51 protein-coding genes, 2 tRNA genes and 6 pseudogenes (2 of these 59 running past the window's edge) are annotated in these 57,671 nt (G+C 35.2%); 46 read left to right on the top strand and 13 right to left on the bottom strand.

Annotated features, from left to right (window positions below; translation table 11 throughout):
- A protein-coding gene (locus OM961_RS02810; protein WP_015589094.1) for a replicative DNA helicase crosses the window boundary here: on the bottom strand, window positions 1-294 show its 5' portion. It extends 1,158 nt beyond the left edge of the window; the window shows 294 of its 1,452 coding nt (coding positions 1-294); its start codon is at window positions 292-294; its stop codon lies off the left edge, out of view.
- A 107-nt stretch (window positions 295-401) separates the two neighbouring features.
- Between OM961_RS02810 and OM961_RS02815 the strand changes: the two genes are divergently transcribed.
- From OM961_RS02815 to OM961_RS02845, 7 genes are all read left to right on the top strand, one after another.
- A tRNA-Leu gene (locus OM961_RS02815) sits at window positions 402-484 on the top strand.
- A gap of 24 nt (window positions 485-508) precedes the next feature.
- Complete coding sequence (locus OM961_RS02820; RefSeq protein ID WP_015589093.1) at window positions 509-1,105, top strand: RDD family protein; 597 nt, start codon at window positions 509-511, stop codon at window positions 1,103-1,105.
- Between the two features lie 142 nt (window positions 1,106-1,247).
- Window positions 1,248-1,478, top strand: coding sequence for a hypothetical protein (locus OM961_RS02825; RefSeq protein WP_041573522.1), 231 nt, complete (start codon window positions 1,248-1,250; stop codon window positions 1,476-1,478).
- Entirely contained in the window at window positions 1,450-1,800 is a 351-nt protein-coding gene (locus OM961_RS02830; RefSeq protein ID WP_264339326.1) for a JAB domain-containing protein, read from the top strand. Before OM961_RS02825 ends, OM961_RS02830 begins: the two co-directional genes overlap by 29 nt.
- Window positions 1,801-1,857: 57 nt before the next feature.
- The gene (locus OM961_RS02835) at window positions 1,858-3,183 is read left to right on the top strand and encodes an IS4 family transposase (protein ID WP_264339118.1); all 1,326 of its coding nucleotides are present in this window, start codon (window positions 1,858-1,860) and stop codon (window positions 3,181-3,183) included.
- 10 nt (window positions 3,184-3,193) lie between these two features.
- On the top strand, window positions 3,194-3,568 hold the full coding sequence (locus tag OM961_RS02840; protein ID WP_264339328.1) for a JAB domain-containing protein: 375 nt from the start codon (window positions 3,194-3,196) through the stop codon (window positions 3,566-3,568).
- Window positions 3,569-3,845: 277 nt separating this feature from the next.
- Window positions 3,846-4,136 (top strand): GIY-YIG nuclease family protein, encoded by a 291-nt coding sequence (locus tag OM961_RS02845; protein WP_007549156.1) that lies wholly within the window; start codon window positions 3,846-3,848, stop codon window positions 4,134-4,136.
- Between the two features lie 106 nt (window positions 4,137-4,242).
- On the opposite strand, the gene OM961_RS02850 is transcribed toward OM961_RS02845, so the two are convergent.
- Window positions 4,243-7,485 carry a UvrD-helicase domain-containing protein gene (locus OM961_RS02850; RefSeq protein WP_264339330.1) on the bottom strand — a complete coding sequence of 1,081 codons (3,243 nt, stop codon included), beginning with the start codon at window positions 7,483-7,485 and terminating at the stop codon, window positions 4,243-4,245.
- 81 nt (window positions 7,486-7,566) lie between these two features.
- Between OM961_RS02850 and OM961_RS02855 the strand changes: the two genes are divergently transcribed.
- The 11 genes and pseudogenes from OM961_RS02855 to OM961_RS07590 form a co-directional block, all read left to right on the top strand.
- On the top strand, window positions 7,567-8,433 hold the full coding sequence (locus tag OM961_RS02855) for a 4-(cytidine 5'-diphospho)-2-C-methyl-D-erythritol kinase (protein WP_182309431.1): 867 nt from the start codon (window positions 7,567-7,569) through the stop codon (window positions 8,431-8,433).
- Window positions 8,434-8,436: 3 nt separating this feature from the next.
- On the top strand, window positions 8,437-8,793 hold the full coding sequence (locus OM961_RS02860; protein ID WP_209472851.1) for an Mth938-like domain-containing protein: 357 nt from the start codon (window positions 8,437-8,439) through the stop codon (window positions 8,791-8,793).
- A 1-nt stretch (window position 8,794) separates the two neighbouring features.
- Entirely contained in the window at window positions 8,795-9,604 is an 810-nt protein-coding gene (locus OM961_RS02865) for a metal ABC transporter permease (RefSeq protein WP_182309433.1), read from the top strand.
- A gap of 131 nt (window positions 9,605-9,735) precedes the next feature.
- Window positions 9,736-9,915, top strand: coding sequence for a hypothetical protein (locus OM961_RS02870; RefSeq protein WP_010082539.1), 180 nt, complete (start codon window positions 9,736-9,738; stop codon window positions 9,913-9,915).
- A 5-nt stretch (window positions 9,916-9,920) separates the two neighbouring features.
- On the top strand, window positions 9,921-10,913 hold the full coding sequence (gene holA, locus OM961_RS02875) for a DNA polymerase III subunit delta (protein WP_182309435.1): 993 nt from the start codon (window positions 9,921-9,923) through the stop codon (window positions 10,911-10,913).
- 169 nt (window positions 10,914-11,082) lie between these two features.
- Complete coding sequence (locus OM961_RS02880; protein ID WP_264339332.1) at window positions 11,083-12,117, top strand: Fic family protein; 1,035 nt, start codon at window positions 11,083-11,085, stop codon at window positions 12,115-12,117.
- Window positions 12,118-12,282: 165 nt separating this feature from the next.
- Window positions 12,283-13,608, top strand: coding sequence for an IS4 family transposase (locus tag OM961_RS02885; protein WP_264339118.1), 1,326 nt, complete (start codon window positions 12,283-12,285; stop codon window positions 13,606-13,608).
- Between the two features lie 32 nt (window positions 13,609-13,640).
- Window positions 13,641-13,817 carry a hypothetical protein gene (locus OM961_RS02890; protein ID WP_153801318.1) on the top strand — a complete coding sequence of 59 codons (177 nt, stop codon included), beginning with the start codon at window positions 13,641-13,643 and terminating at the stop codon, window positions 13,815-13,817.
- 146 nt (window positions 13,818-13,963) lie between these two features.
- Entirely contained in the window at window positions 13,964-14,749 is a 786-nt protein-coding gene (gene dapB, locus OM961_RS02895; RefSeq protein ID WP_182309436.1) for a 4-hydroxy-tetrahydrodipicolinate reductase, read from the top strand.
- Complete coding sequence (gene pstB, locus OM961_RS02900) at window positions 14,746-15,504, top strand: phosphate ABC transporter ATP-binding protein PstB (RefSeq protein WP_264339334.1); 759 nt, start codon at window positions 14,746-14,748, stop codon at window positions 15,502-15,504. Before dapB ends, pstB begins: the two co-directional genes overlap by 4 nt.
- A 78-nt stretch (window positions 15,505-15,582) precedes the next feature.
- Window positions 15,583-16,290, top strand: a pseudogene (locus OM961_RS07590) (IS3 family transposase); the annotation flags it as partial.
- A gap of 242 nt (window positions 16,291-16,532) precedes the next feature.
- Here OM961_RS07590 and OM961_RS02915 read toward each other — a convergent pair.
- Window positions 16,533-17,999 carry an IS4 family transposase gene (locus OM961_RS02915; RefSeq protein WP_264339584.1) on the bottom strand — a complete coding sequence of 489 codons (1,467 nt, stop codon included), beginning with the start codon at window positions 17,997-17,999 and terminating at the stop codon, window positions 16,533-16,535.
- 105 nt (window positions 18,000-18,104) lie between these two features.
- Between OM961_RS02915 and OM961_RS07595 the strand changes: the two are divergent.
- Window positions 18,105-18,466 (top strand): annotated as a pseudogene (locus OM961_RS07595) (transposase); the annotation flags it as partial.
- A gap of 136 nt (window positions 18,467-18,602) precedes the next feature.
- Here the strand turns inward: OM961_RS07595 and prfB are convergent.
- Window positions 18,603-19,707, bottom strand: a protein-coding gene (gene prfB, locus OM961_RS02930) for a peptide chain release factor 2 (RefSeq protein ID WP_141456981.1) whose coding sequence is annotated in 2 segments (ribosomal slippage) — window positions 18,603-19,631 and window positions 19,633-19,707 — 1,104 coding nt in all. Because the reading frame shifts where the segments join, the coding sequence is not laid out codon by codon here.
- A 153-nt stretch (window positions 19,708-19,860) separates the two neighbouring features.
- Between prfB and mgtE the strand changes: the two genes are divergently transcribed.
- Window positions 19,861-21,231, top strand: coding sequence for a magnesium transporter (mgtE, locus tag OM961_RS02935; protein WP_006280192.1), 1,371 nt, complete (start codon window positions 19,861-19,863; stop codon window positions 21,229-21,231).
- 255 nt (window positions 21,232-21,486) lie between these two features.
- Here mgtE and OM961_RS02940 read toward each other — a convergent pair whose 3' ends face one another.
- Window positions 21,487-22,947, bottom strand: a complete 1,461-nt coding sequence (locus OM961_RS02940; RefSeq protein WP_264339335.1) for a TrkH family potassium uptake protein — start codon at window positions 22,945-22,947, stop codon at window positions 21,487-21,489.
- A gap of 141 nt (window positions 22,948-23,088) precedes the next feature.
- Here OM961_RS02940 and OM961_RS02945 point away from each other — a divergent pair, with 141 nt between their 5' ends.
- The gene (locus OM961_RS02945; RefSeq protein WP_264339336.1) at window positions 23,089-24,327 is read left to right on the top strand and encodes a hypothetical protein; all 1,239 of its coding nucleotides are present in this window, start codon (window positions 23,089-23,091) and stop codon (window positions 24,325-24,327) included.
- A 79-nt stretch (window positions 24,328-24,406) separates the two neighbouring features.
- Here OM961_RS02945 and OM961_RS02950 read toward each other — a convergent pair whose 3' ends face one another.
- Window positions 24,407-25,423, bottom strand: coding sequence for a substrate-binding domain-containing protein (locus tag OM961_RS02950; protein ID WP_264339338.1), 1,017 nt, complete (start codon window positions 25,421-25,423; stop codon window positions 24,407-24,409).
- A gap of 140 nt (window positions 25,424-25,563) precedes the next feature.
- Here OM961_RS02950 and dcd point away from each other — a divergent pair, with 140 nt between their 5' ends.
- The 5 genes and pseudogenes from dcd (at window position 25,564) to OM961_RS07605 (ending at window position 29,903) form a co-directional block, all read left to right on the top strand.
- Window positions 25,564-26,121, top strand: a complete 558-nt coding sequence (dcd, locus tag OM961_RS02955) for a dCTP deaminase (protein ID WP_006280485.1) — start codon at window positions 25,564-25,566, stop codon at window positions 26,119-26,121.
- Between the two features lie 353 nt (window positions 26,122-26,474).
- Entirely contained in the window at window positions 26,475-26,963 is a 489-nt protein-coding gene (locus OM961_RS02960) for a hypothetical protein (protein WP_264339342.1), read from the top strand.
- 6 nt (window positions 26,964-26,969) lie between these two features.
- Entirely contained in the window at window positions 26,970-27,761 is a 792-nt protein-coding gene (locus tag OM961_RS02965; RefSeq protein WP_264339344.1) for a glycoside hydrolase family 113, read from the top strand.
- A 198-nt stretch (window positions 27,762-27,959) separates the two neighbouring features.
- A pseudogene (locus tag OM961_RS07600) lies at window positions 27,960-29,282 on the top strand (glycoside hydrolase/phage tail family protein); the annotation flags it as partial.
- Window positions 29,283-29,588: 306 nt separating this feature from the next.
- Complete coding sequence (locus OM961_RS07605; protein ID WP_458694290.1) at window positions 29,589-29,903, top strand: GTA baseplate fiber-binding domain-containing protein; 315 nt, start codon at window positions 29,589-29,591, stop codon at window positions 29,901-29,903.
- Here OM961_RS07605 and OM961_RS02980 read toward each other — a convergent pair.
- Together OM961_RS02980 and OM961_RS02985 are read right to left on the bottom strand one after the other, a co-directional pair.
- Window positions 29,890-31,215: pseudogene (locus OM961_RS02980) on the bottom strand (IS4 family transposase). The gene OM961_RS07605 and the pseudogene OM961_RS02980 overlap by 14 nt on opposite strands.
- 90 nt (window positions 31,216-31,305) lie before the next feature.
- Window positions 31,306-31,725, bottom strand: a pseudogene (locus OM961_RS02985) (transposase); the annotation flags it as partial.
- 206 nt (window positions 31,726-31,931) lie between these two features.
- On the opposite strand from OM961_RS02985, the gene OM961_RS02990 reads away from it, so the two are divergent.
- From OM961_RS02990 to OM961_RS03005, 5 genes and pseudogenes are all read left to right on the top strand, one after another.
- Entirely contained in the window at window positions 31,932-32,747 is an 816-nt protein-coding gene (locus tag OM961_RS02990; protein ID WP_264339346.1) for a hypothetical protein, read from the top strand.
- Window positions 32,748-32,891: 144 nt separating this feature from the next.
- Window positions 32,892-34,094, top strand: a complete 1,203-nt coding sequence (locus OM961_RS02995) for a multidrug effflux MFS transporter (RefSeq protein ID WP_458694289.1) — start codon at window positions 32,892-32,894, stop codon at window positions 34,092-34,094.
- Window positions 34,095-34,227: 133 nt separating this feature from the next.
- On the top strand, window positions 34,228-35,508 hold the full coding sequence (locus OM961_RS03000) for an ankyrin repeat domain-containing protein (RefSeq protein WP_264339347.1): 1,281 nt from the start codon (window positions 34,228-34,230) through the stop codon (window positions 35,506-35,508).
- A pseudogene (locus OM961_RS07370) lies at window positions 35,509-35,655 on the top strand (ankyrin repeat domain-containing protein); the annotation flags it as partial.
- Entirely contained in the window at window positions 35,656-36,756 is a 1,101-nt protein-coding gene (locus OM961_RS03005) for an ankyrin repeat domain-containing protein (RefSeq protein ID WP_405196804.1), read from the top strand.
- 259 nt (window positions 36,757-37,015) lie between these two features.
- Here the strand turns inward: OM961_RS03005 and tkt are convergent, their stop codons facing one another.
- Window positions 37,016-39,067: a transketolase gene (tkt, locus tag OM961_RS03010; RefSeq protein WP_264339348.1), complete on the bottom strand. Its 2,052-nt coding sequence runs from the start codon at window positions 39,065-39,067 to the stop codon at window positions 37,016-37,018.
- A 113-nt stretch (window positions 39,068-39,180) separates the two neighbouring features.
- Here tkt and rpsD point away from each other — a divergent pair, with 113 nt between their 5' ends.
- The 8 genes from rpsD to OM961_RS03050 all read left to right on the top strand — a co-directional run bounded on the left by rpsD (window position 39,181) and on the right by OM961_RS03050 (window position 43,992).
- On the top strand, window positions 39,181-39,795 hold the full coding sequence (rpsD, locus tag OM961_RS03015) for a 30S ribosomal protein S4 (RefSeq protein WP_010962555.1): 615 nt from the start codon (window positions 39,181-39,183) through the stop codon (window positions 39,793-39,795).
- A gap of 9 nt (window positions 39,796-39,804) precedes the next feature.
- Window positions 39,805-39,891 (top strand) — tRNA-Leu (locus tag OM961_RS03020).
- Between the two features lie 30 nt (window positions 39,892-39,921).
- Entirely contained in the window at window positions 39,922-40,122 is a 201-nt protein-coding gene (gene iscX, locus OM961_RS03025) for a Fe-S cluster assembly protein IscX (protein WP_007552114.1), read from the top strand.
- A gap of 438 nt (window positions 40,123-40,560) precedes the next feature.
- The gene (locus OM961_RS03030; protein WP_010082513.1) at window positions 40,561-40,902 is read left to right on the top strand and encodes a DUF721 domain-containing protein; all 342 of its coding nucleotides are present in this window, start codon (window positions 40,561-40,563) and stop codon (window positions 40,900-40,902) included.
- Window positions 40,903-40,939: 37 nt separating this feature from the next.
- Window positions 40,940-41,254: a 50S ribosomal protein L28 gene (rpmB, locus tag OM961_RS03035; RefSeq protein WP_006279619.1), complete on the top strand. Its 315-nt coding sequence runs from the start codon at window positions 40,940-40,942 to the stop codon at window positions 41,252-41,254.
- Window positions 41,247-42,110, top strand: a complete 864-nt coding sequence (lipA, locus tag OM961_RS03040) for a lipoyl synthase (RefSeq protein ID WP_264339352.1) — start codon at window positions 41,247-41,249, stop codon at window positions 42,108-42,110. Before rpmB ends, lipA begins: the two co-directional genes overlap by 8 nt.
- Before the next feature lie 53 nt (window positions 42,111-42,163).
- Window positions 42,164-42,880: a bifunctional demethylmenaquinone methyltransferase/2-methoxy-6-polyprenyl-1,4-benzoquinol methylase UbiE gene (ubiE, locus tag OM961_RS03045; protein WP_264339354.1), complete on the top strand. Its 717-nt coding sequence runs from the start codon at window positions 42,164-42,166 to the stop codon at window positions 42,878-42,880.
- The gene (locus tag OM961_RS03050; protein ID WP_264339356.1) at window positions 42,877-43,992 is read left to right on the top strand and encodes an FtsW/RodA/SpoVE family cell cycle protein; all 1,116 of its coding nucleotides are present in this window, start codon (window positions 42,877-42,879) and stop codon (window positions 43,990-43,992) included. Before ubiE ends, OM961_RS03050 begins: the two co-directional genes overlap by 4 nt.
- 281 nt (window positions 43,993-44,273) lie before the next feature.
- Here OM961_RS03050 and OM961_RS03055 read toward each other — a convergent pair whose 3' ends face one another.
- Entirely contained in the window at window positions 44,274-45,137 is an 864-nt protein-coding gene (locus OM961_RS03055; protein WP_264339357.1) for an Rpn family recombination-promoting nuclease/putative transposase, read from the bottom strand.
- A gap of 696 nt (window positions 45,138-45,833) precedes the next feature.
- On the opposite strand from OM961_RS03055, the gene OM961_RS03060 reads away from it, so the two are divergent.
- The 5 genes from OM961_RS03060 to OM961_RS03080 all read left to right on the top strand — a co-directional run bounded on the left by OM961_RS03060 (window position 45,834) and on the right by OM961_RS03080 (window position 50,355).
- Window positions 45,834-47,540, top strand: a complete 1,707-nt coding sequence (locus tag OM961_RS03060) for an ABC transporter ATP-binding protein (protein ID WP_264339358.1) — start codon at window positions 45,834-45,836, stop codon at window positions 47,538-47,540.
- Between the two features lie 195 nt (window positions 47,541-47,735).
- Complete coding sequence (locus OM961_RS03065) at window positions 47,736-47,954, top strand: hypothetical protein (RefSeq protein WP_264339360.1); 219 nt, start codon at window positions 47,736-47,738, stop codon at window positions 47,952-47,954.
- A gap of 95 nt (window positions 47,955-48,049) precedes the next feature.
- Window positions 48,050-49,756, top strand: coding sequence for an arginine--tRNA ligase (gene argS / locus OM961_RS03070; RefSeq protein ID WP_264339362.1), 1,707 nt, complete (start codon window positions 48,050-48,052; stop codon window positions 49,754-49,756).
- A gap of 94 nt (window positions 49,757-49,850) precedes the next feature.
- Window positions 49,851-50,075 (top strand): hypothetical protein, encoded by a 225-nt coding sequence (locus OM961_RS03075; protein WP_010962565.1) that lies wholly within the window; start codon window positions 49,851-49,853, stop codon window positions 50,073-50,075.
- Complete coding sequence (locus tag OM961_RS03080) at window positions 50,056-50,355, top strand: type II toxin-antitoxin system RelE family toxin (protein WP_010962566.1); 300 nt, start codon at window positions 50,056-50,058, stop codon at window positions 50,353-50,355. Before OM961_RS03075 ends, OM961_RS03080 begins: the two co-directional genes overlap by 20 nt.
- Before the next feature lie 1,001 nt (window positions 50,356-51,356).
- Here OM961_RS03080 and OM961_RS03085 read toward each other — a convergent pair.
- From OM961_RS03085 to OM961_RS03095, 3 genes are all read right to left on the bottom strand, one after another.
- Window positions 51,357-52,652, bottom strand: a complete 1,296-nt coding sequence (locus OM961_RS03085) for a Na+/H+ antiporter NhaC family protein (protein ID WP_264339364.1) — start codon at window positions 52,650-52,652, stop codon at window positions 51,357-51,359.
- Window positions 52,653-53,889: 1,237 nt separating this feature from the next.
- Window positions 53,890-54,513, bottom strand: coding sequence for a heme ABC exporter ATP-binding protein CcmA (ccmA, locus tag OM961_RS03090; protein WP_264339366.1), 624 nt, complete (start codon window positions 54,511-54,513; stop codon window positions 53,890-53,892).
- Between the two features lie 3 nt (window positions 54,514-54,516).
- Window positions 54,517-54,948, bottom strand: a complete 432-nt coding sequence (locus OM961_RS03095) for a hypothetical protein (RefSeq protein ID WP_264339368.1) — start codon at window positions 54,946-54,948, stop codon at window positions 54,517-54,519.
- Between the two features lie 196 nt (window positions 54,949-55,144).
- Between OM961_RS03095 and aspS the strand changes: the two genes are divergently transcribed.
- Entirely contained in the window at window positions 55,145-56,947 is a 1,803-nt protein-coding gene (gene aspS / locus OM961_RS03100; protein WP_007548818.1) for an aspartate--tRNA ligase, read from the top strand.
- 61 nt (window positions 56,948-57,008) lie between these two features.
- Window positions 57,009-57,671, top strand: partial view of an MFS transporter gene (locus OM961_RS03105; protein ID WP_264339370.1) — the 5' portion only. Its footprint extends 600 nt past the window's final position; only the first 663 of its 1,263 coding nucleotides appear in the window; its start codon is at window positions 57,009-57,011; its stop codon lies beyond the right edge, outside the window.

The raw sequence follows: 57,671 nt of genomic DNA on the forward strand, positions 1-57,671 counted from the left end.
GTACTCTACCCCACCACACTCGGTAAATGCTTGGTCGTTTTCAAAAAACATTTTAAGGCTCAGTTCATTGGCAACTATGCCATGTTTTCTGGTTTTAGATATTTGCGTAAAAATACTTTGATGCAGTGGATCATAGAAATTTTCTGCTGTAATTGTGTCTTCAACTGCATCACAGATTCTATTATCACGAATCATTGCACCAATAAGCATCTGTTCAGCTTCTAAATTATGCGGTAATTTACATATTTCCTTATCTACACTTCTTGAACTGAGGAGATTGGCTAATTCATTCATTTTAAGTTTTGAGAGTAATTGTTGATTATTGTAGAATATTTAGTTTTGATTTGAAAGACATATAAAATTTGACTAATTCCGTGTTGCCTATAGCATTAAAACTTAATGCCCCTGTGGTGGAATGGTAGACACGGCAGACTCAAAATCTGTTGCTTGCAAAAGCATGCTGGTTCAAGTCCGGCCAGGGGCAGGTTAAATATTGGAAAGTATATATATGTTACATAAATTTTTTAATCGTTTATTTTCTATTTTTTCTTCTATAAATGTTATTCAAAAGGTAAAGAAAGATGAAAATGGGATATGTTATGTAACGGGCCTCAGGCGCTATATATCAGTATTGCTTGATTTGATTATTATCGTTTTGTTCTTGCAGTTTTGCAGCCAAGCCTTAAATCAGCTCTTTATGAACTCAGAGGATAGCAAAATATTAAGTCAAATTGCTGCAAAATCCCCAATGCAAGCACCACTGTCTGCGGAAGAAAAGACAACGCAGAGTAGACTTATAAAATTACTAATCCTAAATCAAATAGTCCAGTTTATTATGCTCTTTTGCTATGTAATATATATGTGGGTAAAGTTTGCTACTACACCTGGAAAACTATTATTTGGGCTTAGAGTTGTGGATGCACAAACTTTCGAAAAGATGACCCTAAAACAAGCAACAAAGAGATTTTTTTCCTTTATATTGTCAGTTGCACCATTGTTCTTGGGCTTTTTATGGTCAAATTTCAACAAACGCTGTCAAACTTGGCACGATAAGATCGCAGGCACAGTGGTTGTCACGAGTAAAAGCCTTAGAAGGCAGAGCTAAAAACTACTTGACACCCTTCGCCAGTCCCTTTATCATGATACTGAAGGTATTCATTTATCTTCAATCTGTGCAGATTAAACGACAACAGTATTACGTATTGGCGTCTTATTTTTAATTTTTTGCACTATGTGCATGCACTGGGATGACACCTCTGGGCACTGCCGTCGTAAAGGAACCAGTGTCAGCTACTCGGATGACAAAGGAGGACAGTGTCTCAGCTACTTTCATGACACCATTTGCTGTCTTTAAAAATGAATGTTCTTACAATTGTGCGTCATGCGCTTTATTAAATATTTTACTTAAAAATCTAATTTCTTATTATACAAGAGATAAGCAATTCATTGATGATGAAAAATTACAAAAAGGGGCATAGAAAGCGCCTAAGAGAGAAAATTATTTTAGATAATGGACAATCATTACTTGATTATGAAGTTTTAGAGCACATTTTATATTCAGCATATAGTAGAATTGATGTAAAACCGGTGGCAAAGAGTTTGATAGAAAGTTTTGGCAGCTTAAATAAAGTTTTTAATGCTGACCTGGAAGCGCTGCAAAACGTTGATGATGTCAGCAATGCAGCGATATCTGCCATCTTTTGTGTAAAACAAGCCTTTGTTCGTTCTGCAAGAGAAGAAATAAAAAACCTGCCTGTAATCGATAACCATACGCGTCAAGTTAAGGAAATAAAGGTATGAAAGAGATAGAATAATAAGGTATAAGTTCTCCCAGATATACTTTTAGTGAGAGAACCAATGAATAAAATAACTTGCTTATCAAAAAAGCTCAAAGAATTTTTTAATGAAAAAGCAGAGAAAATCTCAATTACAACAAGGTTTATAAAAAGAAAGAGAAAGCTAAAAGGTTCATCATTCGTAAAAGCCATGGTCTTGGGTAATATAGGAGTTGATAATTGTAGCGTAGAAACAATGTGTCAATTACTAAACGAGGACTCGATAGATATAACAAAACAAGGTTTGGATTTTAGATTTACTGAAGAAGCAGTGGAATTTATGAAAAGGATGTATAATGAATCTGTGATTCTCTTTAAAAATATCTTGCAAGTTGATTGCAAAATCTTACAGCAATTTAATAGTGTTAAATTATTGGACAGTAGCTATATTACTCTACCTAACAGTATGGAAGAGATGTATAAAGGTTATGGTACTAGCTACAGTGGCTATGAAAGCAATACTAAGTCTGGAATAAAGTTACAATTAGTTTTCGACTACATGAATCAGATAATAGACCAACTTAATTTAACGGAGGGGGTAAGATCAGACCAGGGATATAGGAAACATTTAAGTAATATATTAAGCAATGATTTGCTAATATCTGATCTCGGTTATTTTGTGCCAAGTTCTTTTAAACAAATCAATGAAATAGGAGCTTATTTCATAAGTCGTTATAAATCCGATACCAACATATATGATGTAGAAACAAATCAAAAAATGGAGTTATTAGAATGTTTAGAGGATAAGTTATTTTTAGAAAACGAGGTATTGTTAGGAAAAGAAGCAAAAATTAGAGTAAGAATTATATGTCAGAAACTAACTGAAGAACAGTCTATGGCCAGAAGAAGGAAAGCTAATAGATTAGCAAGATCGCAGGGATATACATCCTCTAAAAGAAATCAAAAATTGTTGAACTGGTCAATATTTATAACTAATGTTCCAGAAAATAAAATTAGTGCTGAGCAAGTATTAACGATTTACAGAGTAAGGTGGCAAATTGAGTTATTATTTAAATTGTATAAAAGCCATATCAGGCTTGATAAGCTAAAAGGAAAGCCATGCAGAGTATTATGTGAACTATATGCTAAATTGTGCGCAATTCTTATATTTCACGGCATAGTTGGTTGCACAGAAGTGAAAAAGAATACAGAACTTAGCTTAACAAAGGCATTTATTGAGCTAAAAAGGCGGGTTAGAGAGTTATTTTTAGTATTAACCAAAATTAATAGTTTAAAAGCATTTCTTAAAAAACTCACTATAACTTGGTCGCGATTTTCATTAAAAGACAAACGTAGAAGGGCTAGAGTATCCACTTTAACCTCTCTAAATTTGCTCACAATCTCTTAACTTGACGCGTATGGTAATCGATAACTGGGAAAAATTGCTTGATTATTTAAGAATAAGTATAGGAAGCCTCAATAAGGAAAATTTTCGTGTCATCTATATGAATAAAAAGTATCGTCTAATAGCGGAAGACCTGCAAAATATTGGTACAGTAGATCAAACTCCTCTTTATGTCAGAGAGATCATCAAGCGCGCACTTTTGATTGGTTCAACATCCATTGTAATATCTCACAATCATCCAAGCGGAGATACACAACCTTCAAATAGCGATATATCTCTCACTAGACAACTAGCAGAAGCTTGCCAAAGTATAGGAATAGAATTAATAGACCACATTATTATTACATTCAGTAGCTATTTTAGTTTCAAGGAAAATAGGTTGTTGTGAAAGCCTTTATAGCTACAGTAACTTAGATTTACCGACAATCGTCATTCCGCTACGTGTTAGCGGCTAAGAGATACCGTGAATGAATCGCGGTATGACGTAGATTGCTGTCATCCCGCTGCTTGTTAGCGGCTGAGATACCGCCGCGGTATAGTAACTCGTCATCCCGCTACGTGTTAGCGGGATCTATCCGCGGTGGTATGACGGTAAGATTTATTGTGGCATGATGGTGTAGTATAATGTTGATAAACCTCAGTTACTTTAGCTATAAACGATTAAGATGAAGTTATCATATATCTATATACTTACAAATAAAGCTAATAGCACATTATATATTGGTGTAACTGCAAATTTGATCAAGAGGATTTGGGAACACAAAAACAAAATTGTTTCAGGTTTTACATCAAGATATAATGTAAATAAACTTGTATATTTTGAAGAGTTTGAAGATATAAGTTTAGCTATTGCAAGAGAAAGGCGCCTGAAAGAATGGCCAAGGCAGTGGAAAATTAATTTGATCAATCAAAAGAATCCTAGCTGGGTTGACTTATATTACTTAGCTTTAAGATAGCTATGCTGAGATCCCGCTAACACGTAGCGGGATGACGAGAAAGGAGTGGCGGTATGACGGTTCGCGGTGGTATGACGTAGTAGCTATTTCTTGCAATCAAGTTTCGTTAAAAGTCAGATTGAATGGTTAAATCTTCCACCCAAATAACCACGCACTCTACTTGCTTGTTTGGATATATTTCTTGTACTAAGGTTTTATAGATTAACATCTGTTTTTTTATTTCATTTAATAAGGAAACAGAAACGTTACGGTGTGATTTGTAGTCAATTATGATTGCTTTATCTTGCGTTATGCATAGCCTATCTAGTCGTACTAATACTGACTTGCCATCAATTGTTCCACTCAGTGTAATCTCTGATTTGCCTTCCAAGTCAAACAAATAGCCATATTTTTCATTAAAGGCTAATATTTTACTGTAAATTTCATCCTTATCTTCGCTGATGTTATCAAGGTATTTTCTGACCCAATTTTTTCTCCTTTCTTTTTCTATCTTGGGCATATACTGCAATATGCTGTGAATAATCAGGCCTCTTGCATAACCATCTGTCATCCAAGTAGCTGACACTGGGATCCATTCTGCTCCTTCTTTTTCACTGGATTCCAGCGTCACGCGCTGGGATGACACCGAAGAGTGGGCTAAAGCTGGTGGAAGGGAAATGACCGGAACGTCAAAGTAATCACGTTTTTTATAAATGTAAGGGTAGTTTGCATTCACGCATAATACTTCAACTTTTTCTTTAAATATTGGCCGTAAACCCCTTTGTTTCTTTTCATATGGTTCTCCATACTTAGTGATTAGATCATACCAAGAGCCCTTTTGCACTGGCTCTTTACTTAAGATGTATAACTCATCTTCAGCACGCGTGAGTGCTACGTATAATAAACGCAAATATTCATTATAATCCTCTAGTTTTTTCTCTCTTTTTACTTGATCGCAATAAGCGTTGTTGTTTTTTCCACACCAAAATGGTGCTTCCGTTCCATCAAAGATAATGCTTTCACTGTTTCTTGGCACTGTGTTTGTATCAACCAAAAATACTATGGGAGCTTGCAGACCTTTTGATTTGTGAATTGTCATTATTCGCACAGCATTGCGTTCTGATTGCATATCATTCTTAATCTCCGGATTATTCTCCTTGATCCATTGAACAAACGCTTGAAGAGATGGGTTTTCAAATTGCAACACGAGGTTCATAAATTCGTCTAGGACCTCAAAGCACTCAAGACCTAGCCTTGCAGCAAATTTCTTCTTACCTGTACGTAATATATGCGTAAATAGTGCAAGAGGAGACTCTATGCGAGATAAGTTAATGAGATAGTTTAATTCACTATAGATAACCACAGAATAATCGTGAATTCTTTCCCATAGTGAATGCTCTTTACGGTCGTATGCAATGTTAAATAAATCATCCTCGGTGAAATTAAATAGCGGTGATTTTAAAGCATTTGCAAGAGCTAAATCATTTGCCTGGAGGAGTAAAAATTCGGCCAAAGCTATTAAGTCCTGCACGGCTATATAGTTCATAATTCTAAAATAATCCCGGCCTACAACTGGCACATTTGCTTTTTTAAGTTCGCTTATTATGTAATCAACTAACACGTTTCGTTGTCGCACCAAAATCATAATGTCTCTTGGCTCTATATGGCGATCTTTAGTGACTAAAATCCGCCCTTCGTTTAACCAATTGTGAATTCTGTTAGCTATTGTTTGAGCAAGTAATCGATCTGCTATTGTATAACCTTCCTTGCATGTCAGAGGAATTTGTAAAGCTCGCTGTTCTTTCTCTTTGCGCCTTGGTAACGCTGGCCAAATTTCAATATATCCTTGGTCATTTTCTCTATGTGGAACATGTTTTATTTCATTATCATTAAAAGATATTTCTGCGCGGAAGTTATTAAATATTCTATCTACAAGCATCAAAACTTCTGGAGTTGAGCGAAATGACTTTTCAAGTTGGCATGATATCCAATCTCTACCACCAGTTTTCGTATGAAAGTATTGTTGCATATAGTTGAATAGATGGGGATTTGCTCCTTGAAATCTGTATATGGATTGTTTTACGTCACCAACTACAAATAAGGTTCGCTTTTCATCATTACCGGCAAAAAATTCATCGCAGAGATTTGTTATAATTTTCCACTGGCTGATGCTATTGTCTTGTGCCTCGTCAACAAGGATGTGATCTATTTTTTGATCCAAGTTAAACAATATCCAATCTTTATAGTTTGGATTGCTGAGAAGATTTGTTGCTAAGTCAATTATATCATTGTAGTCAAGCAGTGCATTTTTTGATTTTTCACTATTATACAAATCAACATATACTTTAAATACACCAAGTAAGCTACTGGTTTTCTTGAATATTTGATAAGAGTTCATGTCTCTTATATGGGTAAATACTACATTCTGAACGCTCTCTATTATTTGCTCTGCATCTTTGAATTTCTCCAAAATACTTTTTGTTGCAATGGATGATATGCTCTTTTTTTCGTGCGATTCTGATTTTAGAAATACCTTGGCTAGGTTTCCTATTTTGGTGTCATTCCACTTTATTCCGGTGTCATCTGAGTAGCTGACACTGGTTCTTTTTTTCTGGATCCCAGCTGGGATGACAGTAGAATAAAGTATTTCACTATAACTCTGATCTCTTTTACTGCCTTCACTTAATATCTCGGCTAGTCTTTCCACGTGCTCGATTGTTTCACTCTGTAAGTCATGAATTTCATCTGGGGCGCTCAATTTATCTTTGATATATTTCGAATCATTTGCTGATATCGATCTTTTTATACATAAAGTATAAAGCAAATCGCGTAGTTTATTTTCATCAATTTCAGTTGCAATAAGGTTGATATCATCCTGCACAGTTTCGTTATGAAGCACTTTATTGAATATGATGGAATGTAATTCTTTGCATTCGCTCAGCGTGCAATTTGGAGCAATGCCAGCTTCTATAGGAAAGCTGGAGATTAATTTGTAACAGAAAGCGTGTATGGTTTGTATAGTTAGACCAAGATTTTCCAGTTCAGAGAAAAGCCTTCTTGCTCTTGTTAAATAATCTTTATTTTTTCTGGATCCCAGTGTCACGCACTGGGATGACATTGGAAAGAAATCTAGTTGTTCTAGATCTGCTGCCAACACACTATCTGAACATATTGCCCACTTACTGAGTATGCTGTGAATGCGATTCTCCATTTCGTTTGCTGCAGCATTGGTGAATGTTAAGCAAAGAATATTTCTTTTGTTTTCTAATAAAAGTCTCAATACTCTGTCTATTAAGATTTTTGTTTTGCCTGTACCAGCGGACGCATTTACCCACACAGAGAAATTAGGATTTATGGCATTTGATCTCATCAGAAGTGCGAGAACCTTATAAAAGTTGACTAGAATAGCATTATACATATAATGTAAAAATAGTGTTAGTGAAGATATATAATGAAAAGTTTTTGTGTAAAGGCGCCTGCAAAAATCAATCTTTTTTTGCATGTTGTAGACAAAAAAGAAACAGGGTATCACTTGATTGAAGGTTTATTTGTCTTTGCTAATCTCTCTAATTTTTTGGAAATAAAAGTAGGTGAGAAGGATTCTAGATACGATAACTCTACAGTTGAATTTATAAACTCCGAGTCTAAAATAAATAACCAATATAACACTGTAATGAAAGCGGTTAATCTGCTGCTTAGGCATGCTCCTGTACGCACTAAAGTCACTGTAAAGGTTGTAAAAAACATACCAATTGCTGCAGGACTTGGTAGCGGATCCTCAGATGCTGGAGCTGTGGTACGTACGCTAGGGAAGCTGTGGGAGATTGATAGGACGATTTTAAATGAAATAGCCTTAAACGTTGGTGCTGATGTTCCCGCAAGCGTAGATAGCAAGCCAGTTTTTGTTAGAGGTATTGGCGAAGAATTATGCCACATTAAAAAATTCTCTTTACCTACAAATGTGGTGCTTGTGAAACCGAAAAAAAGGTTTTTGAGTACACCAGATGTATTTTCCAAACATGAAGGAAAATTTTCTGAGCCAATTAAATGGAGCGATGACGCTGAAAAGGATTTGTTGAAGCTTCTTAAAGAGACGAGAAACGATCTTCAAGAAATAGCAATAAGCTTTGTACCTGAAATTAAGGATGTGATATCAACACTTGAGTCACAAGAAGGCTCTATACTTTCTCGCATGTCAGGCAGTGGTGTATCATGTTTTGGAATATTCGATAGTGAGGAAAATGCAAAAGCTGCTGCAGTTAATATCGGAAAAAAGCAACCAGAATGGTGGGTATGTGACACTCAATTAATAGTTTGACTTATGCCCTTAATTTCCGAGAATAAAAATCTTATAAATGGTTACAGGGAAGGAAAATTTTTGGTGAATAATAGAGAATATTGCGGCTCAATTATAATTTTTCCTGAAAAGGTGATTAAATTGAAAGAAAGTGATATAAACAGCAAGGAGTATTTTGAATCTTTTTTAACAGAGGAAATAGAAATTTTGTTAATAGGTACTGGTAAAACACGCAATATACTAAGTTCTTCAGTGAAGTCCTATCTTATGGAACAAAAAGGTTTAAATTTTGAATTTATGACAACAGGTTCTGCATGCAGAACCCATAATATTCTGATATCCGAAGATAGATTTGTTGTCAGTTATCTAATAGCCATATAGCATGTTTGAAATGTTTACCCAGGATTTTTTCATCAACAGTCTAGTTGCAGTAGTCGTAATTAGCCTAGTAACAGGCGCTTTAGGATCGTTTATGATATGGCAAAGGTTATCTTATCTTGGTGATAGTTTGTCCCATTCTTCATTGCTTGGTATTGCACTTGCTTTGATCTTTAAGATTAGCCCATCGCTTAGCATAATGCTCATTGCAATTACATTTGCTATACTACTTTCTCTTAATTTTAACAGATTATATTCTGCTGATACGATATTGAACATTGTTACCAATGTAGTTTTATCATCGAGTTTAATACTTATGTCTTTTCTTCCATCTGGCAATAATAGTATTATTAGCTCACTGTTTGGTGATATATTAACGCTCGATCAAAGTGATATAATATCGATTTTTTTAACCTCTCTAATAGTTACTTTGATATTAATATTTAGATGGCGTTATTGGTTAATGATTTCAATTAATCAAGATTTAGCAGTAGTTGAAAAAATTAATGTTACCTTTGTTAGACTAGAATTTTTAATCACTCTTGCTATATTTATAGCAATTGCTGCCCAACTAATAGGAATATTACTCATTGCTGCATTTTTGCTAATACCAGCAGCATCTGCAAGGCTCATTTCGAAAACTCCAATGCAGATGATTATTGTTGCAACAGTTTTTTCTGTGATCTCTGGGATATCAGGTCTCATGTTATCTGCAAGTTTTGATTTGTTAACTGGACCTGCAATTATACTTGTTGCAGCGGTATATTTAATTATCGCTTATTTTATAAGGCTAGTATTAAGCAGGTTGGCTTAATTTTGATCTCGAATGTTAATAATCTTGTAATATACTCATTATAAAACATCACTATCTTAGCACAAAATAGTTTTTGCTATACTATTATTTATATGCTAATGATAAGTTGTTAATTTTATGGAGTAAGCAATATGAGCGAAGAAGGATTTTTTTCCAAATATATATCTCAACCTGTGAAAAAATTTTATAATTATATTACAGGAAAAACAGAAGAGTCAGATGATGTAGCAGGCGATGTGCATAATATTGCACAAGGAGACTCAGAGTCTTTGGATACTCATGTACAGTCAAATGAGAATGATATCATATAGATAGCATGAGGGTCACACCATCCAAAGTTAAAAAATTCCTAGAGAAACCTGATGCTTTACGTGGTGTGTTAATTCATGGAAGTGATAACAGTAGGGTTGATTTTTATGTACAAGAAATAATTGCTAATTTGGGTGAGTATTCAGTTCAGGTGATGGATTTTGCAATAGTGAATAAGTCACCCAGTTTACTGTTTTCTGAATTGGCAAACGTTTCGATGTTTACCAGCAAAAAATTAATTAAGCTGATAAATGTGAGTGGAGGTATATCCAAAGAGTTAAAAAACGTATTGGATTATAACGCAAGTGGTCACTATGTAATGATGGTAGCAAGTGATCTTCCATATAATTCTGCGACTAAAAGTTATATGGAGAGTTCAAAAATTTTTGGTGTGATTGCTTGCTATAAGGACAGCAACAGCAATCTTTATGACATTATATCAAGTTACTTAAAACAAAATGATATAAAATGCACAAATGAGATAATCTACCATTTGCAATCTTACTTTAATCATAGCAAGCTGCCTATATGTTCAGAACTTGAGAAGTTAGTTTTATACTTAGGGGAGAGAAAAGACCTAAAACTTACTGATATAGAATTATGCTTTTCAACTTCTGGCAACGACTATGCTACACTTGATGATCTATGCTCTGCCATAGCAAGTAAAGATATGTCGCGCTTCATTAGAATTTCTGATGTATTGATATCGCAAGAAAATTTTTCACCGATAGCACTAATTCGCATTATATCAAATTATTTCCTACGCCTTGAAAACGTTTTGCTGTCAGTGCAAGGTGGAATGAGTGAGCAGGCTGCGATTGATCAGCTAAGCCCTCCATTGTTTTTTAAACAATTGCAGAGCTTTAAATCTCATTTGAAAAGTTTGCAACTTTCAGAACTTAAGAAGATCTTGGAAAAATTGATAAGCTTAGAAGTTACCTGTAAAAAAACTGACTTGGATCATAAAATGATTTTTCAACATGCACTGACGAGTAGCTGACTACTCAGATCCAGCCTTTCTTATAATTTCATCAAAATGTTGTATTTTAACATAAAATAGCTGCTTTTATGCCTACCAAAATTCATTCTTTAGTGTGTGTCTCACAAGTATTCTTTGCTAATAGGATATTTTCGAATATAATTGAATATAACTAGATAAAAATACAGATATGTTTGACATTTCAAAAATTGTAATAACACCTGAAATGTTAAAATTAGTTGCTGAAATTGATGAATTTAAAGGAGCATGGCAATTGTTTGGTAATTTAGCTCCAGAACGTTTACAAATGCTCAAGAAAATTGCAACAATTGAAAGTATTGGTTCTTCTACCCGTATTGAAGGGGCAAAACTATCAGACCGTGAAATTGAACAATTATTATCCAAACTTGATACACGTTCATTTCGTTCTCTAGATGAACGAGAAATAGCCGGATATGCGTATGTGTGTGAAGAAGTATTTCAAAATTTTAAAAAGATGCCATTTACAGAAAACACTATAAAACAGTTTCACATCTGGCTTTTACAATTTTCATATAAAGATCAAAGGCACATGGGAGAATATAAAAAATTCCCCAATCATGTTGAAGCGTTTGATGAATCTGGAAAAAGCTTGGGCATAGTTTTTGAAACAGCCTCTCCATTTGAGACAGCAACACAAATGCAAGAACTTATTTATTGGACTAGCCAGCAATTAGAGGTGAAATCGTTACACCCTCTATTAATTATTGGCATTTTTATAGTTACTTTTTTAGCTATTCATCCCTTCCAGGATGGAAATGGCAGATTATCACGCATTCTCACAACTTTCTTGTTACTAAAGTTAGGGTATATCTATGTACCTTACAGTTCCCTTGAAAGTAATAAGGAGAGTTACTACTTAGCTTTGCGTCGTACTCAACAATCCTTGAAGACGAGCAGCTATGATTTTAATCCATGGCTTATATTCTTTTTAAGGTCACTACAAAAGCAAAAATTTCATCTCGAACAAAAGGTGTCACATGAAAAAGTGTTAAATCTCTATTTACCACCACTTTCTGCTAAAGTATTAGCACTACTCAGCAAACATGGACGTCTTACAATTAAGGATTTGGAAAATATTACTAAAGCAAACTGCAATACCTTAAAGAAGCACGTATCTAATCTCGTAAAGAGTAATCACATCACTCAGCATGGAAAAGGCAAAGCAACCTGGTATGTAATATAGAGCTCAATAGGATATGTATTCATTTTGAATTGTTAAATTATTCAGCTATAGAATATAGATCACAGCTGTACAAACCATACGCGTCAAGTTAAGGAAATAAAGGTATGAAAGAGATAGAATAATAAGGTATAAGTTCTCCCAGATATACTTTTAGTGAGAGAACCAATGAATAAAATAACTTGCTTATCAAAAAAGCTCAAAGAATTTTTTAATGAAAAAGCAGAGAAAATCTCAATTACAACAAGGTTTATAAAAAGAAAGAGAAAGCTAAAAGGTTCATCATTCGTAAAAGCCATGGTCTTGGGTAATATAGGAGTTGATAATTGTAGCGTAGAAACAATGTGTCAATTACTAAACGAGGACTCGATAGATATAACAAAACAAGGTTTGGATTTTAGATTTACTGAAGAAGCAGTGGAATTTATGAAAAGGATGTATAATGAATCTGTGATTCTCTTTAAAAATATCTTGCAAGTTGATTGCAAAATCTTACAGCAATTTAATAGTGTTAAATTATTGGACAGTAGCTATATTACTCTACCTAACAGTATGGAAGAGATGTATAAAGGTTATGGTACTAGCTACAGTGGCTATGAAAGCAATACTAAGTCTGGAATAAAGTTACAATTAGTTTTCGACTACATGAATCAGATAATAGACCAACTTAATTTAACGGAGGGGGTAAGATCAGACCAGGGATATAGGAAACATTTAAGTAATATATTAAGCAATGATTTGCTAATATCTGATCTCGGTTATTTTGTGCCAAGTTCTTTTAAACAAATCAATGAAATAGGAGCTTATTTCATAAGTCGTTATAAATCCGATACCAACATATATGATGTAGAAACAAATCAAAAAATGGAGTTATTAGAATGTTTAGAGGATAAGTTATTTTTAGAAAACGAGGTATTGTTAGGAAAAGAAGCAAAAATTAGAGTAAGAATTATATGTCAGAAACTAACTGAAGAACAGTCTATGGCCAGAAGAAGGAAAGCTAATAGATTAGCAAGATCGCAGGGATATACATCCTCTAAAAGAAATCAAAAATTGTTGAACTGGTCAATATTTATAACTAATGTTCCAGAAAATAAAATTAGTGCTGAGCAAGTATTAACGATTTACAGAGTAAGGTGGCAAATTGAGTTATTATTTAAATTGTATAAAAGCCATATCAGGCTTGATAAGCTAAAAGGAAAGCCATGCAGAGTATTATGTGAACTATATGCTAAATTGTGCGCAATTCTTATATTTCACGGCATAGTTGGTTGCACAGAAGTGAAAAAGAATACAGAACTTAGCTTAACAAAGGCATTTATTGAGCTAAAAAGGCGGGTTAGAGAGTTATTTTTAGTATTAACCAAAATTAATAGTTTAAAAGCATTTCTTAAAAAACTCACTATAACTTGGTCGCGATTTTCATTAAAAGACAAACGTAGAAGGGCTAGAGTATCCACTTTAACCTCTCTAAATTTGCTCACAATCTCTTAACTTGACGCGTATGGCTGTACAAACATTGTAGTTTGAGCCCACTAGATCCCAGTGCCCTATTCTTGTCATCCCAGTGCCTTCTCCTGTCATCCCAGTGCCCAGACACTGGGATCCAGAAAAGTTTGCTTGTAAGCAAGCAAACTAGCATAGAAAGTGGTTACAACGTTTTCGATGAGATTGCAGAAAGGCTAGATTCCAGACTGGAATGACATCGTTCACTATGTACCATATTGCAATAGTTGTGGTCAAGGCACTGGGATCTGAAATTGCAGTGTTCGTACAGCTATAGAATATAGATCAGAAGTGACAGAGCTTAAAAAAAGGCCTAACATTCTTAATAAACGTAAAAAGCTTTATGAAAATCAGAGTTGGAGTAATAGGCTGCTTAGGCAGAATGGGCAAAAAAATACTCAATGAATTAATTACAAATACCAAAGTGGAAATAGCAGGTGCTGTTGCCCGTTCAGGTAGTAAGTACATAGATTCAGATATTGGACCAATTATAGCCAATCTAGGAATTAAAGTTACAAGTTCTATTAGTGGCATATTTGAGTCATCTGACGTTGTAATAGATTTTACAACTAAAGAATGTATGTTAGACTGCCTTAAAGCAGCTGTAAAATTTAAAACACCGCTGGTTAGTGGCACAACTGGAATAGAAGGTGTCGATTTGAAAGAATATGCTGCTGAAGTTCCAATATTATGGTCAGCAAATATGAGTGTTGGGGTTAATGTGTTGCTGAAATTGGTAAAAAAAGCTGCTGAGCTTTTAGGTAATGAATATGACGTTGAGATTTGGGAAATGCATCATAACTTAAAAAAGGATTCACCATCTGGAACAGCTATAGAACTTGGCAAAACAATTGCTAACGCTTCAAAAATGGATTTTCAGTCCAATCAATATTTACATAGTGGTTCAAACATAAGAAAAAAGGGGGGAATAGGTTTTGCAGTATCTCGTGGAGGTGGAGTAATAGGAGATCACAGCGTGATGTTTGTTAATTCTGATGAACGGATAGAACTAAACCACAAAGCAATTGATCGCACAACATTTGCTAGAGGAGCTGTTCAAGCAGCAGTATGGCTATACGAAAATAAAAGAGAAATTCCGGGGCTCTATTCAATGCAGGATGTGATATGAGCAATACACGTGCCTCTGTTAAAGATTTAAATCTCTGGTACGGCTCTAAGCAAGTTTTATTCGATATAAATTTGAATATTGATAAAAGAAAAGTTACTACTTTTATCGGACCATCCGGGTGCGGTAAATCAACATTTTTGCGTTGTTTTAATCGTATGAATGACTATGTACCAGGTTGCAAAACTGTTGGTGAATTAGATATCGATGGGCTGGGTGATATATATTCACGCGATATGGATGTTGTACTACTTAGAGCAAAAGTTGGTATGGTATTTCAAAAGCCAAATCCTTTTCCAAAATCAATATATGATAATGTTGCTTGTGGGCCAAAATTGCATGGTATGGCGAAGGATAAGCAAAAATTGAATGAGATGGTGGAAAATAGTTTAACCAAGGTTGGTTTATGGGAAGAATTGAAGGACAGATTGCAAGATAGCGCACTCAATTTATCCGGTGGCCAACAACAGAGACTATGCATTGCTCGCGCAATTGCAGTGAAGCCAACTATTTTATTAATGGATGAACCGTGCTCCGCTCTTGATCCAATGGCAACCAATGCAATCGAAAATCTTATACAAGAGCTGAAATTAAGATTTACTATAATTATGGTAACTCATTCAATGAAGCAAGCTAAGAAGTTATCTGATAGTGTGATTTTCTTTCATAATGGCAGAATTGTTGAGTCTGGAAGCACTCAAGAAATATTCGAAAATGCTCAATCTCCCTTAACAAAGGAGTATATCCTGGATCATTAAATTTCTGACCTTACCCAGAAAAAGTGGAGAGAAAGAAAAGAGTTTTTTTGGGTAAAATAAAATTTTGGAGGATTAGAAATGGTAAGAGAATATACAGCAGAATTCAAATTGGAAGCTGTTAAACTGGCAAATGAACAAAGAAAGGTAGGTCAACCAGTTGCAAAAGTAGCAAGAGATCTAGGAATAAGGGATAGTGTATTAGGAAAATGGATGAAGAAATATAACGAAAAAAAGTCAGCGGCAAATGCATTTCCAGATGTAGCACCTTATGACAAAGAGAGGTTTGATTTACAAAGCAAGAGTAACAAGGGAAAGAGACATTTAAAAAAAAGCCCTGGCCAGTCAAAAAGAGTAAAATATTTTTTTATATAGTAACTGCTATAAAGTACAGGAATTATGTAGGATTTTCTGCTAGTGGCTACTATAAGTGGACCACAAGAAAAATAAGCAGTAGAGAATCAGCAAATAAAGAGCTACTCGAAGCTATTCAAAAAATATATCAAGTTTCTAAATGTAGATATGGAGCTCCTAAAATTCATGCTGAATTGAAGGCTTTGGGTAAAAGTTGCAATTTGAAAACGGTGCAAAGTATTATGCAGAAAAATGACATCAGGGCTATACTGAGAAGAAAGTTTAAAATTAAAAAACAACAAACAGATAATAGAGCTGTAGCTCCCAATATATTAGACCAAAACTTTATTGTTGATCAACCAAATAAAGTATGGGATTACTTACATCAAAACCAAGGAGGGATGGCTATATTTGGCAGCAATAATTCTCACGTATGGTAGTTAATCTTACTATTACCCACAAATATAAATGTTTGTTGCATAGCTCTTAATGGCATAACTTTTGCTTGAAATAACTGTTTATATGGTGCAATTTACAGCTTTTAGTTGCTAAAATTATAACTCTTAGTTTAATAATTTTAATCTAATAAGCTTTCAGGTTAATAAAATTAAATTATTTGAGTAAATACAATATTATGTTTTTATTTGTGGGTAATAGTAAGCTTCAAAACCTTACTATTACCCACAAGTATAAAATTCATGAGCAAGTTTCCATCCTTCTGCTAAATCAAAGAGACGTTTCCATCCCTTCCACAAAGCTATAGGGCCTGGTTCTAAGTCATTTTTGCGAGCTAAAAACCCTCCTAACTTGGCCACCCACCTCACAATTTCTCTTATAGGTGGTGGTGTCTCAGGATAGTTTTTTGTCTTAAGCATTTTGGTATATAAAACCTTCCATTCGTCGTCAGTCAGTATGAAAGTGCAAGAAAGATTTGGATTTGTTCTAGCTACTAGTGTGATAAAAAATATTCTCCATGCAATTATACTCATTATTGTAAGAAAGCGGATTAATCTATCTGCTGCTTGGAGCCTACATTCTTCAACTTTAAGACCAGATTTCAAAATTTTATGAAAAACCTCTATTCTCCATCTTAAGCAATACCATTGTATTTTTTCTACTGCTTCTTCAAAATTATTAATATTTATATTTGTCAACAAAATCCAGTTCACAGGCTCTTCGCCAAATGGGGGGTATTTTTCTATAGCATAGACAGCATTTAAACTTAAATTAGGAAGTTTTTGGGTTTTACGTCTAGCGTTATTTTTTGATGCATTCATCACAAAGTTGCTAAACTTTACTTCTAAAACTGTTGTTCTTTGAGGTTTATCATTGCGAGCAGGAATATTCACTTGTATTTCTCCTTGACAAGACATGCGATTCATCAGATCCCACAACCTTTCACCACCTTTTTCAGAATAAGTCGACTTCTTATTTATTGTTCTGTTTTGATTTCCTCTTACTACAAAAAGAGATTGATTAGTGGAAGCAACTTCAAATAAATCATACATATCTGCTTCTCTGTCACAGACGGTAACTACCTTGATATCCTTTAATCCAGGATGATTAGTAGAATATTTAAGTGATTCTATCCACCGTATGCTTTCTTTCTCTTCTATGGGAACAGCAGTATTATGGCTTCTTCTTTTCAACTCTTTTAGGTCTTCAGCTAAGGAGGGTCTAGTACTAATTTTTTGATCCAATAATCCTATAGGCAGTCCTTCTGTTGTAACTGCAAACGTTGTATGCATCACTAATCCATGTGTTTTAAAATTAGTTGTTTTAGATGTTAATCTTGCTGCTATAATCCCTAATCCTTCGGTCTTTTTATGATTTTTATATGAGATATAACTCGTGTCTTGGATAGCTAAGATAGTTGAGTATTCTTTAGCTCTTTCAACAGTTTTAATTATATGACTTTCTAATATCTTTCTCTCAGAAATGGCATCGTTTTGGAAAAATCTATAAGCTGCTTTACTTTGATGCCAATCTTCACAAGCTTGATTTATTGAACGCTCAGGCGATTCAGCAAAACTATTAACTATTTTTAGAAGCCTTTTACTTAATCTTATATCACCAAAATTAACAATTCCAAATTCACTTTCTGCCCATTCGCCAGTTGAAGTATTTATAGTTCTTTTCATCATATATTCCATTTTTAGACCATAGATCCATTTATAATAGAAAGTTGAATTAGTAAAATATCAGCTTTTTTACTATTTATATACTTATGGGTAATAGTAAGGTAGTTAATGAGTAGTGCAATAAATAAACAATTGGTTATGAACTCTTTATTAATGGCCATTAATAGGCGTAAACCTGTTAAAAATCTACTGCTGCACAGTGACCAAGGTTCACAATATACTGCGCAAGGGTATCAATATCTCTTAGCTGTAAAGAATATAGATGAGTAATAAAGGCTGTTGTTACGACAATTCTGTTGCAGAAAGCTTCTTTAGCTCATTGAAAAGAGAAATACTTATTGATACTTCACAACACTCTGCTCAACAAACTAGAACTGCAATATTTGAATACATAGAAATTTTTTATAACAAACAACGTCACTATTAACTATTGCATTCCAGAACAATTTGATGCATCATTCTTTTTGTAAAAAATATTCCAAACTTTCTCTCCACTTTTTCTGGGTAAGGTCACTTTTCCACTGATCATATTTAATCGCCATAACTTTACTCCTACTTTAACAATATTTTAATTATCATATATTATGGCAAGAAAGTCAACCCTACCTAATTTTGCTTAGTAAGCACACTAACTATGAAACAATCTATATTACCATCAAAAACAGAATTTATATTGCCCACTTCATGTCCGGTTCTTAAATCCTTCACCATTTGATATGGATGCATAACGTACGATCTGATCTGATTACCCCAGCCTATATCGCATTTTTTACCATACTCTTCAGCCATTTTCTGTTCTTTTTTTTCCAGTTCAATTTGGTATAAACGTCCTTTAAGTAATTTTAACGCCTCATCTTTATTTCTATGTTGAGAACGACCATTTTGGCATTGAACTACAACACCAGTTGGAATATGCGTAATGCGTACTGCACTTTCAGTTTTGTTCACATGCTGACCGCCTGCTCCAGAAGCTCGGTAGGTGTCGATCTTTAGATCCTTTTCATCCACAGCAATATCAATTGAATCTTCGATCACTGGAGTTACTCCTACACTTGCAAAACTGGTATGACGTTTACCATTTGCATCAAATGGCGATATTCTAACCAGCCTGTGAATTCCACTTTCACTTTTTGCCCACCCATAAGCTTTTTCTCCAACGATTTTTATCATTGCAGACTTTATACCAACTGACTCTCCTTCTAATTTTTCTACAACTTCAACTTTAAAGTTGTGATAAATTTCTGCCCACCTTATATACATGCGCATCAGCATTTCAGCCCAATCATTGCTCTCGGTTCCGCCAGCTCCTGAGTGGATTTCTAAAAAGCAGTTATTATTATCTGCTTCACCAGTAAATAAGGACTCTGTTTCTTTATACTTGATTAATTTCTCTAGCTTAGCTAATTCATTTTCAACTTCAGAGAAAAATTCTTCATCATTTTCATCAATAGCAGACTTCATTAAGCTGATGGCATCGTTGTAATCGCTTTCCAGCTTTAAAAACGACTCTACGTCATTCTTAATTTTAGAACGTTCTTTTAAAACTTCTTGTGCTTTTTGGTTATCTTGCCATAGGTCATCATTCGACGCTTGGGAGTCAAGCTCTTCAAGGCGCAACTTTAATTTTTCTATGTCAAAGACACCTCCTGATAAGAGAAATACTTTTATTTAAGCTTTGAAAGTGTTCAAGAATTTCTGGATAAGTTTTCATTATACTTTAGATTTTAATATATTTACTATCAATAACAATAACAGTAAACAAAATAGAAATTTAACCATATGATAGTTAATTTAAATAATTTCATTATACTTTAATGTTTAAGGAAATCAAGCGCGTATATTTATTAAAAAACAAGGTAAAGTAATGAATATTGAAATAAGTTCCCATTATGGTTTAGACAAAAAGGCTATTGATGACTTAATAGAGTCACTTGATAACGAGGAGCTAGAGAATGTTCGTAATATTGTAAAAACGATAGACAGTGTTCAGTTAGCTTATTTTTTATCTACTTCGATCAGTGATCACAGGGAGAAATTAGTTAATATCCTCGATCAACATTTGTTAAGTGATGCCCTAGTGCATGTAGTGCCAGATTTACAAATAGAGATCATAGAAACATTGGGAATAGAAAATACAGCAAAGTTACTAATGCTCCTTGATGTAGAAGATATAGTAACCATAGTGAAAGATTTAGATAGAAAGTCTGTAGAAAATATACTTTACTATTTGCCCAGCAAAACTCAGAAATCGGTAGAGGAGTTGCTATCATATCCAGAAGAAAGTGCAGGAAGGTTAATACATAAAGATATGGTTATAGCTCCATATTATTGGACAATAAATCAACTGACAGAATTTGTGTGCAACTATAAAAAAATACCAGAAAAATTTCACCAGATATTCATTATCAACTCAAAATTAGAGCCTATAGGCAGTGTTAATTTAAATAAGGTAATATCTCACTCAGGAGACACAATAATAAAAGAGATAATGGATCATGACATAAAAATCATTAAAACTGGAATAGACCAAGAGGAAGTAGCAAGAATATTTAAAGATTACTCTCTATTATCGGCTCCGGTAGTAAATAAGAATGGTAAAATTATTGGTGTGATCTTAATTGAAGATGTAATAAAAGTTGTTCAACAAGAAACAGAAGAGGATGTACTCAAAATAAGCGGTGTATCTTCTAAAGCCGATATAAATGCCCCTATACATAAAACTATAATTAAAAGGCTACCTTGGTTACTGTTTAACCTCTTAGCTGCAACAATGTGTTCCATAGTAGTTGGCTTTTTCGATGATGTAATAAAAAGTTTTATAGTGCTGCCAATAATCATGCCGATAATTGCATCAATGAGCGGAAATGCAGGATCCCAAACAGTAACGCTAACCATCCGGGCAATCGCAACAAAATATCTAACTGAGCAAAATGCAAAAAGAATACTGATGAAAGAATTTTTAATAGGTCTTATAAACGGGGTGATCTTATCTACTATTTCATTAGTAGTGTTAGCAATAAGGTTTCACAACTTCAAAGTGGAGATGATTTTTGTGGTCTCCATGATTATGATGTCAATTATTGCAACGTTCATCGGAACTTTCATTCCTATAATGCTTCACCGTTTAAAGTCTGACCCTGCCGTTTCTTCTTCAATCCTAACATCGGCAACAACTGATATTCTCTCAGCTTTTATATTTCTTGGTTTAGCTACGATCTTTTTATTAAATAGCTAATACTATCTATAGCTATACCGCCGCGAACCGTCATGCCGCGATTCATTCGCGGTATCTCTTAGCATAGATCCCGCTAACAAGTAGCGGGATGACGAGAAAGGGGCTACTTGGATGACATTCTTCCTGGTGTGCCCAAATCACAATGTTCGTACATCTGTGGATTTATTCGCGGTATAGATTCCGCTAACGAGTAGCGGAATGACGGTTTTTCAAATTGTCGTAAGTCAGTTTAGCTATAATATCAAATTTTACCAACTATTTCTTTCTATTAAATAAGAATAAATTGCCTATACAAAAATAGATTGGCAATATTTCAAGTCTGCCAAGCAGCATTAAAAACGATAGAAATAATTTTACTTCATTACTGAAAGAGGAATAATTACCCGAAGGACCTATTAAATTACTAAATCCCGGGCCAGAGTTTGTAAGCGTTGCAGAGACTGAACTGATGCTAGTTATAAAGTCTGCATTGCTTAAGTAAGACATCACTATTGATGAAATGGTAAACGTTAACATGAAAATTGCAAAAAATATAAAGACAGAGTGAACTTCATCATTCTCCAGGGTTTTTCGATTGAATTTTACTCCATTGTCTGCATCAGGGTTTAATAAAAGGTAAAAGTAATTTCTTATAGACCTTAAAAGAACAATCAAGCGGAAGATTTTGACACCACCACTTGAAGAACCACTACATCCACCAACAAAGGTGAGAAAAAAAGCTAAGACTGAAATGAAACTCCAATCTATATGATTACAGATTGCATAACCAGTTGACGTAATCAAGGAAGTGATGGTAAATGTGCTGCATCTAAATGATAATGACACTCCTAAATCAACATTTTTATACAACCAAAAACAAGCAAATAAAGATGAAACAATAGCTATCTTAAAAAAGTAAGAGACCTGCTCATCATAGCAAATGTCTAACCGTCTTATGATTTTTAAATAGCTAAGAAAAGGCAGAGAACCCAAAATCATAAAAACGATCGTTATGGCTTCTAGTATGGGATTATTATAGTGCCCTATAGAATCATTATAGTTAGCAAATCCACCAGTTGATACAGCAGACATTCCGTGACATATTGCATCAAATAGTGGCATACCAGCTAGATAATAGGAAAATATACATAACAAAATTAAGCCATAATATATTGCCGTAACATGAATCACTACGCTTCGCGTATTCGGCAACTTCCTTTTGGTAGCATCTGAATACTCAGAATAAAGTAAATTATTTAGGCTGAGAACCTTAAACATAGGAAAAACTGCAATTCCTAAAGTAATTACACCAAAACCCCCCATGCCATGTAGCATTGCTCTCCATAGCAGTATTCCTGGAGATTGTTTTTCAATATCATTAAATATAGTTGCTCCTGTGGTTGTGATGCCAGATATCGTTTCAAACAATGCATCAACATAGCTCAGATTATCAAAATAGAAAGGAATAGCTGCAAACAGAGACAAGGCAATCCAGGTGCAACTAGTAATCGCAAAAATTGCTGGCATTCCATGCAATCTACTTAATTTACCGAGTAAAATAAAAATTGCGCCAGATGTGCAGGTAATTATGAATCCAGCGAGGAAATTTTTCCATTCGTAGCTGAGATACTTATTGGTAATAGCAGGAATAAGCATTGCTAAGCTAAACAGCAATAGGAATATTCCCACAATAAATACAATTGAACGCAAATTTTGTAAACGTTGATGATTTTTCATAGAATTACTTCCTCGCTATACAAAGCCATAAAAGCTACTCTAACGTCAAGCATTTTGTTGGCCTTTATTAACAGTTATTAACAGTATGCTTGATTTACTTGTAAATATGTGTGATAATTAAATTTTTATTAGAGGTAAGATATGGTTGCATTAACTAATGCACAAGAAGAAATTCTAGATTCATTAAGACAGGCAGTCTGGAATGGCAATTTTCAGGAAGTCCAGAACGTACTCGACAATAATGAACATAATGATATACAAGCAGTTTTGAGCCACGAGGGGACTTTGACTAGTGACAAAGGTACCATTTTAGATTTTGTTATGTGTTGTAGCATTACAATTAAAGCTCAAGTAGAGATCATTGAACAAATTTGGAAGGAAGCTGATCAAAAAACTCGTGATTTTTTGTGTAATACAGAATACGATCTAGCAGGAGGTGATAGTGTTAACACAATAAATATGCTTAGAGGCCTGCAAGAAAGGACCAACGATTCTAATAACGGACCTGTTCTTGGAAAAGTTATTCAAAAAATAGAAGATCACAAGTGGGTAATGGATCTTGATTCCAACTTACAAGAAGCAATAGAAAACCTTGATATTGATCAAGTTAAAGCAGCATTAGAGAATTGTGGTGAAGATGTAGAAAGGGTTTTAGAGCGAGAGGTATATTGGAGTAGTGGAAGAGTAGATGCCCTTTTAGTTTATCCTCTGAAAGTTGAATATAGTGAAGAATTGAACCAAGAAGATGTGGAAAAGATAAAAGAAAGCTTTAAATTAATGTTTGATGCTGCTTCTCCAGGGCTCCTTGGGTTCGAGCCCAATGGAAATAACTATGTAATGGATAAACTTACATGTGCACAAAAACGTTTTGCTAAAATACCTGGAGTAGGTGAGCAATGCTTTCAAGATTTGATTCAAGAATTTGAGGAAAAACTTAGTAAAAATGAACTAGATAATGCCAAGACTGATGATCAGATAGCATGGGATAAAGAGTATGCGACTCGATTTTCACAAGAAATCAATCAGGATCCGTCTGAGAATGATGATCTTAACTTTATAGATGACACTGATCTAGATCAAAACACCGTAAACTCTGCACCAACTGCAGACAACAAAACCCCAGAAAAAAACGATACAAACTTCTGGAGTGAACACAAAGGGAAGATCGCTCTGGGCGTTGTTGGACTATGCGTAGTTGGTGCTATTGCAGCCTATGTGCTGGCATATCCTGTAGTTGCATTAGTTTTAGAAGTTTTAGCAGTTTCAGCATTGGCTGTACTAGCTTATATTAGAGGAGTTTGTGAGAAATCAGAAAGCCCAAATACGAAAAGCTCGGACCCGGTTGTTTCTGGGGTGTTGCAACAACGCAGAACTGTCTAATTAGTAATCCATTGTCATCCCAGCGCGCCGCGCTGGGTCTGACTACGCTAGAACAAAGAATATAAAAGAAACGTTGCCGTCACGTTATATCATAAACCTTTGCTGAAGCTTTCTTTATATCTTCACTTGAAAGTGGAATTAGACCAAGCCTAGATAGGTACCCATCTTCAATGCTGATCGAATCTATAATTTCTTTTATGAATTCTCTTAATCCATCAACAGTATCCAGGTGTTCTTTCTTTATATAAAGGTATAGAGGTCTTGCTAATATATATTTTCCCGATGATATATTTTCGTAAGTTGGCTCAATTCCTGCAATTGTGCTCCCTTGTATTTTATCTTGATTCCTCATTAAAAAGCTAAAACTAAATATCCCTAAAGCGTTCTTGTTACTTTTCAATTTTTGTATTATTATGTTTTCATTAATTCCAACTTCTATATACCTTCCGTCATCCCTTATATTACCACATGCTTGCTTTCTTTCTTCCTGATCTTTATAATTCTCTTTGAAAATTCTCGAGTTCATGCATGAATATTGATCAAGCATAATAGAATTAACCAAAGTTTCGTATGTGCCTGTATTTTGATGTGGACCATAAATTTCAATTTCTGTTTTTGGTAAGGCTTGATTTACATCAGACCAAAACTTCTTATTATTTTTTACTAATTTATCATTTTCTTGAGAATATGCAGATAAAGTTTCAAATAAGTCCTTCTTTGTGAAATCAAATCTATGGCTTTGATTTGAATTTGCAATGACAACTCCATCATAGCCAATGATGATTTCTATCACTTCATTAATTTTATTCCTTTTACATAGTTCTCTTTCTACTTCCTTCATAGGGCGAGATGAAGTGGTGATGTCTGGAGTGTCTTCCCCTATTCCTGAGCAAAACATTTTGAATCCTGATCCACTTCCTATCGATTCCACAACTGGAGTCTTAAAGGAGAATACACGGTTGAACTCTTCGGCTATAAACGAGATAAAAGGAAAAACAGTTGAAGATCCAACAATTCTGATGTATTTCCTGGCATCAGCATTTGATAGCGGCGTGAATAATACGAATACAAAAATCAGGAGAAAGTTTCTAAGCATTATTTTTAGTTAAGAACATAAATCTAATTATTATAACAAAAATCAAACTGAAAAGCTTTAATTGCATGACAAAAGCTACAGTTTACATTTAAATTTTATTTTATATTATTGTAAGTATTACACAACTTTAAGGGGCAATTATGGCAGTTATGCCAGATAAATGGATAAGAGAAAAAGCTGAAAATTTTGGAATGATAGAGCCTTTTGTGAATCACAAAAGCAGCAAAGGTGTTATATCTTTCGGACTATCATCTTATGGTTACGATGCAAGAGTGGATAATAAATTTAAAATTTTTACTAACGTTAATTCAGCTATCGTGGACCCTAAAAATTTTTCTGAGAATAGTTTTATAGATAAGGAAACAGATGTATGCATAATTCCACCAAATAGTTTCGTACTTGCAAGTACAGTGGAATATTTTCGTATACCAAGGAATGTACTGGTCATTTGTGTTGGTAAATCAACTTACGCAAGGTGTGGAATTATAGTAAACGTTACTCCCTTAGAACCTGGATGGGAAGGTCATGTCACACTCGAATTCTCAAACACCACTCCGCTTCCTGCGAAAATTTACGCTAATGAAGGCGCATGCCAATTCGTATTTTTAAGCGGCGAAAGTGAATGCGAGAAATCATATGATGATATGAAAGGAAAATATATGAATCAGCATGGTATCACTTTGCCGCTGGTGAAGTGATTGCCATGAGAGTGGTAATTTTTCACTTCCGTACTTTTTCATTGTTGCTTACAATGATTATAGCTACATCATGTGCTTTTCTTAATTAAAAACTTCAATTATTTATTGTAAATTATTGAATTTGCTACTATTTAGTAGCAAATTGTCATCCAAGTGGCTGTAAAATGACAAATTCGTCATTCCGCTACTAGTTAGCGGAATCTATGCTAAGAGATACCGCGAATGAATCGCGGTATGACGGTTCGCGGCGGCATAACGATAAGCTCGTCATCCCGCTGCTTGTTAGCGGGATCTATCCGCTGCGGCATGACGTAGAGCCTACATTAGCTATAGAAACAAAAAGGAGGATCATTATGTCTACAATAATTTTATCATCAATTTTTGGTCAAGCAGGCAGCATTTTTGGGCCAATTGGCCAGATTATCGGCTCAGAACTCGGTGCTCTTCTTGGTGCGCAGCTTGATGGTGCGATGTTTGGCCTTGATGCCGAGCAAAAAGTAACGCATGGTGCGAGGCTAAAAAATCTGCAAGTTCAAACCTCAACCTATGGCAGAACAATTCCAATTATCTATGGCACTGCTCGTGTTGCAGGGAACATTATTTGGGCGCAGCCAATAAAAGAAGAGGCGATAACCACCAAAAGTAAAATTGGAAGAGGTATGAACGTTACATATAATTACTATGCAACGCTTGCAATTGCGATCTGCAAGGGGAAAGTAGAAAAATTAAACAGAATCTGGGCAGATACAACATCACTTAGCTTTGATGAAATAGATTATACTTTTTACAGCGGCAGAGAAGACCAAAATCCTGATCCATTTATGTCATCAATTGAAGGATAGGAGAATGTGCCGGCTTATAGGGGAATATCTTACATAGTCATCAAGAATTTTCCTTTAGCAGACTATAATAATCATGTTCCGGTATTTACGTTTGAAGTGCAAACTGCATTAAAGCCCGTTGGGTTTTCAATAGCGGAAAATATTCGGAATATCAATATCATACCAGGTTCAGGTGAGTTTGTATATGATACAAAAATACAGAAGAAAATCGCGCAAGAGAAAATAAGCAGCAACCAATATATCCCATATGGGCTGGCGCAAAGGGTAAATCACAACAACCACACTAAAAAGAGCGATGCAATGCTTTCTTTGGATCAATTAAAGGGAGATTTACCAAATGTTGAGTGGGTATCGGTAGTAGTCAATTGGTTTGTGAATGATCTGAACATTAAAGATTGTAAAATATATCCTGCAGTTGAATTTCAAGATGATTCCGCAATATTACCTGATGATTGGCAAGTAGGGGGTGTAACCAGAGATAATGCTCAGCTAATTTCAAAAGATGCGAGTGGAAACCCAAGGTATGGTGGCACAGTTAGTGATGCAGCGTTGATAAGATACATAGAAGAGTTACGCAGCAGAGGCTACAAGGTGATGCTCTATCCAATGCCCTTGCTTGACACAAAGAACAAAGAGTGGCGAGGAAAATTGAGCGGGACTCCTGGGGATATAAGTGATTTTTTTGAGAATCAATATAACAAATTTATAGAGCATTATGCAAGCATTGCCAAACAAACTAAAGTGGAAGGGTTTATCATCGGTTCTGAACCTTACTATTACCCACAAATAAAAACATAATATTGTATTTACTCAAATAATTTAATTTTATTAACCTGAAAGCTTATTAGATTAAAATTATTAAACTAAGAGTTATAATTTTAGCAACTAAAAGCTGTAAATTGCACCATATAAACAGTTATTTCAAGCAAAAGTTATGCCATTAAGAGCTATGCAACAAACATTTATATTTGTGGGTAATAGTAAGGTTCTGAACTTGTGCGGCTTACCAAAATTAGAGATGAACAAGGTAATTACCCTGCCATTATAGAGCTAGTTAAGCTTGCAAAGCGAATAAAACTTCAGCTTGGAAAAGAAGTAACGGTAACTTACGCTGCGGATTGGAGCGAATACCATTCATATGATGGTTGGTATAATATGGATGAGCTTTGGTCTTCAGAGTACATCGACGTTATTGGCATAGATGCTTATTTTCCACTGACTGATGGTCCAGAGCCTCCTTTTGGCTATTCTGCGGAAGATGTAATGGGTGGTTGGAGCAGTGGAGTGGGGTATGATTATTTCTATGATTACTCAAAAAGTGAGCCTGAAAAAGTAAAGTATAACGACAGCAGGTATGCGTAGAAAAATATAGAGAAATGGTGGAGTGAAACTCACATAAATCCAGGTGGTAGCAAAACAAAATGGCAACCAAAAATGAAAAAAATATGGTTTACTGAATATGGATTTCCCAGTATGAACGGCTGCACTAATGAACCAAATGTGTTTGTTGACAAAGGCAGCATAGAGAGCAAATATCCACGATATTCAAACGGAGAGGTGAGCTTTCTTTCGCAAAAAATTGCAATTGAAGGAACGTTAAAAAAGTGGCAAAGCTCGGAAATGGTAGAAAAAATGTTTCTCTGGGCGTGGGATGCAAGGCCATTTCCTTACTTTCCCAATTTATGTGATATGTGGACTGACTGCCATAATTGGCAGACAGGACATTGGATTCAGGGAAAGCTTTCACAGCTTAATATTTCCGATGTTTTATCGGATCTATTACAAAAAGCAGGTTTAAAAAGCGATCAGTTCGATACAAGCAACGTCAAAGGGTTATTGTCTGGGTATGTGATAAACGACCAGCAACCCGTACGTTCTATTATTAAAATGCTGCAAAGTTGCTATTTTTTTGATGTGGTTGAACAGGACTCTAAACTGAAATTTGTTCAAAAGGGCAGGGGAGTTACAACTGTAATGCCAATTGGTGAAACGGTTTTCAGTAACAATTCAAAGCAAATGCAACTTGTTAATATTAGTCAACTGGATTTAAACAATAAAGTTAACGTCGTTTATTTTAATCGCAATTTTGGCTATCCAATTGATGTTAAATATGCTGAGTTGCCAAAGCAAGGCACTGCTATAACAGTTGAAATACCGCTCATTATGGAGGAGGGAGAGGCGCAAAATATAGCTGAGGTTTTACTTTATTCTTCGTGGCAAGAGAGAAATATATACAATTTCAAGCTGCCGATAAGATATGCGTGGCTTGCGCCAAGTGATGTAATGACGATTTTAGACGGTGAGAAAAAGCATACGGTGAGAATTATAAAAACAAAATTTGAAAGCATGTCCATTCAAGTAAGTGGTGTTGGTTATGACAGCTCCATATATAAGCTTTCTTTTCCTTCAACAAGGTCTCTTATGCTGAAGGAATACCCTCCTTCTCATATCAGCAAAACCATCGCAGAAATGATAGATTTACGGCATGTTAAAGGTAATATTGCAAGCTTTACTTTAATTGGTGAGGAAAGGAATTGGAAGGGAGCAACGCTCTTTATTTCGTACAACGATAAGGATTATAAGCCTATCGCAAGCACAAATAAGCAGTCTACTTACGGATATGTAATGGAATCTACCGACGAGGGGCTTATAGTAGTGTTACGTTTTGGAAACATAACTTCAATTGCGAACTCAAATTTAGCACTGGTTGGAAAAGAGGTAATAAAATTCCAGAATGCTGAACTTATAGATAAAAATAAATATAAGCTTAGCAACCTAATCAGAGGACAAGAAGATACTAAAGAATATGATCATGCCACAGGTGAAAAATTTGTTCTACTTGATGATTCAATAATATCTTTCGAAGTGCAAATGGGGAAAAAGTTTTACCTAAAAGCAGTGACTTACGGTGACCATACGCGTCAAGTTAAGAGATTGTGAGCAAATTTAGAGAGGTTAAAGTGGATACTCTAGCCCTTCTACGTTTGTCTTTTAATGAAAATCGCGACCAAGTTATAGTGAGTTTTTTAAGAAATGCTTTTAAACTATTAATTTTGGTTAATACTAAAAATAACTCTCTAACCCGCCTTTTTAGCTCAATAAATGCCTTTGTTAAGCTAAGTTCTGTATTCTTTTTCACTTCTGTGCAACCAACTATGCCGTGAAATATAAGAATTGCGCACAATTTAGCATATAGTTCACATAATACTCTGCATGGCTTTCCTTTTAGCTTATCAAGCCTGATATGGCTTTTATACAATTTAAATAATAACTCAATTTGCCACCTTACTCTGTAAATCGTTAATACTTGCTCAGCACTAATTTTATTTTCTGGAACATTAGTTATAAATATTGACCAGTTCAACAATTTTTGATTTCTTTTAGAGGATGTATATCCCTGCGATCTTGCTAATCTATTAGCTTTCCTTCTTCTGGCCATAGACTGTTCTTCAGTTAGTTTCTGACATATAATTCTTACTCTAATTTTTGCTTCTTTTCCTAACAATACCTCGTTTTCTAAAAATAACTTATCCTCTAAACATTCTAATAACTCCATTTTTTGATTTGTTTCTACATCATATATGTTGGTATCGGATTTATAACGACTTATGAAATAAGCTCCTATTTCATTGATTTGTTTAAAAGAACTTGGCACAAAATAACCGAGATCAGATATTAGCAAATCATTGCTTAATATATTACTTAAATGTTTCCTATATCCCTGGTCTGATCTTACCCCCTCCGTTAAATTAAGTTGGTCTATTATCTGATTCATGTAGTCGAAAACTAATTGTAACTTTATTCCAGACTTAGTATTGCTTTCATAGCCACTGTAGCTAGTACCATAACCTTTATACATCTCTTCCATACTGTTAGGTAGAGTAATATAGCTACTGTCCAATAATTTAACACTATTAAATTGCTGTAAGATTTTGCAATCAACTTGCAAGATATTTTTAAAGAGAATCACAGATTCATTATACATCCTTTTCATAAATTCCACTGCTTCTTCAGTAAATCTAAAATCCAAACCTTATTTTGTTATATCTATCGAGTCCTCGTTTAGTAATTGACACATTGTTTCTACGCTACAATTATCAACTCCTATATTACCCAAGACCATGGCTTTTACGAATGATGAACCTTTTAGCTTTCTCTTTCTTTTTATAAACCTTGTTATAATTGAGATTTTCTCTGCTTTTTCATTAAAAAATTCTTTGAGCTTTTTTGATAAGCAAGTTATTTTATTCATTGGTTCTCTCACTAAAAGTATATCTGGGAGAACTTATACCTTATTATTCTATCTCTTTCATACCTTTATTTCCTTAACTTGACGCGTATGGTAGCTAGTACCATAACCTTTATACATCTCTTCCATACTGTTAGGTAGAGTAATATAGCTACTGTCCAATAATTTAACACTATTAAATTGCTGTAAGATTTTGCAATCAACTTGCAAGATATTTTTAAAGAGAATCACAGATTCATTATACATCCTTTTCATAAATTCCACTGCTTCTTCAGTAAATCTAAAATCCAAACCTTGTTTTGTTATATCTATCGAGTCCTCGTTTAGTAATTGACACATTGTTTCTACGCTACAATTATCAACTCCTATATTACCCAAGACCATGGCTTTTACGAATGATGAACCTTTTAGCTTTCTCTTTCTTTTTATAAACCTTGTTGTAATTGAGATTTTCTCTGCTTTTTCATTAAAAAATTCTTTGAGCTTTTTTGATAAGCAAGTTATTTTATTCATTGGTTCTCTCACTAAAAGTATATCTGGGAGAACTTATACCTTATTATTCTATCTCTTTCATACCTTTATTTCCTTAACTTGACGCGTATGCTTACGGTGACTCGCTGGAAAATACGGAAGTGAAAGTGATAAATTCATTTAGTAATTGAAATTTAATAAAGTAAGTGCTAGAATTAATATACAGGTATTAATGGTAGAGATATAACATGTCAAAGGAAATGGTCAATGCGTTGAAAGCTGAAGTGAAGAAGCTCAAATATGCTGATTTCAAAGCTAACACTTGGGACGAAGTAATTTCTGGTGAGGGAACATATAAGGATCTTAATAGAACACACGGCCTTGCTATTAACGGACAAAAAATAACTAACGAATTTATTAACGATCTGTATTCAAACCATAAAAATCTAATTCTACGGGATGAAAACGGAAAAGGGAATTATCGTCCATTTCTCAGACAAATTTTTACAGAAATGTTTAAACACGTTGGTGCAACAATTCCCAATAACTCTATTATTGAGGAGTTAATAAATAACTATTATCAGGGCGGATATACTCATTTTCTTCCTAATGATATGAATCAAGCTCTTGGATCTTTTCATTTGTCAACGCAAGGCAACTGTATGACAAGAGAGTATATTATGGATTGTCGTGAACCCAATTGTATAAAGCTTAGTTTTAGCATGAAATATACAAAAATGCTTAACTATGATGATTATACATATATCGAAACACCAGGTTTTTGCAGTTCAGCGGAGTTTAAACTGAAATGTGAAGATAAAAATGTAACATATGAAGATGGTAAAGTACTTCTTACCATTCCTAAAGAGCTAAAAAACTACAAAGTAAGTGGTAAGAATTTGTTTGATGTTATTGTTGAATATTTTCAGAAGCTTTGCGAAAAATTGGGCTTTAAATTTGAGACAAAAGTGGAACATAGCCTTGGTGAACCACTAAAGGTAGTAAGTGAGGCAAATGCATCTTCTGTTGAAGACTTAAAGCTTAAAGTGAATAATCAAAGGTAAGATATTGAAATTCGTGCTTTTCATGATTTTAGCTTAAGATTTCAGTGTCCGCTACTCGAATGACATCGTTTACTATGTAACATTGTACTTATACTAATGAAAAAAATACATTATAATTAAGTATATTTACCAATAAATCATTAAGTGAAAACAGCTCTTTCGCAAAATATCATCTCTCTTATTATGATATTGTCTGTAGCAATTGTCGATATGGCAACTGACCTATACTCAGTTGCACTACCAAGCATTGCCAATTATTTTAAAGTAGAAGGCAGTGTAGTGCAGCTTACAATTAGCTTGAATCTAGTTGGATTTGCGGTGTCTGGATTAATTTATGGTCCATTATCGGACCATTATGGTAGGCGTCCAATGATGCTGATTGGTATGACAATTTTTACTTTGGCAAGTGTCATGTGTTATATAGCCGACAGCATTGCGCTCTTGATACTAATTCGCTTCATACAAGGAACAGGGGCTGGTGTTGCAGGTGTTGTTGGGTATGCAGCAATAAGGGATATGTACTCGGGTAGTGAATACTCGAGAGTCATTTCAAAATTAAATATGGTTGTGGCACTCTCACCTGGAATAGCTCCAGTGGTGGGCAGTTATATAATTTCACATGGGTATCATTGGAAATTTTTGTTTTTTATTATATCACTTGCAGCAATTGCTATACTTATTTTTATCTACTTTAAGTTACAAGAAACACTCACTGTAAATAAAAATGAAACCAGTATAACTAACATAACTACTAATATCTTCAAGCAATATATATCAATATTTAGAAATTATCGTTTCCTTGGGTTTTCAGCCATTCATGGATTAACTTTCATGTGGCTTTGGGCATACATTGCTAACTACCCGTTCATATTTGAATCGATGGGCATTGAAGTACAGTATTTTGGCTACCTCATATCGATCATAGTCATATTCTACATAATTGGAACTTTAATTAATAGAAGGTATGTACCAAAAGTAGGGGTTAGCAAAATGCTAATAATAGGTTTGGTGTTACCGATAATATCCGATAGTTTATTGGTATATTTTTATTTCGCGGACAAGTTGAATATATTAATTCTTCAAGTCGCCTGGATTCCAGCCAATATCGGACTTGCATTAATAATAAGCAATAACGTAACTTCTGCTTTAGAAACGATCAAAGGTATAGGGCTTGGTAGTGCAGTTCTCTCATTCTGCAATATGATGTTTGGGGCTATTGGAATATATATAGTAGGAAAATTTTTTCGCTATGGTATTTTACCAAATTTACTATTAACAATAGCATGCTCTACAATTGCAATTCTTATGTACAGCCAGCTCAAATGTACTGAAAAACACAGGGAATAACCATTATTTGCGTGATCCAGAGCTCATGGGTTATTAATGACTTTATCATGATAATATAATTTTACAGGGGGTGAGAGCTCATAGATTATTAACGGCTTTATTATAACAATATAGTTTTACAAAGAGGTGTAGGATGAGTAGTTCACAAAGTAGAGATAATTTTTTTAAGGCTGTTGAAAGAGGTGATATTGATGCAGTAAACCGTCTAATAAGTGAAGGAGCAGATGTTAATGCAGTAGATGTACATAACAACACTCTTTTACATTATGCTGCTGGAAATGGCTATGCAGAGATAGTAAAAGATCTATTGGATAATGGGGCAAATGTTAATGCAGTAGGATTTGCAAATATGACTCCTCTACATCGAGCTGCTGAAGAGGGCCGTAAAGAGGTAGTAGAAGTTTTACTAAATAATAGGGCAAATGTTAATGCAATAGATGAACATAACAGCACTCCTTTACATAGGGCTGCTGAAGAGGGCCATCAAGAAGTAGTAGAAGCCCTACTGAAAGTAAATGGGATCGATGTTAATGCACAAGATAAATATGAAGGTACTCCTTTACATTTTGCTGCTGCACATGGCCATAAAGAGGTAGTAGAAGCCCTATTGGACAAAGGGGCAAGTGTTAATATAACAGATCAAAATGGAAAGACTCCTTTACATCGGGCTGCTGAAAATGGCCATGCAGAGATAGTAAAAGATCTATTGGAAAAAGGGGCAAATGTTAATGCAAAAGATGAAGGGGAAAATACTCCCTTAAATTTAGCCGGTGATGACGGAATAAAAACTCTATTGCAACCCGCAGAAGAATCTGATGATGCTAGTCCAGTATTGCAAAATGATGAAGAAGAAAGCCAAGTTCCACAAAATGCTGCTTTATTTGAGGCTGTTAAAAGAGGTGATATTGATGGATTAAAGCGTCTAATAAGTGAAGGAGCAGATGTTAATGCTTTAGATGGAAACAGATTTACTCCTTTACGGCATGCTATTGTCAAAGGAGACAAAGATATGGTCTCGCTTTTAATTGATAACAAAGCAGATGTTAATGCACAGTCTGAAAATGGACGCGCTCTTTTACATGTTGCTGTTGAAAAAGCCAACAAAACGCAACCACTCGATACAAGTATAATAGAAGCTCTATTAGAAGCAAAAGGGATCAATGTTAATATAGCAAATGAAAATGGAAGGACTGCTTTACATGAAGCTGCTAAAAGTTACGATAAGAAAATAGTAACAGTTCTATTAGAAGCAAAAGGAATTTGTGTTACTCCACTAGATAATACTGACAGCATTCCTTTAAAGCTTGCCTCTCAACAAGGCAGGCAACATATAGTAAAAATTCTAGAAGAAACGCAAAAGGATATCGAAGCTTTGTATTCAGCCGTTAAAAGTGATAATTATAAGGAAGTTTAAATTCTATTAAGTAAAAAAGTAAACGTTAATTCAATAGACAGCAATGGAAAAACTCCTTTACATGAAGCTGCTGCAAGTGGCCATAAAGAAATAGTAGACGCCCTAATAAAAGCAGGAGCAGATGTTAATATAGCAGATAAAGAAGGAATGGTTCCTTTATTTGAAGCTGCTGCAAGTGGCCATAAAGAAATAGTAGACGCCCTAATAAAAGCAGGAGCAGATGTTAATATAGCAGATAAAAATGGAATGGTTCCTTTGTTTAAAGCTGCTTTCTATGGTCATAAAGATGCAACTGAAGTTTTATTAAATAGTGGAGCAAAGGTTGATACAGTAATGGAATCACTTCTTCAGAGTATGATGGAATATAATTACAATAGTAGCCATAAAGATATAGTTAAAGCTTTATTAAACAAGGGAGCAAATGCTGATGCAGTAGATTCATATGGACATACTCTTTTGCATTGGGCTGCTAGAGAAGGTTATACGGATATAGCAGAACTTTTATTAGAAAAAGGAGCGAATGTTAATATACAAGATAACGATCTATGGACTCCTTTACATTTTACTACAAAAAATAAAATGTTTATGGGTTATGCATATCGTCCAGCAAACGCCTCTGCGGAAACAGTAAAATTCTTAATAGAAAAACGAGCAGATGTTAATATAGAAAATGAAGATGGAAATACTCCTTTCAAATTAGCCACTGATGAAGGAATAAAAACTCTATTGCAACCAGCAGAAAAATCTGATGATGGTTCAGCGGGTGGATCATCGACAGATAGTGAAGGGGGTCAAGAGGAAGAAAAACGAGTAGGTGATGATACTGAACTACAATCAGATAATAGCAAAGAAGGGGAAAAAACCAGCACCACCAGTGCAGAACAAGGAACTGGTGTAAGCAACGGTAGTCAACCTACTGGATCTACACAAAATAAGGGAGGACAAACCAGCACCACCAGTGCAGAACAAGGAACTGATGTACAAGACAACGATGTAGGTCCTGTTGCTTCCACAGAACCTGCACAAACAGAAGAACAGCCGAGCTCTTTTTTTGGTAGTTTGTTTAGTATACTTATGAAGCCTTTTTCATTAGTTGCATCATTTTTTGGTGGTTTTTTTTCATGGTTGTTTGGGTCTGACGAAGAAAAGTCTGACACACAACCTTATGATGATTCTTCTTCACCTGGGGTCGATCAATCAGTTGAACAAAATAATGGTGATCATAATGACCAGAGCAATGTGATTTGATAGTGATCTTCTACCGGAAAAGGTGTCATCCCAGTGCTTGACACTGGGATCTCATTTTACTTTATGATGATGTCATGAAAGTAGCTGACATTGGGATCCAGAAGACTTAATTTCAACCAAATAATAAAGGCTAGATCCCAGTGTCACGCACTGGGATGACAAAAAAAGGAGCACTGGAATGACACCATCTTGGATGGAAATAACGTCACGCGCTGGAATGACAAAGAAGAGTGGGCTTTCATATGGTTATGCAAGAAGTCTACTGAATATAAACCAGTTTCTCACACACACATTTTACTACGTGATCAGCACTGATATTAAAATGCTCATAGAGTGTTTTATAAGGTGCTGATTCTCCGAAGCTTTTCATGCCAATAAATATACCGTTTGAACCTATGTATTTATGCCAACCCATTTCACTTCCGGCTTCAATTGCAACTTTAATGCTGTCATTATTTAATATTGCCGCTTTATATTCATCGCTTTGCTCGTCAAAAAGCCTCCAGCATGGCATAGAAACAATCCTTGTACCTATACCCTTTTCCTGCAATTTCTCCCTTGCTTCAACTGCAATTTCAACCTCGGACCCCGTAGCAAATATCGTCACTTTTAATTCTTTTGAACATTCACACAAAATATATGCACCAAACTTCGATAAATTAGCAGATTGATCGATATCAGAGTAGAACTTGCGCATGTAACTTACGTTTTGCCTTGAGAGCGCAAACAGTGCAGGTGATTCTTTTTTTTCGAGTGCAATGCTAACACACTCTAGAGTTTCAACTGCATCGGCTGGCCTAAAAACATATAGATTTGGTATAGCACGCAAAGAGGCTAAATGCTCTATTGGCTGATGAGTTGGGCCATCTTCTCCCACTCCAATTGAGTCGTGAGTCATGACATACATAACCTGCTGCTTCATCAGAGCTGAAAGACGTATAGCAGGACGACAATAGTCGGAAAATACCAAAAAAGTGCCGCCATAAGGAAGAATCGCGCCGTGAAGTGCCATACCATTCATACAAGCTGCCATAGCGTGCTCTCTCACTCCATAGTGGACATAAGAGCCACTATAATTATTGCTATTTATTACCTGCATGTGCTTATATTTAGTGCAATTTGACCCAGTAAGATCAGCAGAACCGCCGATTAATTCCGGCATAGACTCAGTTAAAAGTTCCATTACTCTGCCGAAAGAAGATCGAGTAGCTTCGTTTGGCATTAGCTCACATATTTGTTTCTTCAGGTCAGCTAAAACACCAGCGATATTATCTGGTAGATGTTTATCTAACCGTCTTTGAAGTTCTGCATGATACCCTGTCATCCCAGCATTCTCTTCTGTCATCCCAGTGCTTGACACTGGGATCCATTCTTTTTCTTCTTTCCTGGTCACGCGCTGGAATGACATCGTGTAGTTTTGTTTTGCTCTCTCAACAGTTTTCTTCCAGGCATTTTTCACATCTTCTGGTACATGGAATGGTTCATAATTCCAGTTTAATTTCTCTCTCATCTGTTTTATGTCTTCCTCCGAAAAAGCACCACTGTGAGCAGAGGATGTGCCAGCACGGCCTGAAAATTTTCCGATAATAGTTTTGCAGCAGATCATTGTAGGTTTATCAGACTTTTTTGCTTGCTCTATTGCAAGGGATATGGCATCAAAATCATGGCCATCAATTTTGTCAACATTCCATCCATACGCTAAGAAGCGTTTCTCTACATCGTCAGAACAGGAAAGGCAAGTAGCGCCATCTATAGAAATATCATTATCATCAAAAAGAGCTATAAGCTTATTCAATTTAAGATGCCCAGCAAGTGATGCTGCTTCATGGCTTATTCCTTCCATAAGACAGCCATCCCCTAGCATCACGTAAGTGTAGTGATTAATTAAGCTATCTCCAAATTGTTCTTTAAGAATCGATTCAGCAAGTGCCATGCCAACAGCAGTGGCAAACCCCTGACCGAGCGGGCCTGTTGTTGCCTCTACTCTGGAAGTCAAGCCAAACTCTGGATGACCTGGGGTCTTGGATCTCATTTGCCTAAAGTTTTTTAGCTCATCTATACCGATATAACCTGTCAAATATAATATTGAATATAGTAACATTGACCCATGACCGTTTGATAAAACAAAGCGATCTCTATTGAACCATTTAGAATCATCAGGATTATGATTCAGATATTTAGCAAACAAAACAGTTGCAACATCTGCCATGCCAAGTGGCATACCTGGGTGTCCAGAGTTTGCTTTTTGTACTGCATCAATTGATAAAAAACGGATGGCGTTTGCCATAGATTTTAAATGTGAATGATTCATGTGTTAATAGAAAAACTTAAAAATGAAGTATAAAAGATTATATCAGCAAAAACAAGTTGACACTGAGTGCTAAAATCCTTAATAATCTAAAGTTAAATCGTGAGAGTTTTTATATGACAACTGTTATCACTAGAAAGTATAGGATTAGCCGTAGACTTGGTGTAAATTTATGGGGTAGAGCTAAAGACCCAGTAAACAAAAGGAAATACCCTCCAGGTCAACATGGTATTCTTGGATTCAAGAAGTTATCCGACTTTGGTAAGCAGTTTGCTGCGCATAAGAAATTTAAGTTTTACTATGCGATTTCAAGTAAGCAGCTCAGACGTACATTTTTAGATGCTTATAACAGAAAGGGTTATACGGCTGATAATTTTATCGGTATCTTAGAATCGAGATTAAGTTCTGTTTTATACCACTCTGGTCTTGTTCCAACAATTTACTCAGCAAAGCAGCTCATATCTCACAAGCACGTTACAGTTAATGATAAGGTGGTTAACATATCGAGTTATCGAGTGAAGCCAGGTGATATAATAAAAATAAGAGAAAGGGCAGCAAAAATCCCTGTAGTAGTAGAGGCTGAACAAAAACAAGAGCGCAAGGCTCCGGATTATTTAGAAGCAGATAGTAAAGAGCATTCAGTGAAGTATTTGAGGTCACCTCAATATTCTGAGGTTCCTTATTCAGCAGACATGGAAGTCAATTTAGTAGTAGAGTTTTACTCTAGATAGATAAAAAAAGCCCGTGTGGCGGAATCGGTAGACGCAGCGGACTTAAAATCCGTGGGTTTTGCGACCTTGGGAGTTCAAGTCTCCCCATGGGCACCAATTTAACTTAGCAGATAAATACAAAAAAGTATGAAATGGCTTGATATAGAAGATATTGTGGAAGCTCTGGAGGAAAAATTTCCAAATGAGAATATAATTAGTATCAGATTCACTGAGCTTAAAAAAAAGGTCTTGAGTTTAGAGGAATTTGATGATGATGAAAAACGCTGTAACGAAAAAATACTCGAAGCTATTCAAGCAGCTTGGATTGAGGAAAGATTAACCGCATAGCAATAAACCATACGCAAACGTGATTTCTATTACAATTTGCATATTGATTATGCTATTTTTTGGATCTAGCCTGGCAAGTTAATAATAATTTAACTAATTACAATTAAAACAGCTATAAGGTTAATTATGAGGCAAAACAAAAATTTTTGAATGGAACGATCTTGACAAGTGCTACGTTGAGATAAGTTTTGCATAAAAATACTGCTTTTACGGTGTGAGGCTAGAGGTTTGTAAAGCAGTTAGCAGGTTGTCATCTAAGTAGCGTGACCAGAGCTAGATTCCGCGAACACGCCGCGGAATGACGACTATGCAATATGCGTTGCGGAGTGACGATTATGGTCATACCGTCACGGTATCTCACAAACATGTAGCAGTAATGACAAAATCTCAAGTTATATGTATACTTTTATATTATCTACCTACTAAAAAAACAGAAAAATGCTCAAACGTAGCGGTCCAAAAAAATTAAAGTCTATAATTGAAAACTATGCATTAAAATGCATGAAAAATAAGATTAGTAAAAATGAAATACGTCTTATTTTAAACTGGCGAAATATAGTAGGGAAAGAAATAGCAGAGTGTACAAAACCGAAAAAGATCTCATATGCACAGAATATAAATTCGGGTGTGTTGCATCTGGTAGTAACAAATGGCAGCAAAGCATTGGAAATTCAGCATATGATTTCTCTTATAATAGAAAAAATTACGATATTTTTTGGTTATAAAGCAGTATATGGTATAAAAATTAAGCAAGAGAGTATTGACTATTTGACTATATAAGGTAATCTAAGTACATAGAATAATTTGGTATATTGAAGTGAGTAGAGTTTGTGAATTAACAAATAGAAAAAAATCTTTTGGTAATAAGGTATCACATTCGAATCGTAAAACAAAGCGTACCTTTCTTTTAAATTTACATAAGGTTACGTTAACAAGTGATATATTGAATAAAAAGTTTAGATTTCGTGTGGCAACAAGAACTTTGAGAACTATAGATTACAAAGGTGATTTAGATGCTTTTTTGCTCAACACAAGAACGATTAAACTAAGTGAGAAAGCGCAGAAGATAAAAAGAAGGTTGAAAAAAGTTTTAGTAAAGCAAGAGGTAGAGTTAGCAGTTTCAGATGCATAGTAAGCCTCCATGGCTCAGAGCAAAAGCTCCGACCGGTGAAGTATTCAATGAGACCTTAAACATCGTTAAACTGCATAACTTGCATACAGTGTGCGAAGAGGCTGCATGTCCAAATATTGGTGAATGTTGGAATAAACGTCATGCTACTGTGATGATTCTTGGTTCTGTTTGCACTCGTGCTTGTGCATTTTGCAACGTTGCAACTGGCATTCCTGATAAACTAGACCCTCATGAGCCAGAAAATTTAGCAAAAGCGATAAAAAAGTTAAACTTAAAACATGTTGTCATTACTTCCGTTGATCGTGATGATTTGCCAGATGGTGGCGCAAATCAGTTTATACAGTGCATAGAAGAAATTAGAAAGATAACTTCAGAAACAACAATAGAGATTTTAACTCCTGATTTTTTAAATAAGAAAGGAGCATTTGAAGCAATCGCTGTTGCATCACCTGATGTCTATAACCACAATATTGAAACAGTGCCGAGATTGTATGCAAAAATAAGACCACGAGCTCGCTATTTTCATTCACTATATTTGCTGAAGATGGTAAAGCAGATTAATCCTAAAGTTTTCACAAAGTCGGGGCTTATGGTTGGTCTTGGAGAAACAAAAGAGGAAATATTTCAGGTTATGGACGATTTGCGCAGTGCTGAGGTTGATTTTATTACAATTGGTCAATATCTACAACCAACTCCAAAACATGCAAAACTTGATAGATATGTTACCCCAGAAGAGTTTGAGCATTATAAATATATCGCTTACTCCAAAGGGTTCCTAGTGGTTGCATCAAGCCCACTAACTCGGTCATCATACCACGCTGAAGAAGATTTTAACAGGCTCAAGGCCTGTCGTTGACATTTGTATTAATTCAAATTAATTTTTACTAATTATAAAGGAGTTTTTACGTAATGTCTACTATAAAAATCGAGAAGAAATCACAATTAGTTAAAGAGGTATTCGACTCCGTGGCAAATCGCTATGACACCATGAATGATATAATGAGCCTCGGAATGCACAGATTATGGAAAGATAGGATGGTAAATAGTGTGCATTTTACAAAAAACTCTAAGGTTTTAGATGTTGCTGGAGGAACTGGAGATATAGCAATAAGAGTAGTAAGAAAAGAGCCAAGTGCTAAGGTTACAGTATGCGATATAAATCAAAACATGCTAAGCAGAGGACGTGATAAAGCTATAAATTCAAACCAAATTAATTTTGATTGGGTATGTGCGAACGCAGAAAGTTTACCATTTGAAGACTCCGAATTTGATTATTGCACAATAGCTTTTGGCATTCGAAATGTTTCTGACCGTAAGAAGGCTTTAAATGAGGCGCACAGGGTATTAAAACCACATGGAAAATTTATCTGCTTAGAATTTGCCCCTATGCACTATCAAAATGAGATATTTACCAAACTTTATGACTTATATTCATTTAAAGTAATTCCTAAAATTGGCAGCATAGTTGCTAAAGACAAGAGTTCTTATGAATATTTAGTGAAGAGCATCAGAGAATTTCCAACTCAGGCTGATTTTAAAATGGAGATTGAAGAGGTAGGTTTTAAGAATGTTGAGTTTCATAATATGAGCTATGGAATAGTGGCATTACACATTGGAACAAAATGAATATTAAACTCTGGTATAGAACGCTGGATTATTATCTCATCCTTCCAGTGTTTTTTTTGCTCACTATAAGCTTCATTCTTGTTTATTCAGCAAGCCCTGTAATTGCGCAGCGTCTTTCTTTACCACAAGATTATTTTATACGGCGTCACACAATTTATATAGTCCTGTCACTAATTACCTTGGTGACATTTTCTTTTCTCAACACAAGAACTATACTTAACCTCTCGTTCGCAGGTTTCATTTTATTTACTATTCTAGTAGCAATTGCGATAATACTTGGTATAGAGGTAAAAGGTGCGAAACGATGGTTACATATTGTCAAAATTTCAGTTCAACCATCTGAGTTCGTAAGGCCATTTTTTTCTGTTGTTATAGCTAGTATCTTGGCCAGCGAAATGAAGTTTAAAATACACATATCAATCATAATATTTCTGTTAGTTTTTGTGTTGTTACTTTTGCAACCTGATTTCAGTATGTCTATGCTTTTAACATATTCTTTTATCGGTCAAATGTTTATTGCATGTATACCATTTTTATACTTTCTATGCATAATAGGAATGGCCACAACTGGAACTACAATAGCTTACTTATGCCTCCCACATATAAAGCAAAGGATTTACAATTTTGTCTTTTTTACGCAGCGCGATAACTTTCAAGTCACAAAATCATTAGAAGCATTCAAAAGAGGTCAATTAACTGGAGTTGGGCCTGGTGAAGGTAGCGTAAAAGCCTCTCTTCCTGATTGCCATACAGATTTTGTGTTTTCTGTTTTAGCAGAAGAATTTGGTTTGATTACATGCTTAGCCACATTGATGTTATTTGGCATCATTTCCGCCCGCTTGCTTTACATTGCATATAGGGAAAATGAATTATTTAATCTGTTGGTGATTCTCGGTATCTCAATTCAATTCATCACACAATTCATAATAAACATAGGGGTAACATTGAGTGTTTTTCCAACCACCGGCATAACCCTGCCGTTACTTAGCTATGGTGGTTCTTCTCTTTTATCTTCGAGCATCGCACTTGGCATAATGCTGTCTTTCAGTAGAAACCAAGCTATCGCATTAAAGTTTCGTGAGCGTGTTATGCTTGGAAGGTATATGGACTAAACTTGTACCGCTCACAACTATTATTGGTATCCCTCCAAAATGGGTATCTGTTCAGATGAGTGGCAAAATAAGGTAGACGAGAAAAGCAACTATAGGAACAAATGGGTGTCATGCAAGTAGCTGACACTGGGATGACAAAAAAAGGAGCACTGGAATTTTTGTTTCAGCATTAGCCATGCATCTGAACAGATACCAGAAAATATTCCACTGACATGCTGAACAACAAATACATCACTATGTCGTTTATCGCAAAAACTTATATTTTTCGTAACCATTCACACTTAATTCTGCAATTCTTTGATCTCACTCATAGAAAGACCAGTAGTTTGAGCTATAATATTAAAAGAAACACCTGCTTTAAGTAGATTCTTTGCGACTTCAATTTCCCTCTCTTTTCTACCTTCCTCTTTAGCAAGATCAAGTCTGTATTCAAGAATGGCTTCTTCTTTGCGCAGATCCATTATTCTTTCTTCATAAGTTATTAGATCTTTTTCATTCCAGTGAAACTTATCTAATTCATCATATGCTAGCTTTATTATTGGTGATTTTTCCGCAATTTTTCTGAGATCTTCGTCCGTTGTTTCATCTGCATATTTGAAAAAAAATAGCCAACGGTCTACTACACTTTCTAGTTGTTCTTCTCTACTCTTAGGAAATTTTGGCAGCTCTATGAAGATAAATTGAAAATCTTTTAAGTCATGCTCATTGGTTTTTTCATCTCTTATGGTATGGCTAGATATATAGTCAAGCTTATCAGGGAATAAGGTACAATTTGAAATCGCGATAAAGAAAATCTTCTTTAAATCAACGTATTTACCAGATTTATCAGCTTGTCTTGAGTAAGCCTTAGCAGCATAAAGTTGTGCGCGTTTTTCAAAGCCTTTATCACGAGCGAGCTGCATCTCAATTATATACCTGTTCCCACTAGAATCTCTGCAAAGAACATCAACAATGCTTTGTTTATCAGAAGCAATTTCAGGGTCCATAATGGTGCTTAAGAATTCTACTTCTTGTATAGTGTTGACTTCAGTACATCCTAAAATATCGTTTAAAAAATGGATAAGAATATTCTTATTTTTTTCAGTGCCAAAGATTTTCTTAAATGTTAAATCTAACTTTGGATCGAGAAATTTAGAAAGAGCCATAGTAAAAATACTGAGAAAAGATTAATAATTATACACTATTATTAACAACTATTCAACCATATTTTTAAGTATAGCTATACCGCCGTGGCGCTAACACGTAGCGGGATGATGATTGTCGTTTAGCCATAAATACTTAAGAAATTTACCAAACGAAAAAAAAGGCAAAAGAAGCCCTAGTCATTGTCTATTTTCAGTATTGGCGTTTTTTAAGTCTTAAACACTGCAATTTAGCTGCTTTTAAATGCAACTCACCTTAGTTTAAATGTTTAAGAAATTTACTAAGCAGAAAAAAAGGCAAAAGAAACCCCGTGTTAGCTAGTTGTCACTCTCTAATCCTGCAAATTGGCGTACTATACTGTCTTAAACGACTTATAAGCGCGTTTCAGCTTATATAGGTAAAAACCTAGAAATGTTGTGAAGACATAAGGTGCACATAGTGCAAAAAATTAAAAATAAGACGCCAACTACGTTGTTTTCTTGCTGTTTAATCTGCACAGATGAAGATAACTGAATACCTTCAATACCATGATAAGAGGACTGGCGGAGTTTGTCAAGCAAGTTTTTCGTTTCTGCGGGCTACTACCCTTTCTTGGTGGACTATAACAGCTGCAGAACCTAAATTGCTTCATACTACACCTTTCCCCTTTCCCCTGAAACTAAAATCTATATACTTAACTTTAGAAACTTTAAAATAAGATGCGATCTAATATTAGGCAGTTATTTTACTATATAAAGCCTAATCTATCCTATTTTGTCATAGCTTTTATTGCAGTTTTATTTTCAGCCTTAACGATCCTCCTCTTTGGCAGAGGCTTAAGCAATATAATTGATTCTGGCACAGAGCACGATTTTACTACCAAACTATTAGTTGCAATACTTATAGTTTTAGCCATTTCTCTCACTGCATTTACTCGGTTATATTTCATTGGCATTGGCAGCGAGAAAGTTATCGCAAGAATCAGATATGACTTATATAGCAGTATCACTAACTTGCAACCAAGTTTCTTTGAGAACACAGGCGTACAAGATGTTATCTCAGCGTTAATTACTGATACCTCTGTGCTGCAATCAATAATAAACAGCAGCTTACTAACCATATTACGAAATTTTGTGATTCTGATTGGCAGTGTTGCTATGTTATTATATACAAATATACAACTAACTGCGTATGCAGCCGCAATAATACCTATACTACTCATTATCATGACCTCACTTGGAAAAAAAGTGCGTAGCTATGCACGCTTTGCTCAGGATAAATTAAGTGAGCTTGCGTCATTTAGTGAGGAAAATTTTAGATCTATAGTGACTATCAAATCGTTTGTACTCGAGGAAAACGAAAAAATCCGTTTTAAGGAACATTTAAACTCAGTATCAAAATCATACGTAAAATTAGTACTCTTGCGTGCTATTTTAGTAACTCTAGTTATCACGTGTGTGATAGGTTCACTAGTTGTTTTGCTCTTTTTTGGTATTAAAGAAGTCTTAAGCAATAATATAACTATTGGAGAACTCTCCTCATTTGTGTTTTATTCAGCGCTTGCGGCAGGAGCTATAAATAATTTGAGCGATAATATCAGTGATTTACAACGAGGTCTTGGAATAGTAGAGCGTTTATTTGAATTTAAAAATATGAAAAGCTCTATAGCAGATCCCGATGATCCTATAAAAATTTGTAGTGTTCAAAAGGGAATTTCGTTTAATGGTGTAACATTTTTTTATGCTGATAAGCCAGCATTAGATAACGTATCATTTTCTATAGAGGCAGGTCAAGCAGTATCAATTGTTGGACCATCTGGCAGTGGTAAAAGCACCATTTTAAAGCTTCTGCTCCGTTTTCATGATCCAAACAAAGGTAGCATTACTATCGATGGGCACAACATTAAGTCAATTGCGCTAAATGACCTCAGATCGTTGTTTGGCTTAGTGCCACAAGATCACATGATATTCTCTTGCTCAATAATGGAAAATATACTATATTGCAAACCAGGTGCCGAATATGAGGAAGTAAAGCAAGCAGCCATCAGCGCTTATGCAATGGAATTTATTGATAAGCTGCCTGATAAATTTGATACATTTGTAGGAAAAAGAGGATTAAAACTTTCTGAAGGACAAAAACAACGTATTGTAATAGCAAGGGCCATACTCAACAATCCTCAGGTTTTAATACTGGATGAAGCAACCTCTGCCCTTGATTACAAAAGTGAGAACCTCGTGCAAAAAGCATTGAGCAAGTTAATGCAAAACAGAACAACAATCGTAATTACACACAGGCTATCAACCGCACTCAAGACTGACAAGATTATAGTAATTAATCATGGAAAAGTAGAAGAAGTAGGAACTCATGACTCTCTAATGAGTAAAGACGGGCTGTATGCAAAACTGGCGAAGATACAGTGGAATTGAAAGAAAATTTAAATCATACCGTTAGTTGATATGCTAGATTTATAATTAAAATTATTAAATTTTTAATTTTATTATTTTATAATGGTTCCATAGTTATCCGGAAATTTCGTGATCTGTAGTTTCTTTCATTCACGTTATATTCATAGCTTGTTCTATCTTAATGTAATTCCAATTTTGACTGTATAGGAGGTCTCTATGTTAAAACATAACTATAGTGATAAAATCAATAATCGCTATTCATATACTAACAAATTTTCTTATAGTGATGAGGGTGTAGATGAGACGATCAAGGATAAAATCACAACTGAAGATCAGGTAGTAACTGATGATGTTGAAGAGCCTGGTGCTGGTAATGATGGTTACAGTGAAGGTATGGCTTTCTCTTACCATGGTTACGGCAACGACTTAATATAAACTCTGATCCAGGAAGATAAAATAGTTAAGATAAACCTTCAACTAGCCCCACTTATTCGCTATATTGTTGGAGGTTTTCATAGTTTTTCTAGTTGATGAACATTTTCAAAAGGGCTTCTTCCTTAATTTTGAGTAAATTAAACGAGTTGAAGCAAAGGGGTATTATAAATACAGATACAACAAACTTTATCGTAGAACCCCCAAGTAACAGAGCACATGGAGACATTTACACAAACGTTGCTATGGTGCTCGCAAAGCATGAAAAGAAGAATCCCATTGAAATTGCAGAGGTTTTAGCCAAAGAATTTGAACTTTTTGATGAAGTTGCAAAAGTGGAAATAGCGGGCCCTGGTTTCATCAACATACACTTAAAAATAAAAGTATGGCATGGGATTTTAAAACAAATAAATGAGCTAAAAACAGAGTTTGGCACCCTAGATATAGGGAACAATCAGGCCATTAATGTTGAATTTGTATCTGCAAATCCAACTGGTCCACTGCATATTGGTCATGCAAGAGGGGCAGTATTTGGTGACGTTCTGGCAAATTTATTGAAAAAAGTTGGTTATAAAGTTACTAAGGAATACTATATTAATGATGCTGGAGCGCAGATAGATACGCTAATTCGGTCAGTATATTTGCGGTATAAGGAAGCTCTGGGAGAAAAAATCAGCATCGAAAAAGGTTTATACCCAGGTGAATATTTAAAACCAATAGGGACTGGGCTGGCCAAAAAATATGGCGCAGAGCTTCTAGAAAAGCAAGATAATCAAGTGATTAGAGACTATACTTTAAGTTCCATCTTAGAAATCATAAAGGAAGACATGAACTTACTTGGAGTAAATCATGATGTTTTTACTTCAGAGTATGAGCTACAAAAAAGTGGCAAAATTGAAGAGAGTATAAAGATATTGTCTGACAAGGGTCTAGTGTATGAAGGGTACCTGGAGAAACCAAAAGGCAAAGAAAGCGAAAATTGGACTTCCAGAAAAGAGATGCTATTTCGCTCTACAAAATTTGGTGATGACGTTGACCGTGCATTGAAGAAAGAGGACGGCAGTTGGACTTATTTTGCCTCGGATATCGCTTACCATTTTGATAAGATATCGCGTGGTTTTAACAATATGATCGTAGAGCTTGGTAGTGACCACGGCGGTTATGTCAAAAGACTCAAAGCAGTCGTCTCTGCGCTCAGTGATGATCAAGCAAAAATAGAGGTAAAACTGCATAATATTGTGAATTTTTTCGAGAACGGCAAACCTGTTAAGATGTCCAAAAGATCAGGAAACTTCCTAACAGCAAGAGATGTAGTGGAAGAAGTTGGCAGGGACATAACTCGTTTTATAATGCTAACACGCAAGAATGATATGGTCTTGGACTTTGATTTTGCTAAAGTTAAAGAACAGTCAAAAGATAACCCTATTTTTTACGTGCAATATGCGCATGCTCGTGCTCATTCATTAATGCGTAATGCTCCAAAAGAGCTCCCAACAGCAGATCCTTCACTTTTAAGGACAGGTGGAGAGCTCTTCCTCATAAAAACCTTAGCAAAGTGGCCAGATGTGGTAGAAATTGCAGCAAGGCTTTGTGAGCCACACAGAATTACTTTCTACTTACTTGAAGTTGCAGAAGCGTTTCACGTTTTATGGGGGTATGGCAAGAGTGATTTAAACATGCGTTTCATACTGGAAGACAACTTAAACCTCACCGCTGCAAGAATGTTTCTCGTGCAGGCCTTAGCACACGTCATCGCTTCTGGACTTTCTATCTTCAATATAGAGCCTTTGGAAGAGATGAGTTGATTTTTTTATGCAAGATTGTTTTTTCAACGAATAGAGAAGTTGACAAAATTAAGTAAAAATGTTATAGTTTATAGTAGTATTTTCTGGTTAATATATGGCTCACAGTCAAAAAAAGCTCAATGTTAATGTAAGTTTTGACAGTAAATTGGCTCAGTATCTTACAGAAATGGCAGAGACTCAAAATAAAACTATTCCTGAAGTTTTAGTAGATTTAGTGGAAGAAGAGTTCGAAGAAGATGTAGAGCTATCCAAAATAGCTGACGATCGCCTCTCTGAAGGTGAAGAAGAAGTAGAGGATGATGAAAACATCTGGAAATAAAACTTACACTATAAAATTCTTAAAAAATGTTATTGAAAAAGAAATTCCAGCTCTTCCGGCAAAGATTAAATTAATGGTTCAGGAGGCCATAAAGAAACGCCTTACAGTTGATCCTTTTAATCTAGGAAAGCCTTTATGTCATAGCTTTAGAGGGCAATATAGGATAAGGGTTAGCAACTACCGTATAATTTACATCATAAATCATTCAGAACGTAAAGTACTTATTACTGCAGTGGGGTATAGAAAAAACATTTACAAACACAGAAGATTACACAATTAAAAATATAAGAAAGATCTCACCGCTGCAACTTGTCCAAGCCTTAGCACACGTCATTGCTTCTGGACTTTCTATCTTTAATATAGAGCCGTTAGAAGAAATGAGTTGATTTTTTTTTGTTACAATATGTAATGATCAAAATATTATTCAAAGTAGGGTAAAGTTATGACGATCAGTTTTAGGGAGTATTCAACTGTATTCACTGAAGTTGCGGAACAGACAGATTTAAATGGAAATAACATAATTGAAAGAATAAAAGGGCATTAGCATAGATCCCGCTAACAAGCAGCGGGATGACGGTTGTCAGGGTGTCAGGCTAGTACCTTCTCTTGTCATCCCAGTGCCCAGACACTGGGATCCAGAAAAGTTTGCTTGTGAACAAGCAAACTAGCATGGAAAGTGGTTACAACATTTTCGATGAGATTATATGGAAAACTGTATTCCAGTGTCAAGCACTGGAATACATCACAGGGGCACTGGAATGACACCCTTTACGGGCTCTTAAATTGCAACTATAAATGTTTAAGAAATTTACCAAATAAAAAAAAAGGCAAAAGAAGCCCCGTGGTGGTTGGCTATTTACCATGTACTAAAATACCGGCGTTTTTTTTATTCTAAAACGCTTGATTAAGAGCGATTTAGCTGCTTTTAACTTGCAACTAACCTACACCGCAAGTGTTTAAGAAATTTACTAAGCAGGAAAAAAGGCAAAGAAACCCCGTAGTAGCTAGCATTCAAATTCTCCCTTGTCAATTTGACGTTTTTTGCTGTCTTAAACGCTTTGTAAGCGCGTTTCGGCTTATATAGATAAAAACCTAAAAATTTTTAAAGACATGCGATGTACGTAGTGCGAAAAATTAAACATGAGACGCCAAATACCCTAAGTTTTTTGTCATTAACCTGCACAGATTGCGAAGATAAATAAATAGCTTCAGTTTCATGATAAGGGGGTTGGCGAAGGGTGTCAAGTAATTCCGTTCCTTATGGGTAAAAAAAGAGAAACTCTAAGTTGCAGCCGCACAATGTTTCTCTTTTCTGCTGTTGATGATTATTTCGCCTATTGTAACTGCCGCTAGAATAAAGCAATAATATACCTGTGTTAATAAAGAAATAGGTGATACAGAGGCGATGCTACCTGCTAGCAATAGTTGGGAACCATAAGGTAAGATACCTTTTGTAGCACAAGCAAAAACATCTAATAAGTATGCGCTGCGATGTGGCGCAATACTGTGTTTTTGTGCAAGCCTTTTTGCAATGCCACCACTTAGTAAAATAGCAATGGTATTATTGGCAACTAAGGTAGTAAACATAGACGCAATTCCTGCTATCACAAATTCAGCTTTAGTTTTTGTGATATTGCTTTCATCGATGAGTTTATGCAACGCTTTTTGACCTTGCTTGTACATTATATGGCTCAATCCACCGATAAATAGAGCAAATATCACTATTTCGTTTACTTTTTTGAAACCGTCATACACGTCATGAGGAAATTGAATGATAGCATAGTCAAAAAAAGTTATTCCTAGCACACCAGCAATAATTATGTTTATAGTTATTGTTACTAAAGTGGCGACTTCAAGCAGCCCCATGATTATTAAAGAAATGTAAGGAATAATTTTTATTATAGAATAATAATCTAAATTTGATATAGAAATAATTTTTGTACTATTTGAGGCAACTGCTAGGTAGATGAGTGTTATAATGCTGGCAATAAGTGCAACTTTAGAGTTCATTTTAAGTTTATCTTTTGCTGAAGCTTCCTGTGAAGAAACAGATGCAATGGTGGTATCAGATATCATCGAAAGGTTATCGCCAAACACGGCACCACCTACTACAGTTGCAGTTCCTATTTCGAGACCAAAAGCTCCACTTTTTGCCAGATTAACAGCTATAGGTACCATCAGCGCAACAACTCCCATAGATGTGCCAATTGCAGTTGAAATAAAAGCAGAAGCCAAAAATACTCCAGGCAGCAGTAATCTTGCTGGAAGGAAATTAAGAATTAAATTAGCAACAGTGTCTGCGCTACCAATTGATTGAGTAACTGCAGAAAATGCTCCAGAAAATAAAAAAATTAAACACATAGTAAGGGTATTTTTGTCACCCATGCCCTCGATAACAGTATCGATGTTATGCTGAGTTTTATTTGTACCACGTGAGACAGCAAAAAATAGTGCTGGTAACAAGCATATTACTGGTGAAACCTGATGAAGTGGATTATCAGTTCCGATAAAAGAAAAATAAGCACCACTTCCAAGATACAAGATTAAAAAAATAATCAAGGGGACAAAAGCTGTCATTTTACTGTACCTAAACTTATAACTATAACTAATTAAGTGGTTTTAAGCAAGTTTGGTTTTCACTAGTTCTACAGGAAGTCAATAGCAGAGTTTTAAACTTCATATTTAATCTACTAAATAAATAGCACATGTAGCTTATTGCTTGACAATAGGATCTAATTGTTGTCTAGATTCCAGCATCACGCGCATAACTGTACGAACATTTGTTTGCGAAGAAATGTTATAGCTGGTTTTGCCTCAAACACAAAGATGTCATCCGAGTAGCTGACTACTTGGATCCAGAAAATTTTGCTGCGAGTAAGCAAATTTGTTTGGTGAGCATAGAAAGTGGAATGTGTAAGCGCAGCCTCAACAGGGTGTCATCCAAGTAGCTGACTACTTGGATCCAGATTGGATACTGAGTTGGTGAGTATAAAAGTATAGCTAACGCGAGCTCTACGTCATACCGCCGCAGAATAATTAACCGTCATACCGCGATTCATTCGCAGTATCCCTTCGCGGTATCCCTTAGCCGCTAACAACTTACTATTACCCACAAATAAAAACATAGTATTGTATTTACTCAAATAATTTAATTTTATTAACCTGAAAGCTTATTAGATTAAAATTATTAAACTAAGAGTTATAATTTTAGCAACTAAAAGCTGTAAATTGCACCATATAAACAGTTATTTCAAGCAAAAGTTATGCCATTAAGAGCTATGCAACAAACATTTATATTTGTGGGTAATAGTAAGCGCTAACAAGCAGCGGGATGACGGTTGTCGTTTAGCCATAAACATTAAGGAATTTACCAAATAAAAAAAAAGGCAAAAGAAGCCCTAGTCATTGTCTATTTTCAGTATTGGCGTTTTTTAAGTCTTAAACACTGCAATTTAGCTGCTTTTAAATGCAACTCACCTTAGTTTGAATGTTTAAGAAATTTACTAAGCAGAAAAAAAAGGCAAAGAAAACCCGTGTTAGCTAGTTGTCACTCTCTAATCCTGCAAATTGGCGTACTATACTGTCTTAAACGACTTATAAGCGCGTTTCAGCTTATATAGGTAAAAACCTAGAAATGTTGTGAAGACATAAGGTGCACATAGTGCAAAAAATTAAAAATAAGACGCCAACTACGTTGTTTTCTTGCTGTTTAATCTGCACAGATGAAGATAACTGAATACCTTCAGTTTCATGATACGGGGACTGGCGAAACTTGTCAAGGAAGTTTTTCGTTTCTAACGGTTGTTGCCAAAAACTATACAAGAAGTCTATTGAAATCGCGTATATCAATCGTTGTAAAATCACACAATTGCTCTGTAGAGCTATGCCCTGTAATAATTACTATACCATTTTGCTCAGAGCGTATTGAGATTAAGTTCAGCACTAATTCACACGTTGCACTATCAAGATTACAAAATGGTTCATCTATCAGCCAAACGTTTGCATTAGAAATCAAGAGGCGAGCAAGCGCAACTCTCCTTTTCCAGCCTGCAGAAAGTTCGCCATATCTAATATTAAGTACAGGTTGCAACTGCAAACAACAAATAGCTGCCATAATCAATTCCCTAGTATTTCGTATTCCTGCCCAGAATTCTATGTTTTGAGCAACAGTTAAGCTGTCCTTGCAGGCGTTTTTATGCCCTATATAGACCATACAAGATATGTAAGATTTTGGGTCATCATATATGTCTTTCCCACAATGCTTTATACTGCCTGATACCGGCGGTAAAAGTCCAGATAAACTTCTAATTAAGCTGGTTTTACCACTACCATTTGGACCAGTGATTAGAATCTTTGATTTTAGCTCAGCTTTAAAACTGAGATTCTTAAATAGTACCTTATTATTACGAGCGCAGGATAAATTTTCACATTCAAGCATGGATTATCTGCCCTTCCCCTTATGTTTACCTTGAGTTGAAGCCTGAGCTTTAACAAACAGCTCCCAAAATCCTTTCTGTCCGCCTTCGCTATGTATCAATTGTGCAAAACGCTTCATTAAACCATTACCCATCATAACCATCTTTGTCCATTTACCTACCGGTTTTGCTATGTCAACTATTTCTGGATCTTCTTTATAAACTTGCACATCTTTTTGCTTCTCGCGCAGTATTTCCTGTTGTTTCATCAATTCTTTTTGCTTGTTTTTTTGATACAATTCATTGAATTTTCTGTCTTCTTCCCACTCTTCTTTAAAAACTTTTCTAGGAAATATGATTTTTCTAATGCGATTTTTGTATATTTTTCTCAAAAAGAGAAATACTGCAGCTACAGCAAGTAATGTTACGCTATGTAATATGATCTGTGTAAGTGGCATTTCCTGTATCTAATTCATTAAAAATACCCTTACTATTATACCATAATTATAGAAATTGTGCAATTTTTTTGCGGGTAAAGACAATATAAAAGCAGTACTGCTCTATTTCGAAAATTGCGCAAATATCTGACGAACGGGCTTGTATGTAATAAGGTTTATTTCTATACTTCTTAAAGAATTTAGAAGTAAAACAAATATGAACTGCTATAAAACTCATACGTGCAATGAACTGAGGAAGAACGACGTAGAAAAGGAAGTTACCCTTTCTGGATGGTTATATCGTAAGCGCGACCATGGTAACCTAATTTTTGTTGATTTAAGAGACTTCTACGGAATCACTCAGCTAGTATTTAATAATGACAAAGACTTTTTTGATGAGATATCAAATTTAAAATTAGAGAGTGTAATTACTGTTACAGGAATAGTTGAAGCTAGAACTGAAGATACGGTAAACAGCTCTATTTCTACCGGAGAAATCGAGGTGATAGTCAACAATTTGCGCGTTGAGTCGGAAGTTGAGTTCCACTTTGATGAAGAAATAGCAAAAGAAGAAAGAAGTATATTGGCAAGCATTACCGGCGAGCAAGAATACCCAGAAAACATGAGATTTAAATATCGATTTCTTGACTTAAGACGTGAAAAAGTCCGCAACAATATTATTTTGCGCTCACAAATTATTGCAGAGCTCCGCAAGCTCATGATAGAGCGAGGATTTTTAGAGATTCAAACTCCAATACTCACTGCTTCCTCTCCTGAAGGAGCACGCGACTACCTAGTGCCAAGCAGGCTAAATCCTGGCAAGTTCTATGCATTGCCACAAGCTCCGCAGATTTTCAAACAGTTGCTCATGGTTTCAGGGTTTGATAAATATTTCCAAATTGCACCGTGTTTTCGTGATGAAGACGCAAGGGCTGACCGTTCTCCGGGAGAGTTTTATCAGCTAGATCTTGAAATGTCTTTTGTAACTCAAGAAGACATCTTTCAGATTATTGAGTCTACCTTATATAGAGTGTTTGCTAAATTTTCTCGTAAGTCTGTTGATAAAGATTTTCCACGTATTACATATAAAGAAGCAATGCTTAAATATGGTTCTGATAAGCCAGATCTGCGCAATCCACTATTAATCAGCGATGTTACAGAAATTTTTCGTGATTCAGGGTTCAATATTTTCAAAAGCAATATTGAGCGTGGTATGGTAGTGAGAGCCATCCCTGCACCTAAAACAGCAGAGGAACCACGCAGCTTCTTTGATAAAAAGATAGAACATGCGCAAAAAGAATTCGGTGCTAAGGGTCTCGGATATATAACGTTTGATAAAGATGGAACTGCGAAAGGCCCAATTGCTAAATTTCTTGATGAAAATAGGCTAAACCACATAAGAGAAGCAACAAACATAGAGCCAGGAGATAGTGTATTTTTTGCTTCTGACAAAGAGAATGAGGCGGCAAACATTGCAGGAAAAGTACGCACTCTTTTAGGGTCAGAACTCAGTCTTATAGATGATAATATCTTCAAGTTTTGTTGGATCATTGATTTTCCATATTTTGTATATGACGATAAAAGTAAAAAAATCGATTTCTTTCATAACCCATTCTCCATGCCACACGGTGGTCTGAAAGATTTAGAGGACAAAAATCCACTGGATATCCTTGCTTACCAATATGATCTTGTTTGCAATGGAATAGAACTGTCAAGTGGGGCGATTCGTAATAACAAACTGGATATCATGTATAAAGCTTTTGCCATTGCAGGTTATAGCCGGGGAGAAGTTGATACAAGATTCGGTGCACTTGTACGTGCATTCAGATTTGGTGTTCCTCCTCATGGTGGAATAGCACCAGGAGTTGATAGAATAGTTATGCTGCTTGCTGATGAGCCAAATATTCGTGAAGTAATCTGTTTTCCTATGAACCAGCAAGGTGAAGATGTTCTAATGGGTGCTCCTTCCAAGGTGGAGGATAAGCATTTACGTGAATTATCCTTGAAGGTTATTGAATGAAAAATTTTATAGCAAGGAGCACCGGTTAATGATATATTAGGTTATGTTAAATTGAAAGACCATGAATAATATCCAAAAAGCAATACTATCGGGCATGATCTGTAACATGATTGTGTGGTATGAACTCACTCTTTTTGGAGTATTAACAGATACAATCATCAACGTTTTTTTCCCATCAGAAGATCATTATTTGAGTACACTCAAATTCCTTGGTGTTTTTGCAATTGGTTTTGCGTTTAGACCAATTGGTGCAGTAATTTTTGGTTATATGGGAGATAAGTATGGCAGAAGAAAGACTTTACTTACTTCAGTAATATTAATTTCAATATCATCCACAATTATGGGAATTATACCTGGGTATAAAGAAATAGGGTTGCTTTCACCTGTATTGCTTGTGTTTTGTAGAATAGTGCAAGGAATAACTGCAGGAGGTGAAACAAGCATTAATACAGCATTTACGATAGAGCATTCAAAAGATAAAAAAAATCTAGGTTTCTTAGGAAGTATGAAGCCCTTTAGCGGAGCCCTTGGAACGCTCTTATGCATAACAATGATATTTATCTGCAAAAGAGTTACAGGTGAGAACTATGAAATATGGGAATGGAAGTTGCTTTTTTATTTTTGCTTTTTTTTGGGGACAATAGGTTTTTTAACTAGGTACATATTAAAAGAAAGCTTAGCATATAAAACTAATAAGTACGCTAATAATTTAGCACATTCACCA

The sequence above is a fragment of the Wolbachia endosymbiont (group A) of Cydia splendana genome, from assembly GCF_947179475.1.
Taxonomy (GTDB): Bacteria; Pseudomonadota; Alphaproteobacteria; order Rickettsiales; family Anaplasmataceae; genus Wolbachia; species Wolbachia pipientis.

Excerpts from the sequence above, each read along its gene's own strand:
- OM961_RS02820 (WP_015589093.1), top strand. The coding sequence starts at position 509 with ATGTTACATAAATTTTTTAATCGTTTATTTTCTATTTTTTCTTCTATA.
- OM961_RS02825 (WP_041573522.1), top strand. The coding sequence starts at position 1,248 with ATGACACCTCTGGGCACTGCCGTCGTAAAGGAACCAGTGTCAGCTACT.
- OM961_RS02830 (WP_264339326.1), top strand. The coding sequence starts at position 1,450 with ATGATGAAAAATTACAAAAAGGGGCATAGAAAGCGCCTAAGAGAGAAA.
- OM961_RS02835 (WP_264339118.1), top strand. The coding sequence starts at position 1,858 with ATGAATAAAATAACTTGCTTATCAAAAAAGCTCAAAGAATTTTTTAAT.
- OM961_RS02840 (WP_264339328.1), top strand. The coding sequence starts at position 3,194 with ATGGTAATCGATAACTGGGAAAAATTGCTTGATTATTTAAGAATAAGT.
- OM961_RS02845 (WP_007549156.1), top strand. The coding sequence starts at position 3,846 with ATGAAGTTATCATATATCTATATACTTACAAATAAAGCTAATAGCACA.
- OM961_RS02850 (WP_264339330.1), bottom strand. The coding sequence starts at position 7,485 with ATGAGATCAAATGCCATAAATCCTAATTTCTCTGTGTGGGTAAATGCG.
- OM961_RS02855 (WP_182309431.1), top strand. The coding sequence starts at position 7,567 with ATGAAAAGTTTTTGTGTAAAGGCGCCTGCAAAAATCAATCTTTTTTTG.
- OM961_RS02860 (WP_209472851.1), top strand. The coding sequence starts at position 8,437 with ATGCCCTTAATTTCCGAGAATAAAAATCTTATAAATGGTTACAGGGAA.
- OM961_RS02865 (WP_182309433.1), top strand. The coding sequence starts at position 8,795 with ATGTTTGAAATGTTTACCCAGGATTTTTTCATCAACAGTCTAGTTGCA.
- OM961_RS02870 (WP_010082539.1), top strand. The coding sequence starts at position 9,736 with ATGAGCGAAGAAGGATTTTTTTCCAAATATATATCTCAACCTGTGAAA.
- holA (WP_182309435.1), top strand. The coding sequence starts at position 9,921 with ATGAGGGTCACACCATCCAAAGTTAAAAAATTCCTAGAGAAACCTGAT.
- OM961_RS02880 (WP_264339332.1), top strand. The coding sequence starts at position 11,083 with ATGTTTGACATTTCAAAAATTGTAATAACACCTGAAATGTTAAAATTA.
- OM961_RS02885 (WP_264339118.1), top strand. The coding sequence starts at position 12,283 with ATGAATAAAATAACTTGCTTATCAAAAAAGCTCAAAGAATTTTTTAAT.
- dapB (WP_182309436.1), top strand. The coding sequence starts at position 13,964 with ATGAAAATCAGAGTTGGAGTAATAGGCTGCTTAGGCAGAATGGGCAAA.
- pstB (WP_264339334.1), top strand. The coding sequence starts at position 14,746 with ATGAGCAATACACGTGCCTCTGTTAAAGATTTAAATCTCTGGTACGGC.
- OM961_RS02915 (WP_264339584.1), bottom strand. The coding sequence starts at position 17,999 with ATGATGAAAAGAACTATAAATACTTCAACTGGCGAATGGGCAGAAAGT.
- mgtE (WP_006280192.1), top strand. The coding sequence starts at position 19,861 with ATGAATATTGAAATAAGTTCCCATTATGGTTTAGACAAAAAGGCTATT.
- OM961_RS02940 (WP_264339335.1), bottom strand. The coding sequence starts at position 22,947 with ATGAAAAATCATCAACGTTTACAAAATTTGCGTTCAATTGTATTTATT.
- OM961_RS02945 (WP_264339336.1), top strand. The coding sequence starts at position 23,089 with ATGGTTGCATTAACTAATGCACAAGAAGAAATTCTAGATTCATTAAGA.
- OM961_RS02950 (WP_264339338.1), bottom strand. The coding sequence starts at position 25,423 with ATGCTTAGAAACTTTCTCCTGATTTTTGTATTCGTATTATTCACGCCG.
- dcd (WP_006280485.1), top strand. The coding sequence starts at position 25,564 with ATGGCAGTTATGCCAGATAAATGGATAAGAGAAAAAGCTGAAAATTTT.
- OM961_RS02960 (WP_264339342.1), top strand. The coding sequence starts at position 26,475 with ATGTCTACAATAATTTTATCATCAATTTTTGGTCAAGCAGGCAGCATT.
- OM961_RS07605 (WP_458694290.1), top strand. The coding sequence starts at position 29,589 with ATGGAATCTACCGACGAGGGGCTTATAGTAGTGTTACGTTTTGGAAAC.
- OM961_RS02990 (WP_264339346.1), top strand. The coding sequence starts at position 31,932 with ATGTCAAAGGAAATGGTCAATGCGTTGAAAGCTGAAGTGAAGAAGCTC.
- OM961_RS03000 (WP_264339347.1), top strand. The coding sequence starts at position 34,228 with ATGAGTAGTTCACAAAGTAGAGATAATTTTTTTAAGGCTGTTGAAAGA.
- OM961_RS03005 (WP_405196804.1), top strand. The coding sequence starts at position 35,656 with ATGGTTCCTTTATTTGAAGCTGCTGCAAGTGGCCATAAAGAAATAGTA.
- tkt (WP_264339348.1), bottom strand. The coding sequence starts at position 39,067 with ATGAATCATTCACATTTAAAATCTATGGCAAACGCCATCCGTTTTTTA.
- rpsD (WP_010962555.1), top strand. The coding sequence starts at position 39,181 with ATGACAACTGTTATCACTAGAAAGTATAGGATTAGCCGTAGACTTGGT.
- iscX (WP_007552114.1), top strand. The coding sequence starts at position 39,922 with ATGAAATGGCTTGATATAGAAGATATTGTGGAAGCTCTGGAGGAAAAA.
- OM961_RS03030 (WP_010082513.1), top strand. The coding sequence starts at position 40,561 with ATGCTCAAACGTAGCGGTCCAAAAAAATTAAAGTCTATAATTGAAAAC.
- lipA (WP_264339352.1), top strand. The coding sequence starts at position 41,247 with ATGCATAGTAAGCCTCCATGGCTCAGAGCAAAAGCTCCGACCGGTGAA.
- ubiE (WP_264339354.1), top strand. The coding sequence starts at position 42,164 with ATGTCTACTATAAAAATCGAGAAGAAATCACAATTAGTTAAAGAGGTA.
- OM961_RS03050 (WP_264339356.1), top strand. The coding sequence starts at position 42,877 with ATGAATATTAAACTCTGGTATAGAACGCTGGATTATTATCTCATCCTT.
- OM961_RS03055 (WP_264339357.1), bottom strand. The coding sequence starts at position 45,137 with ATGGCTCTTTCTAAATTTCTCGATCCAAAGTTAGATTTAACATTTAAG.
- OM961_RS03060 (WP_264339358.1), top strand. The coding sequence starts at position 45,834 with ATGCGATCTAATATTAGGCAGTTATTTTACTATATAAAGCCTAATCTA.
- OM961_RS03065 (WP_264339360.1), top strand. The coding sequence starts at position 47,736 with ATGTTAAAACATAACTATAGTGATAAAATCAATAATCGCTATTCATAT.
- argS (WP_264339362.1), top strand. The coding sequence starts at position 48,050 with ATGAACATTTTCAAAAGGGCTTCTTCCTTAATTTTGAGTAAATTAAAC.
- OM961_RS03075 (WP_010962565.1), top strand. The coding sequence starts at position 49,851 with ATGGCTCACAGTCAAAAAAAGCTCAATGTTAATGTAAGTTTTGACAGT.
- OM961_RS03080 (WP_010962566.1), top strand. The coding sequence starts at position 50,056 with ATGAAAACATCTGGAAATAAAACTTACACTATAAAATTCTTAAAAAAT.
- OM961_RS03085 (WP_264339364.1), bottom strand. The coding sequence starts at position 52,652 with ATGACAGCTTTTGTCCCCTTGATTATTTTTTTAATCTTGTATCTTGGA.
- ccmA (WP_264339366.1), bottom strand. The coding sequence starts at position 54,513 with ATGCTTGAATGTGAAAATTTATCCTGCGCTCGTAATAATAAGGTACTA.
- OM961_RS03095 (WP_264339368.1), bottom strand. The coding sequence starts at position 54,948 with ATGCCACTTACACAGATCATATTACATAGCGTAACATTACTTGCTGTA.
- aspS (WP_007548818.1), top strand. The coding sequence starts at position 55,145 with ATGAACTGCTATAAAACTCATACGTGCAATGAACTGAGGAAGAACGAC.